Here is a 57,671-nt window from a genome sequence, read left to right on the forward strand (position 1 = left end):
CCATTTTAGCCCAAATTTACATTTTTCAAGAAACACTCTGTAAATCTACTAGTATAATAAAAGAAAGAGGTCGTCTTTTCAGACAACCTCTTTTTTTATATCCTTAAGGAATATTTAAATATTTATGAGTCTGAAGCGAAACTCTCCACTTTGGATTACTCATTACATAATCTACAATCAGGGGCGTCATCTCCTCTTTTTTGCTCCATTCTGGCTGAAGAAACAAAATCGCATTGCCATTTACCAACTCTGCCTGCTCTTCTGCAAAAATAAAATCATGCTTATTATAAATAATCACTTTTAACTCATGCGCATTATCATACACCGTTTGTGTTGGTAATTTATTCTTTTTCGGAGAAAGACAAATCCAGTCCCACGTACCTGTTAATGGATATGCTCCGGAAGTTTCTATATGAACTTTTAAATTTCTGTTTTTTAATTCCTGAGTCAACAAGCTCATATCCCATGTCAAAGGCTCACCTCCTGTTATCACGACAGTATCTGCTGAACTTGCGGCATTATTCACAATTAAATCTACACTTGTTGGCGGATGTAATTCTGCATTCCAACTTTCCTTCACATCACACCAGTGACACCCTACATCGCAACCACCAATTCGGATAAAGTAAGCAGCAGTTCCTGTATGAAATCCTTCTCCCTGAATAGTGTAAAATTCTTCCATCAAAGGCAACATCGCTCCTTTATTTACTTCTAATTGTATTTCTTTTGATAACATTATTATATTTTAAAGTGCAAAGATAGTCAATTAAATACGGAACAAAAAAAACCGATAGCCCTAAAAGAACTATCGGTTTTCTATTTAATAAGAGATCTTATATTATTTTAAAGCTTTCACAGATTGTGCAGCATAAGCATTTGCAGGATCTAAAACTAAAGTTTTGTTGAAATACTCAACGGCTTTAGCTTTATCTGTATTAGCATAACTAGCACCAATACTATTGTAAGCCTCAACTAATTTCTTAACTGTAGCAGGTTTTGCCAATTCTTCAGCTCCCTTAGCAGTAGTTCTTGTTACGTACTCTTCGTAGTTTTTGATAATCAAATCATCTTTCTCTAACAAATTGTTGATTCTACCTTTGTATAAGTAAGCCTCATCATAAGTTGGAGAAGCTTCTAAAACTCTGTCAAAAGCAGTTTCAGCTTTAGCTAAAGCAGCAGCATCAGCAGCACCATTGGTTTTATTTACATTCGCATAATAAAGTGAAATACCATAATAAACATTATCATCTAAATAATTTTTAGATTCTTTATTATTAGCCCCAAGTTCAAAAACAGTAGCCGCGTTTGCATATTGTTTTTTACCAAACAAAGCTTTTCCTAAATCAGCAAGTTCTTCAACAACTAAAGGCTCTAACTCAATTGCTTTTTTAACATCAGCAATACCACTATCAAAAGCAGCCTGATCTACTACACCTTCTGCATTAGTTCCTTTTTTTATTTTTGATAAACCTAAATATAAATAATCTCTACCAATTACTTTATTTGAAGGTACTTTCATAAAATCCTCAATAGATTTAATCGCTACATCAACATTTCCATTTTCATAAGCAGCGTATCCTAAATATCTGTAAATTCTAGGGTTAACTTTATCTTCAGCAATCATTTTATTTGCTACAGTCTCTAGAGTCTTATAATCTTTCACCAGGATTAAGAAATCTGCGTGACGCATTTTAGAATCTAATGAGTAATCTGTAAGACTTAAATACTTCTCATAGTTAGTAATTGCGTTTTGCAAATTAACTTTAGCAGTAGAAGACTTATTTCTTCCCCATTTGTAATATGTTTCAGCCAATTCTCTGTAAACCGGGCCATAATTAGGATTTATTGCAATAACTTCATTAAAAGCTTTAATTGCTTCTTCGTAAGACTTAGCTCCTTTTAACAAAACACCTAATTGCATTTTTGCTCTCAAAAGTGTTGGATCAGCAGTAAATGCATCACGGTATGCTTTATAGGCATCATTTTGATTATTTGAACCATAATAAGCATCACCAATTGTTAAAAGAGCAGTTGCATTTTGAGGATCTAATGCCAAAGCACGTTTTAAAACAGCAATTGCAGCAGGATAATCAGGATTAGTTGAGTTGATATAAGCTCTACCAATGTAAATAAACTCATCTACATCTTTACGCTTCATATCTTTTGTAGCCAAACCAAAATTGGCCTGAGCCGCAGCAGCATTTTTATTGTCAAGATCTATCTGACCTAACCCAATATAATTTAGATTTTTCTTATCAGACGCCTGCAATCCATTTGCGTAATAAATTTTAGCAGAATCAACAATAGATTGATTTAAATATACATTACCTAAAACAAAATTAGCTTCTCCATCTGAAGGTTTTGCTTTGATGATTGATTTAAGCAAAGACTTTGCTTTTTGAAATTGTTCAGCATCGATAGCTTTTTTAGCTTCTTTGATATCTTGCGCTTTTACTACAGAAACTGAAGCAACTAAGGCAAGACTAAAAATTTTAAATTTATTCATCTTTAATTGTAATTAATTTATTCTTTATCGTTAATAATTTGATTTCTAATTTTAAGATTCCTTCCCGGAGTCCTTATTGGCAATAATCCTGATTTCAAAATTATACGCTGTCCAATATCCCCAGATATAAATGACGCGAACCCCATTCCTAAACCAGTATAACCCTGACAATTTATAATAAACAAATCACGTGCCAAAGGATATTTCATCTCAGCCAGATCATTTTGGGTCGGGCTGTAATATTTATCATCATTAAGGCCTTTTACAGACAAAACATTGATTTTTTTAATAACATCAGCCATCTTTGGCGAAGGCTGCGAAAGCCAATTAACCCCAACTACTCCGATCATCCCATCATTTTCAGATACGAATTTAATAACTTCATCGTTAGTTTTAAAAGAAAAAACACCCTTGGCAGGAATATCTTTTACTTTTGCCAATTCCTTCATATAACGAACCGTACTTGAATTTGGATTATCAAATACAAGTCCTTGAAATCGAGAATTCGTTTTCCCCTGCATAAAATCAATTACCGTTTTCAACGCAATTAATGTATCATTATTGCCTTTGTTCGAAATAAAAGCAATCGCATCTGTTGCAAAGGGCGTAACTCTTGGATTAATTTTACTTTTTTTGAACCTTGCCAATTCCTCTTCTGTAAGATTTCGGGCAGTAACAGCCACTTTTGCTCTCTGATTTAATAAATCATTTATTAATTCAGATTCCGATTTGGGTGTAACAGTAATTTTTGAACCATAATATGTTCCTTCAAAAACAGCGACCTGATCATCAACGATAGGTTTAATTGTTTCATCGACAGTAATATCCATTGATCCTTTTAAAATTGTTTCTTTATCAGATTCATTTTTGCTTTTTTGGTTGCACATGGCAAACAAAAAAACAAAAACAACCAAACCAACAACCTTACTATATTTTAACATCATTATTCTGCGTTTGAATTAATTAATCTCAAAAAGCGAATTGCCGAATACACTATCAATAATCCACCAAAAGCATACCTGTATTTCGGTTCCATATCTAAAGGAAGCTTCTTCCAAAACATAATCATTAAACCGAGTACAAGATATATTAAAAAAAACAGTATTCCTAAAACAAGAAGAAATCGCTCTTTGAGCGATTTCTTCTGAATATTATTAAGCATATCTTTTAACATTATTCTGCAGATTGAATAGTAATAGGAAGAGAATAAAGTACCCTAACTTTTTTACCATTTTGCTCGCCGGGAGTCCATTTTGGACATTTTTTAAGAACACGAATTGCTTCTGCCCCTGTACCGTAACCGATATCCCTTAAAACTTTAATGTCGGTCAATGAACCGTCTTTTTCAACTACAAAAGTAACGTAAACTTTACCTTTTAAACCTTCCTCTTCAGGAGTCTTATAATTGTTTCCTACGAATTTGTAGAATTTTTCAATACCACCCGGGAAATCTGGTTTTACCTCGATACCAGCAGTATTATAAACATTATTATCTTCCTGAATAATTTCAGTAACTGGTCCTTTACCAACTGGCTCATCTACAGTTAAAACTGCATCCGGATCTCCTTTGATAGTTTCGTTACCTACTTTTTTATCTTTAAGATCCACAATTTTTGGTGGGTCTTCAGTAATTTCATTTGCTTTGGCAACCACTGGCTTCACAAACTTCACCTGATCCACTTTTGGTGGTGGTGGTGGTGGTGGTGGTTGATTTGGCTTAATTTCCTCCTTTTTAGGAGCAATTTTTACTGTCGCAATTTTAATATCATTATTCACTACCTCTTCTTCAGAATCCGGTAACAAACTTGCAATAAGAGGGGCAGCAACAGCAAGACTAAAAATAACTGAACCAATGATAAGTGCCTTTACGGTCGTACTACGGTTCGCTTTTCTTAACTCATATGCACCATATATCTTATTACGCCCTTCGAATACGATATCAAGCCACTGATTTTTAATTATATCTAATTTCATTTTTCTTGATTATTAAGGATTAAAACAAGATTGCTCTTATTTTTTATCTATCAATTTCGTCTCTTCCGGAGTAAACTCAGGAACAATAGCATAAGTCTCTACTCCTGAAATCGCCATCTCATCCAAAATATCAACCAAATTACGGTAATTTGATTTTTTAGTTGGCTTGATAATAACTATAATCCCATTTTTAGGTTTCCCTAAAGATGCAGAATAAGCTAAAACTGCTTTTTTCTGAGTTAATAATTCTCTACGAATTCCGTCTTTACCATAGGCGATCTCTTTTGGTCCAACTTTTGGAGTTGCAAGCAATCCCATATAATAAACCATTTTATTGTCCTCGCCAAGCATTACTGTCATTGTACGATTCTCATCTACTTTTGTATCCTTATTATCTTTCTCATTAGGATCTTTATCAGGCAGAGACAAATCCATCGATTGAGGTTTTGACAACGATGTGGTTAACATAAAGAATGTGATCAATAAGAATGCTAAATCCACCATTGCCGTCAAATCGACTTTAGAATTCTGCTTTTTACTTCTTACTTTACCACCTTTTCCGCCTCCACCGTCGCCGGTATTTAATTCAGCCATTTTAGTGTATATTTTTTAAATTAAAAGTCTTTTCCTCTCATACCTGTAACTAAGTTAAAGGAATTGATTTTTTGATCTTGCAAAATATCCATGATCTTTTTGATTTGTGGATACTCTTCTTTAGCATCACCTTTTATTGCAATTTTCAATTCTTTATCATCAATATCAATCGCAGCTCTTCTTGAGATCAAAAGCCAGTCTTTTAATTGATTGTCTAATGAATCTATTGGCACTCCAGGTTGGTTTGCTTTTGTTCTATCAGCCGCTTTCATGTCGATGATTTGTTTCAAATTTGCCAATGGAACACCGAAGTCATCCATTAATGCAAATTTAGTTTTATCATCTTCTGAAAAAGTAACACCGTATTTTGCTCCCATTCCTTCAAGAGTTCTTTTACGAATCTCTCTTCCTTTAATGTCGAAAAACACTTTGCTTTTCCCATCTGCACCTTTTCCTATTGTAATGATTGCTAAATCCGTATCAGGTAATTTAGTCTGAGCAACAGAAGAAGGCATATCTACAGGAAGTGCTTCTGGCACTTTAGCAGTAGCGGTCAAAATAAAGAACGTAAGCAAAAGGAACGCAACATCGCACATGGCAGTCATATCTGTCGATGTTGACTTTTTTTTCATTTTTATTTTAGCCATTATCTTTTATTTTATTTTGATATAATTAATTATAATTAATACTAATCAAAAATTAATTATTGTTTCAAACTTCCTCTGAATCTTCTGTAAGTGTTTACGATAGTAACACCAGCCTCATCGATAGAGTAAGTTAAATCATCAATTTTAGCTGTAAAGAAGTTATAAGAAACGATCGCTAAGATTGAAGTAGAGATACCTGTTGCAGTGTTGATAAGTGCCTCAGAAATACCTGTTGCAAGTGCAGCCTGGTCTGGAGTTCCAGCAGAAGCTAATGCACCAAACGCTTTAATCATACCTGATACAGTTCCTAATAATCCACCTAAAGTTCCTAATGATACTAAAGAAGAGATAATAGTCATGTTTTTTTCTAACATTGGCATTTCTAATGAAGTTGCCTCTTCGATTTCTTTGTGGATTACTTCTGCAGCTTCTTCACTGTTGAAACCTTCTTTTTTAACATCTTGGTATTTTACCAAAGCAGATTTAATTGCATTTGCAACTGAACCTTGTTGTTTGTCACATGCAGCAATTGCAGCTTCAATGTTTCCTTCTTTAATACTTCCTTGTACACTTTTCATAAATGCATCTAAGTTAGCTTTACCAGCAGCTTTACCAATAACGATAAATCTTTCAATAGAAAAAACAACAACCATTAAAAACATACCTAATAATACCGGTACAATAAAACCTCCTTTATATACTTGACCTAATGTATTGATCGGGTGACCTGTTTCTGGATTACCTCCTTCGAAGTTAGAAGCATCTCCCATAATTACTTTCCAAATAAACACCCCAACTAAAATACATGCAACAATAATGATTCCAGTAATCATTCCTCCTCCATTTGAAGTGCTTTCTTTTTTAACTTTAACGTTTGCCATTTTTTTTAATTTTAATAGTTTTAAATAATTTTTATTTTTTAGTTATATTTAACTTGTAGAGGAGCAAATTTATACGTTTAGTTTAAATAAAAAAACTTTTTTTAATTTAATTGAAGCAAATTTAACGTCAATTTAAAAAATATCTCATTAAATTGCTAGCATCATTTTTTAGATAAAACAAAAAATAGGGCGATTAATGGGAAAATTACAACGTTTTAGTAAATATTCAAACATTCCTTTGATATCTTCTTAAAAAGTTGCGAAATTATTTTTTATATAATTTTCAATCAAAAATAGCTTTTTCTTACTAAAAATAACGAACTCAAAATGTTAAAAAACCAAGCAATACTCTTATAATCATCTAAATTACAAATAAAACATGAATAAAAAGGATAATTTCATTCAGGATATGAACAATGGCTACCTATCTAAAGGTGATAATATAATTCTGGGAGGAGCCATTCTTGATGGAGAACCAATCGCAGAAGTCCATGTCAAAATCCCATTAAAAACGTTAAATCGGCACGGACTTATAGCCGGAGCAACCGGAACTGGAAAAACAAAAACGATTCAGGTTTTTTCTGAACAACTATCGAATGCAGGAATCCCTGTTTTGATGATGGACATAAAAGGGGATTTTAGCGGAATTGCCAAAGAAGGAAAACACGAAGCGTTTATTACGGAGCGACAGGCTAAAATAAATATCCCTTATAATGTTGCCTCTTTTCCTGTTGAACTAATGTCTCTTTCTAAACAAAATGGCGTTCGATTAAGGGCGACAGTTTCTGAATTTGGTCCTGTTTTATTTTCCAGAATTTTAGATTTAAACGACACTCAGGCCGGTGTTGTTTCTGTTATTTTTAAATATTGCGATGATAACCAAATGCCTTTATTAGATTTAAAAGACATTAAGAAGGTTATCAATTATATTACTGAAGAAGGTAAAGAAGAAATCTCTGCCAGTTATGGTAAAATTTCGACTGCGACAACGGGTACTATTTTGAGAAAAATAATAGAATTGGAACAGCAGGGCGGTGATATATTTTTTGGGGAATTATCTTTTGAAATTGATGATTTAATGCGAATCGATGAAAACGGAAAAGGATATGTAAATATCATTCGATTAACGGATATTCAGGATAAGCCTAAATTATTCTCTACTTTTATGTTGAGTTTATTAGCTGAAATCTATCAGAAAATGCCCGAAAAAGGAGACGTTTCACAACCTGAATTGGTTATATTTATTGATGAGGCCCACTTAATTTTCAACGAAGCGAGCAAAGCTCTTTTAGATCAGATTGAAACTATTATAAAATTGATACGTTCTAAGGGCGTTGGTATTTATTTTGTAACTCAAAATCCTATGGATGTGCCGAGCGGCGTTCTGGCTCAATTGGGATTAAAAATCCAGCACGCCTTAAGGGCTTTTACTGCAAATGACCGTCAGGCGATTAAGAAAACAGCTGATAATTATCCTACTTCACAGTATTATAAAACTGATGAATTATTGACAAATTTAGGAATTGGCGAAGCGCTGGTAACGGCATTAAACGAAAAGGGAATCCCTACACCGCTTGTCGCAACGATGATGCGTGCACCAATGAGCCGAATGGATGTTCTGACTTCTGATGAAATCGAAGCCATAAACAGCAAATCGAAACTCGTAAAAAAATATATTGAGGAGGTAGACCGGGAGAGTGCTTATGAAATCCTGAATAAAAAAATAGCTGATGCTGCGCAAGCCAGCGAAGAAAAAGAACAACAAGCACCAACGAGATCATCAAAATCTGAACCAAGCACAACAAGTGTTGTAACAAAATCAGTTTTGAAAGTAGTTACAAGTGCCACTTTTATAAGAGGGGTGTTTGGCGTTTTATCTAAAATATTTAAGAAGTAAATTTTCCACCATATAAATTATATAAGTTCATAAAATCTTCGTGTTTGGATTAAATGAACTTATATAACTTATGTGGTTTATATATTATACGTTTTGCAATAACTCCAGGATTTTATTTTCAATTTCTGGAGAGTTCCAGATATTTTCAATATCATCAGTTCTTAAAACCTCTTCCATAATTCCGTTTTGAAAATCACCAATAGCCAGCGCTTCGGCATAAGGGCGATCACTGAAAGTAACACGACTATAAAGCGGAATCCATTTATCAGGATGTTTATCAGAGAATGCTTTTTCGATTTTCTTTTGCAGCAAGAATTTCTCGTCGGCCGTTTTTGTACTCATTTCCATGAAATTTCGGTATGAAAGTTCTGCAATAGCATCCGCATTTGGCTTACGAGAGATTTCATATTCAGAGAAAATTTTCTTCCAGTCGTCTCCATATTTTTCGATCATTTCGTTCAGGACCGTAATATCTTCAAAACCGGCATTCATTCCTTGTCCGTAAAACGGGACAATAGCATGACAGGCATCTCCAATTAAAGCGATTTTATCTTCGTATGTCCACGGAAAACACTTCATGGTAACCAAAGTACTTGTTGGATTTTTAAAGAAATCCTCTGCGAGTTTTGGAATCACTTCGATCGAATCGGGGAAATTTTTCTCAAAGAAATCTTCTACCATTTTACGATCTGTTAATGATTCGAACGAATTCTCTCCTTCAAAAGGCATAAACAAAGTACACGTAAAACTACCATCTAAATTAGGCAATGCAATTAACATGTATTTACCACGTGGCCAAATGTGAAATGAATTTTTATCCAGTTTATGAGTTGCATCAGCATTTGCAGGAATATTCAATTCCTTATAGCCCATATTCAAAAATTCCTGCGAATAATTAAACATACTCTGACGTTGCATTCTGTGTCTGATTCTAGAGAAAGCGCCATCGGCACCAAAAACCATATCATACTTTTTCTCTTCCCACTCTCCTCTTTCGGTTTCACCAATATGCAAAGTTGCATCGCTTAGTGTAACATCCCAGATTTTTTGGTCGAAATAAAATTCAGTTCCGGCTTGTTCGGCTAGATCAATCATTTTTCGGTTTAGTGTTCCTCTTGAAATCGAATAAATCGACTCACCTTCTTGTCCGTAATTCTGAAAATTCAGTTTATCGACTAAATGAATGGCGCGTTTGTCCATTGGGATTGCGATTTCACGAACAGATTCGCCAACACCAACGCCATCAAGAGCTTTCCAACCTCGATTAGACATGGCCAAATTTATAGAACGACCCGAAAAATTAATTTTGCGAATATCAGGGCTTCGATCATAAACATGAACGACATGACCTGCTTTTTTGAGATAAATTGCCAATAGTGATCCTACTAATCCAGAACCGACAATTGCAATTTTTAGTGGAGTTTGCATCAAGAAAAATCTAAATATAAGATCGTAAAAATAAGTAATAATTATACAAGAGCTTAAAAATAAAGTAAATATTTATGATTTATATGGGCATGACCCGCCGAAAAAAGCGGGTCGGGCTATCCACTATATTCCCGATTTAGAAAAACTACGGCTAAAAAGCCTTGTTTTTCTAAATCGGGAGATACCGTTCCTATCCCTCATGCAAACCTTTTTCATAACAAAATTCCAGTTTTAATGATTTATTAGAAATTCAAAATGAATTACTTTCGCTAAAAGAAATAATCTCACAAAGACGCAAAAGCACAAAGTTTTACACAAAGCCACAGAACATTAAGATTAAAAAAAATCTGCAAAATCTGCGTAAAAAACTTTGCGCCTTTGTGGCTAACTCATAGAACAAAAATGAAAAGCGAACTATTACAATCTGATATCATTTTAGAAAACGAAAAAGTACTATTACTTCCATTCGAAAATGAAAGAAACATCGAGCTCAAAGAAATTATTTTTGATGATGAGATCTGGAAATACATGGGAATGTATGTAAGAAATGATTCTGATTTCGAAAATTATATTCAAAATACCTTGAAACAAAAAGCAGACGGAATCTGTTATCCGTTTTTAATAATAGACAAAGCAACAGACAAAGTTGCCGGAAGTACACGTTACGGATACCTGAATCACGCAAGTCAAAAATGCGAAATTGGCTGGACCTGGTACGGAAAAGATTTTCAGGGAACAGGTTTAAACAAAGCCTGCAAATATGAATTACTGAATTTTGGTTTCGAAAATATTCAGTTTAAAAGAATACAATTTAGCGCTGATCTTGAGAATAAAAAATCTCAAAGAGCTATTGAAAAACTAGGTGCTATAAAAGAAGGCATTTTTAGGAATAATTATGTTGATGCCACAGGAAAAAGCAAAGATGATGTTTATTATAGTGTCATTTTAGAGGAATGGAAAAATACTAAAGAGAAATATTTTTCTGATTTTATTTAAAAACTCAGAAAAACTTTTTCATAGAAAAAAGTGGTATTTTAGCTTATTCTAAAAAACTATTATATCAATGATGGAATTACAAGCTATTTACCAAAAAACTATAAAATTTGCTGCTAAAAAACATGCAGATCAAAATCAAGTAATTCCCGGAACTAATTTGCCATATGTTGTTCATTTGAGTAATGTAACAATGGAAATTATATTTGCTTCGCAAGAAACAAAGGGGTTTAACAAAGCCTTTGCAATTCAGGTTGCCTTGCTTCATGATATTATTGAAGATACAAAAACTACATTTGAAGAACTCACCGAAGAATTTGATGAAGAAATTGCTCAAGCAGTTTTAGCCTTAACAAAAAACGCTACAATACCCAAGGAAGAAAGAATGGCTGATAGTTTGACCCGAATTAAAAAATTATCAAAAGAAGTTTGGTCTGTAAAATTAGCTGATAGGATAACTAATTTGCAGGTTCCGCCTGAACATTGGAACTTGGAAAAAATAAAAGCATATCAAAAAGAAGCTTTACAAATATTAGAGACATTAAAAGGTGCGAATGAATATTTAGAAAAACGACTTTCAGAAAGAATTCAAAATTATTCAAAATACTGCGACACGACGGCATAATTTCAAAAACAAACCAATACAATACCACAAAATGAACCTATACTCAGAACATTATGTAAGTAAAAATTGCGAGCGGTTTGTCAATAAAATTTGGTGTCTCGATAACAGCATTGGCGAGAGCCTGATCGAAAATAAACTTGTTTTACCAAACGGTTGTTTTAATCTGGCGATTGTAAGCGGAAACGCTATTGAGGTTCACACCAGTAAAAGCAAATATGAAATGAACGAAGGGTTTTACTTTTGTTCGCAAATGACCAATAAAGTTTTGGTCAATATTCAGCCAAAAACTAAAGTTACAATCATACAATTGCACGCGTGGACACTTTCGATGTTTCCTCGTTATGATTTGAGCGGTTTTACAGATTCTATTGTCAAAATTGATGTTGCCGAATTACCTTTTCAAACTAAAATCGAAACTGGTTTAAGTAGTGATATTTCAATATTATTAAATACAACTAATTCCTATTTTGAAGAATTAAGTGCTGCAAATCTCAACAAAAATGCAGTTGAAAAAATCTGTGAAATCATAAAATTTCAAAATGAAGAAATTACGGTTTCAGAAATAGGAAAAAATCTAAATGCTTCGCAAAGATCGCTTCAAATTAAATTCAAAACTGCGACCGGACTTACGATTAAAAATTACATTCAAATCCTGAAATTCAGAAAGGCGGTTGATCAAATGGTAAATTCTGATTTAGAAAAATTAAAACTGACTGATGTTGCACTTTATAATAAGTATTTTGATCAATCGCATTTCATCAAAAAGTTCAAAGATGTAACCAAAACAACTCCCAAAATGTTCAATTCTGATTCTTATTTTCTTTCTAAAAAAAGATAACATTTCGCATTTGTACAATTTTATTACATTTGATTGCATTAATATTGCAAAATCATCAATCAATCAAATCAATCAAAATGAAAATCAACAAATCATTTTTTCAGCTAAAAACAATTTTAGTTGGAATACTGCTCTTCCAATTCCATATTGGATTTTCTCAGGAAGAAAAAAACTCGAAGCTTTACAAAACAATCATGTCAAGAGACAGTCTTCTTTTTAAAGTTGGCTTTAATACTTGCGACGTCTCACAATTCGAAAACTTACTTAGCAACAATTTTGAATTCTATCATGACAAAGACAGCATTCAGGACAAAGCTTTATTTCTAAAAAATATTAGAAAAGGTTTATGCAGTTCGACCAAAACGTATCAAGCCAGAAGAGATTTAGTTGAAGGCAGTACAGAAATTTATCCGTTAGCCAAAAATGGCGTTCTGTATGGCGCATTGCAAATAGGAATTCATCAGTTTTTTGAACCTTCACCTGGTCAAAAAGACAAATTTGGAAGTACCGCAAGATTCACTCACCTCTGGATACTGGAAAATGGAGTTTGGAAATTAAGAAGATCCTTAAGTTACGATCACCAGGATGTCAATACTGTGGGAACTAAATCAAGTATCTTTGATAATGATCCTGAAATTGAAAAATGGTTAAAGCAAAATAATGTTCCCACTCTGGGAATTGGTATAATCAATAATGGAAAACTTCAGCAAATAAAAGTATTTGGCGAACTCAAAAAAGGCTTTACAGCACCATATAACACAATATGGAATGTGGCTTCATTGACAAAACCTGTAACGGCAATGGTTGCTTTGAAACTGGCAAGTTTAGGAAAGTGGGATTTAGACGAACCACTTTATAAATACTGGACAGATCCGGATATTGCAAATGATCCTAATACAAAGCTATTAACAACGAGAATTATTTTAAGCCATCAAACAGGTTTCCCAAATTGGCGCTACATGAACGAATCGGGTAAATTGGACTTTAAATTTAAACCGGGAACAAAATATCAATATTCAGGTGAAGGATTCGAATATTTGAGAAAAGCGCTGGAAAAAAAATTCCATAAAAAACTAGATCAGTTAGCAGATGAATTGATTTTGAAACCTTTAAAAATGTCTGATACTAAGTTTATATGGAATGACATAACTGATGTTTCAAGATATGCTACTAATTATGACAATAAAGGCATTGCATACGAACCAACCAGGAATAAAACAGCAAATGCTGCTGACGATTTATTAACTACAATTGGAGATTATGGCACTTTTTTATGCAGCGTCATGAATAGCGACGGATTAAGCAAGAAAGTTTTTGATGATATGACATCGCATCAGGTAGAAACCAAAAAGAATAAATATTTTGGATTGGGTTTCGAGATCTATGATTTAGGAAACAACGATTACGCTTTATCACATGGCGGAGCAGACAAAGGTGTTCAGACTATCGTTTTATTGCTGCCAAAAACAAAACAAGGTCTGATTATTTTTACCAATGTTGACGATGGTTATAAAGTGTATGAAAAAATAGTAAATCACTATTTGGGAGAAAATGGAAAAAAAATAATTGAAATTGAAACGAAATAGACATGAATACTAACAAGAATACTATGCCACCCATGATCAATATAATAGTTCTATTTATGCTGTTTTTAAGCAGACAGGTAGCAGCACAAAGTAATAATGAAGTTTTAAAAATGGATCTTTTAAAAACTGAAATCATCAAAATGGACAGTTTACTTTTTGATGTTGCTTTTAATCAATGTGATGTTTCGCTCTTTAAGAAAATAATAGCCGATGATGTCGAATTTTACGACGACCGTTCTGGATTAAGCACTTCTAAACCAAATGAAATAAAATCTCTTCTTGCAAAATGTGACAGACCAGAAAAATTAACCCGAAAATTAACGTCTTGCACGATTGATAAACTAGGAGATTTTGGTGCTGTACAAATAGGAGAACATACTTTTTATATTAACGGAAAACCGGAAGGAACAGGCAGATTTATTCATATCTGGGAACGAAAAGATAATGATTGGAAATTGAAACGAATTGTGAGTTACGAGCATAGACCTATCAAAAAATAGCGAATATGCTTTTATCCTAAAATACCTTTTTTATAGTAAAATGAAAAAAAATTGCCTGATATTGAAACTTAATTGAAGTTTAGTCGTCTATTAAAATAGGACACGATAAAATAGAAAGTTAAATCTCTAGTTCCTTAGAGATTTAACTTTCATGCATTTAAAGAGTTTCAATCATCAAATCAAAAATCAATTCATTAACTATAATCAATTATCATCGATCATTATGAAAAAACCAATCAAACTACTTGCAATATGCCTTTTGGCAATATTGTTCAGCTTTACTCTGTTTGCACAGGACAAAACCAAGCAAATTGAAGACCTTTTAAACAAATACAATCAATACGGTCAATTTAATGGATCTGCATTGGTTGCCGAAAACGGAAAAGTGATTCTAAAAAAGGGTTTCGGTTCTGCCAATATGGAGTGGAATGTCCCAAATCAATCTGATACTAAATTTAGATTAGGATCCATCAGTAAACAATTTACTGCTTTCCTGATTGTAAAATTAGCCGAAGAGGGAAAAATAAAATTAGACGTTCCTATTACCACTTATTTACCGGATTATCCAAAAGCGACTGGTGACAAAATAACCATTCATCATTTACTTACACATACCTCTGGAATTCCAAATTATACTTCGCTTCCTAATTTCTTTAAAGACAAAAGCCGAAACCCTTATACTCCCGAAGAATTTGTAAAAACATTCTCAAGTTTACCTCTGGAATTTACGCCTGGCGAGAAATTTAATTACAGCAATTCAGGATATTTTTTATTGGGATATATTATCGAGAAAATTTCCGGAAAATCATACGAGCAATATTTACAGGAAACAATTCTTACTCCGTTAAAAATGGTTAATTCCGGTTATGATCACAGTGATGTAATATTAAAAAACAGAGCTTCAGGTTATGAGAAAAGAGGTAAAAAAATCATCAATTCCCCTTATCTCGACATGAGTATTCCGTATGCTGCGGGTTCTCTATATTCAACCGTAGAAGATTTATATTTATGGGATCAGGCGCTTTATACTAATAAATTGCTTTCGTCAAAATCAATGGAATCTTTATTTAATTCTTATATCAAAGCCGGAAAAAGTTCTTATGGTTATGGATGGTTTATTGAAGAAGCGGACAACGGTTCTGCAGGCAAAGTAAAAGTTACACAACACGGTGGTGGAATTAATGGTTTTAATACTATTATTTATCGTATTCCTGCTGATAAAAATTTAATTGTTTTATTGAATAATACCGGAGGAACTGTTTTAAATGAAATAACGGAATCTATTCGTGCTATTTTGTACAATCAGCCTTTTACAGCGCCAAAAATATCTTTGGCACTCGAATTACTTGATGCGTTTTCAGAGCAAGGAATTACAAGCGGTTTAAATACTTATAACAAACTAAAAAATGATCCTATATATGTTATTAAAGAAAATGACATGAATCAGGCGGGTTATCAGTTACTACAAACCGGAAAAACAAAAGAAGCTATTGAAGTCTTCAAAATAAATGCAGCAACATATCCTAAATCAGGAAATGCTTATGATAGCTTAGGCGAAGCTTATTTGACTGATGGAAATAAAAAATTAGCCATTGCCAATTATAAAAAATCAATAGAACTTGATCCTAAAAATGATGCCGGCAAAAAAGCATTAGAGGAACTTTTAAAAAAATAACAGCTAAAAAAGCAAGCTATTCAATAGCGGTAATCTTTATCTTACCAACTCTGATCGTTCTGGTTTAAAACCAAAATGATCAGAGTTTTTTATTTGAAAAATGTTTTTTCCAATTTCATATTTAGTATAAAAAAACTATTTTAGCCCTGCCCAAAATAAGAATATTAAAATCCCAAATCAACCTGATTTACAACCTTTCAGGCTGTAAACATTATTTATTTAACCTATGAAAAATTTAAAGAAGCAAACTCTTTTAGCGTTACTACTATGTCTGTTTATACCGGGCTTTTGTATTTCTCAAACAGCAACTCAAACAGTTCCAATGCCTACTCAACAAAACAAAATTATAATTGACAAAATTGTTGAAGCAGCACATTACAAAAATTACGTTATTGATTTTTGCTTAGAAACAATAAACGAAGCCGCCCTTAAAGAAAAATGGAACGACCAAAAAACTGTGGAAATATCTGAAAGCATTAATTATAAAAATTTCAGAGATGCCGTTTATAATATGTTTGCATTTTATAATGAAATAGAACTAGAAACGTTACTTAAAACATACAAACAAGATACTGCTTATAGAGCTGCAAATGTTATGATTACTAATGATGCTCTGGGTTATAATCTGGAAATATTTGCCAATGATGTTGTTCGGGGAAAATATAAATAAAAGGTTCTGAGGTTCTGAGCTGCTAAGTTTTTTTTAAGGCGCAAAGAGGCAAAGGTTTCTTTAATGCCGAAATCTTTGTCAAAGTTTAAGACCAAGGGTGTAAGGAACTTTGTCGAAAGCAAAAACGCAAAGTTGACATACGCCTTTTTTGTCATTTCGACCTAAGGGAGAAATCACATAAAGTGGCTCGGCAACAATGCGTTCTCCCCGCGTGTGATTTCTCCCTTAGCTCGAAATGACAATTATTATGGTTATTTTGTGTGAAATGTTTTTGTGATTATTTGCTATACCTTTAAAATTAAAGTTCCTTACAGTCTTAGTTTAAAAACTTTGACAAAGATCAACACAAGTGAAACTCTTTTGATTTTTGCGGTAAACCAAACCTGAAACTTTAAACCTTAAACAAAAAGAAACTATTCCTTCTTCGGTTTCAAAACTAGTTTCGTTGATGTTTTTATAATCTCTTCTTTATTCAATTTCATTTTTCTGAATTTACCTGCATTGTACATTTCCGCCTGATCGTCGTAATGTTTACTGAAAGGGTTTCCGGATTGTCCGGTTGGCAAAATACTCCAGCTGTTTTCGATATCAGAGAAATCTACAATTCGTCTGGTTGACGGTCCGCCTTTTACATAATACTTGCCTTCTTTTGTAAGTCCGAAGAATTGATTGTTTATCACTTCATTTGATCCCGGCGCTGCGAATGGGCCAACATCAAAAAGTTTGCGCAATGCAGCAATTTTCCCTAACGGATGTTCATGTTCTACTGTATGAACTTTTCCCCAGTTCCAATCAGCAACTTTTTCGCCTAATTGTTCCTGAAGCGCTTTTACGGATTCGTGAAATGATTTTGAAACAATTTCGCTTCTGGTTTCTTTTACATTTTTGGTTTTAATATTATCCCACCAAACCGAATTTTCATTTTCAATTTGTCTGGCAATAATTTGTTTTCCTAAAGATAATCCCAGAAATAAATTAAAATTATCCTCACCCATTTCATCTTCAAAAGTGTTTTTGAGATATAAATAAACCCATTTATTATAAATCGTAGGCGCAACATCTTCGAGATTATTAGTTCCTTTCCAGGATTTCAAAACCGTAATTACTTCTTTTTCTTTTGCTGAAAGCGAAGCAGTATTTACATTCGAAATTAAACTCTGAACCACGCCCGGAGCAATTGGCGATGTATTATCAAAAATCATTTTGCTGATTGCTTCTTTGTCCCAATCAGATTTTGCATCCATTAAACCTGAAATTCTTTTGGCGCGATCTTCCGGCAAATAATATCCCGGATACAAATAACCGTCAATCGCTTCCGGCTGATTATTGGCTGAATATACATAACCCCATTTTGGGTTTTCGGCTGATGGGTTTTTAGAAAAATCCAGATATTCTTTAATATCATCTTTTCCACTGGCACCATCCAGAATAAAAAATGAATTCACGTCTTTATCATGTTTATAAAGCGTTCCTGTCGCCCACCAAGCCACATTGCCTTTTGCATCGCCATACATTACATTCAATCCCGGCGCAGCAACCAATTGAACTGCTTTCCTAAAATCGTCTTTGCTTTTTGCATGCGAAAGTCCGTAAACCGCATCTAAAATCTGAATGGGTTGTTGCGTATAAATCCACGACATTGCAATTGGATTTTTTCGATCTAAACGATCCAATAAATCATTCATAATTGGTCCGTGTCGGCTTGATTTAATCGTCAGAACCACATCCGAAGTATCTTTTACCTTTATTGTTTTCTTTCTGGTTTCATAAGTAGCAAAACCTGTTGGCGTTTGATATTGGCTTGCATCTCCAACTTTATTTTTTTCCTGATAAAAATCGATATCATCATTTTCGAACATCGTTAATCCATAAGCATAATCACGATTGTGCGCCAATAACGGATACGGAGTTCCTGCCAGATAACAGCCATATAATTCAAAATCAGGGGTAATTAAATGTGCTTCGTACCAAGTCGCAGGTTGCGAAAAACCAATATGCGGATCATTGGCAAAAATCACTTTTCCGTTTTTGGTTTTCTTGGGTCCGGCAACCCAACTATTACTTCCCACAAAAGGCGGAATTGGTGAATTATCCAACAAAGCAGCTACAGATTTTGCAATCGTAGTATATTCTTCAATATTCTCTTTTGAACTTTTAATTTGTGTGGTATTAAATTCGCCTTCAATTCCTAAATCTTTCAAATATTCCGCGCCATATCTATTGCGGATATCGGTTAATAAAGGATCTGTTTTTTGAGCCATCGCGAAACTAAAAGACATATATCCAAAAATATTATAAACGTCTTTTATGGTAAATTTTTCTTTCTTAACTCCAACAAGCGTAAACTCAATTGGCGTAGTTCCTTCTTCCAGATATTGATTAATTCCGTCTAAATACGCCATTGTCATTTTATAACTCTGACTATTTTTGTCTAATTTGGCAATGGCTTTCGCCGAAGCTTCTTCAATACCAATTCCGGAGAAAAATTTATCATTTTTAAGCGCAACAGAACCAAAGATTTCCGATAATCTTCCCGGAGCAATTCTGCGAAGCAATTCCATTTGCCATAATCTTTCCTGCGCATGCACATAACCCAAGGCTGTCATTGCATCTTTTTCAGAATTGGCGTAGATATGAGGAACTCCAAAATCATCAAAATAAACTGTAGTTTCCTTTTCAAGATTTTTCAATTGCACTTCTCCTTCATATTTGGGTTTCAAATGAAAAATATAAGCGCACAAACCAATTCCAAGAACAACAATCAAGACTAATAAAACCAGCAGAATTTTTTTAATTTTTCTCATATTCAAAAAAGTATAATGATAAATGATTGGGTAATGATGTAACTTAAAGATATAATCGTGTAAAGAATATCGTTTTTAAAAATCTAAATTTATGTATTTAAAACCAATATGATAAATGTCAATCTATAAAAAAATAGCAATCGGTGTAATTTCAGTCTTTCTTTTTGTGATTTTAGTCAATATTGGCCTCAATTATTGGATAAAAAAACAATTACCCATTATTATAAACGAGAAGAACAACACGGCTTATAACATTCATTACGAAAAAATCGAAGTTTCGCTTCTATCACGAAATATAAATGCGACAACATTATTAGTAAGTCCTAAAAACGAGCCTAAAGACAGTAAAAACGGGTTGTTTTCTAAAATTGAATCCATCACAATAAAACATTTTAATATTTGGGATTTGGCTTTTCACGATCTTATTCAGGCCGAAAGTATTATTATCAATAAACCTCGTGTGATTTTATATAAAAAAGGTGAAAAGCTTTTGAATAACAGCAAAAGCATAAAAAACGAAATCATTGAACCATTCCGAAAAATTGTTGCCGTCTCCAATATTTATTTGAATGACGGAACAGTCGATGTGGTTTCTCTAGATAATAACAAACCTATTCTTAGTGTAAAAAAAATTATTCTGAAACTGGAAGGCATTTTACTTACGGATGCTACTCTGAAAGAAAAAATCCCGATGCGTTTCGAAAAATATGTTTTGGTATGTGATAGTTTATACTACAAACCAAGCGCATTTTATCATATGAATATTGGACAAATAAGTACGGAGAACAATTTTCTGAAGGTTAAGAATTTCTCCTATTTACCTGAATTCAGCCGTAAAGAATTTGTGAAGCGATTAGATAAAGAAAAAGACATTTATACTATTAAATTAGATTCAGCCCACATCGAAAAAATGGATTGGGGTTTTAAAGATGATCGCTTTTTCTTTAAAGCAAATTCACTTATTGTGAATCACGCTGATGCGAACATTTACCGCAACAAAATGCCGAAAGATGATTTAAGCAAAAAATATTTGTACAATCATTTACTAAGAAAAATTAAATTTCCGCTTGAAATAGATACGATACAAATCCTAAAATCAAAACTGGTTTATGAAGAAGAAATTGATTTCTCGAAAGGTCCGGGTGTTTTAAATTTTGATCGTTTTAATATGCATATCACCAACATAAAAAGTGGTTTTGGCTTAAAAAAAATGGCTGATGTAAAAATAAAAGTGAATTGCCTTTTCATGAAAACATCTCCTCTTGATGTTGATTGGAGTTTTAATGTTCTGGATCTAAAAGATAGTTTTCATATTCAGGGAACCATTGCTAATTTTAATGTGGCTGCAATGGAACGTTTTACGAAACCGTATATCAATACTACGTTTACAGGAAAATTCAATAAATATCATTTTAATTTTTATGGAAATGATAATACCGCAAAAGGAAATGCTACTTTGGATTATGAAGATCTAAAAGTAAAATTATACAAAAAGAAACATCCTGAAAAAGAAGCAAAATTAAAATCTGCCGTGGTTAATTTATTGCTAAAAAATGATTCTGATGATAAAACCAAAAAGGCCGATGTTGAATTGGAACGAATTCAGGAAAAATCATTCTACAACTTTTTATGGAGAAGTATAGCGGAGTCTTTCAAGAAGATTTTGATTTAGTCTTTTTGGTTTCGATTTTTTTTAGCCACAAATTTCACGAATTAGCACAAATTATTTTTTACTCAATCCGAATAAAATTCGTGTAGATTCGTGAAATTCGTGGTAACCCTTTTTCCTTTCATATCATTTTTAACTATTTTAAAACCTGACAATTATCATCTTTTTTGAGGATATTTTTCCCAACATTTGCTTTTATTTTAATTTAAAAACAAATGACAAAGCCACCTTTACATACTTTCCATATTCCTGTAATGGGTCTCGCGTATACGATCGACAGCCCAATTCGAGTAGCGCAATATGGAATCTCATCTGTCGTTTCTATAGCCGATGATGATTTGATTGAAAAAATGCGTAATTTTTATAGCACTAAATTCAATCTTCCTTACGAAGAAATAAGTCAGAAATTTCACGATTACAGAGCACAAAGAATTACATCTTATCTTAACTTGGTCGATAAAATTGTAAAAGAAAAATTCGACAGTTTTAAAGCTGAATTAATAGAAAGCAAAACTGCCGTTGAAAATTATATTGCGATGTTACCAAATACTTCGGATATTAAAAAAGGATTTCAGAGTTTATTAGACGATGGAATTTCTTTTAAAGAAAACATTCAAAATTACATCGAATCACATCTTTCTCCTGGTTTAATTGATGTAAATATCATGACAAAACTGGACAAAGACAATTTCGAAAAAAACGAACAACTACCAATTGAATTCAATGATGCTCATGCTGCCTTAAGAGGTTTTGCAAATAGTAATCTTGAATCATCTGTTGTACTTTCTGCAGGAATGAATCCAAGATTATTCAGTTATTTCGAGAATTTTTCGGATTTTTTTCCAAATCTAAACAATGAGCTTAAAAAGAAAATTATTCTAAAAGTTAGTGACTTTAGATCAGCCATGATTCAGGGAAATTTTTTAGCTAAAAAAGGATTATGGGTTTCTGAATATCGTATTGAATCGGGATTAAATTGCGGCGGACACGCTTTTGCTACGGATGGTCTTTTATTAGGACCTATTCTGGAAGAATTTAAACAAAAAAAGGATCAGCTTATTCAATCTGCACATGAGCTGATGACAAAAGTATTACAGCAAAAACAAATCTACGCACCAGAAAATCCTTTACCTCTAAAAATTACAGTTCAGGGCGGCGTAGGAACTGCTGAAGAACATGAATTTTTATTAGACGAGTACAAAGTTGATTCTGTAGGTTGGGGCTCTCCATTTTTACTGGTTCCGGAAGCGACTTCTGTAGATAAAGCCACCCGTGAATTATTAATGGATGCCAAAGAAGAAGATTTGTATTTAAGTCATATTTCGCCATTAGGAGTTCCGTTTAATACTTTGAGGGGAACTACAAATGAAATTTTAAGACAAAAACGCATAGATCAAAATAAAGCAGGAAGTTCCTGCCCAAAGAAATTTTTAGCTCTTAGTAAGGAATACGATCCACACGGAATTTGTACTGCTTCGAAAAAATTCCAGGATCATAAACTCGAAGAATTAGAAAATATAAAGGAAACGATGTCGTCTAAGGCTTTCGAAAAAGCAAAATTCTCTATTACCGAGAAATCTTGTTTATGTGTTGGTCTTGCCAATGCATCATATTTAGAGAATGATATTAAAATAAAAGGCCAGGCACAAGGCGTAATAATCTGTCCTGGGCCAAATATGGCTTATTTTGACCAAGAAGTTTCGTTGTCTGACATGGTGAGTCATATTTACGGAAATAAGTCCGTAATAAGAACTAATGACAGACCTAATTTATTTGTAAAAGAATTAAAGATGTATGTCGATTATTTCAGGAATGAAATCGAAAATATTTCAGGAGAAATTACTAATTCCCAACTTAAAAAATGGAACACTTTTAAAGCCAATATTCTTGAAGGAATTGAATATTATCAAAACTTATTATCTCCCGCTTTATATTTTAAAAATGATTTAAATAAGATTAAAAACGATTTTGATTTTTATAGATTGGAATTATCAAAAATTAAAATTCCAACTCTTGAATTAGCTTAAAACACAAAACCCCGATTTAAATTAAATCGGGGTTTTTATTTATATAAGAAATTGATCTATTCTTTTTTCTTTTTGCCATCAATAACAGCACCCGTTCCAGTTCCTAAAGCAGCCCCTGCCAAACCACCAATAATAGCTCCTTCTCCTTTTTTCTTACTTATAATTGCTCCGGTTGCAGCACCAACTCCAGCACCAATTACGGCACCTTTGGCAGTAGCACTCCATCCTTTCTTTTTAGTAGTAGTTGTAGTTGTAGTTCCTGTCGCGGCCGCTTGTTGATGCACAACAACAACTTTTTGAGACTCAACTCTTTTTTCTTCCTGAATCTTAGCCATTTCTGTCTTCATTGAATCAATAACTTTTTGTCTATTAATTTCAACTTTCATCGAATCAATGCTAGCTTGTTTTGCTTTATTAATATCCTCTTTTCCTTGATTTTGACAAGAAATGACAGATAAAGCAACTAATAAAATACATAAGCTTTTCATGATTGTAGTTTTAAAAATTTATACTCTACAAATTAAAGAAGATATATATTGATGCCGTTACATGATTTAGACTAATGGTTACAGAATTTGAAGATTCTTTCTAAAATTAGACGCGGATGAAACGGATTGCTAAAGCAAGACGCGGATTTAAAACGGATTTCTTTTTATTACCTGAACATTTGTTTCACGCAGATTATTTACAGATTTAAGCAGATAATTTTTAAGGCTGTTATCTAAAAAATAATCTCGCAAAAATGCTTTTTTTTTCTCATTTAGTGTCATTTCGACGAAGGAGAAATCACACTCGCTGATCGACAAAGATTGACGATTCTAGATACGGAGTTTCGTGTGTGATTTCTCGTTCCTCGAAATGACAAACAGAACCTACTGTCTTTAATTAGAAACCTGGCTACTTCCCATCTTTGCGAGATTAATTAACTCTTACTTTCCTAAAATTCCTTTTTTCAGTATTTGTCCAAAGTCGTACATGTCTTCATAAGAACAATATAACGGAACTGGCGCCAGACGAATAACATTGGGTTCACGCCAATCTGTAATTACTCCGTTTTTCATTAAATAATCAAATAAACTTCTTCCTTCTCCGTGTAAAAAGACAGATAATTGAGACGCTCTTTCTGTTGGATTTGAAGGTGTGATGATTTCGAAATTTCCTTTTACTTCTTTATCAATTTCATGTAAAATGAATTCAAGATAAGATGTAATGTGATCTCTTTTTTTGATTAAAGCATCCATTCCAACCTCAGCAAACATTTCTACAGATGCCAGATAAGGCGCTAAAGAAAGCACCGGCAAATTACTAATCTGCCAGCCATCAGCTCCATGAACCGGATCAAAATTTGGTTCCATCTTAAAACGGCGTTCTTTATTATGTCCCCACCAACCTGCAAATCTTGGTAAATCAGGATTATTGTGATGTTTTTCGTGTACGAAACAACCGGAAGCATTCCCTGGCCCTGAATTCATGTATTTATAACTACACCAAGCGGCGAAATCTACATTCCAGTTATGAAGCTCCAATTTGATGTTTCCGGCGGCGTGTGCCAAATCCCATCCTACTTTTGCTCCGGCTTTTTGTCCGGCTTCTGTAATGGTTTTAATATCGAAAACTTGTCCGGTATAATAATTAACTCCGCCAATCAATACTAAAGCCAGTTCATCGCCAACTTCTTCAATTTTTGCCAGAACATCTTCCAGACGAATATTGTGTTCGCCCTCGCGACGTTTAATTTCTACAATTGCATCTTCTGTTTTGTATCCATGAAAATGTACCTGACTCTGAAACATATATTGATCTGAAGGAAATGCTTTTTCCTCGCAAATAATTTTATAACGTTTGCCTTTTGGCTGATAAAAAGAAACCATCAATAAATGAAGATTCACGGTCAAAGTATTCATAACCGTAACTTCTGATGGTAAAGCGCCCACAATTTTACTTAAAGGTTCTGCAAATCTTTCCTGATAGTCCCACCAGGGTTTTTGAGCATAAAAATGTCCTTCAACAGCAAGATCTGCCCAATCGTTCATAACCTCATCAATATAAGCTTTGGTACGTTTGGGCTGTAATCCTAAAGAGTTTCCTGTAAAATAAATTACGCGTTTGTCATTTACTTTAGGAAATATAAATTGATCCTGATACTGATTTAATGTGTCTTGCGAATCAAGCTCTCGTGCGAATTCGCGTGTATTTTGAAAAGTCATTTTTTTTGTTTTGAATCGTAAAAATAGGAAATGTTTCTTTTGTTTCAAGTCTCAGGTTTCAAGTTTAACGTTCAAGATAACTTGAAACATGAAACCTGAAACATTTTAAAAACAAAAAACCTGTCATCACTGACAGGTTTTCTTATTTTATTTCGCTTAACGAATTAGATGATTAACATCGCATCTCCGTAAGAATAGAATTTATATTCTTCTTTGATTGCTTCTTCGTATGCTCTTTTCATTAAATCATGTCCACAGAATGCAGAAATCATCATTAATAATGTTGATTTTGGTGTGTGGAAATTTGTAATCATACAGTTTGCAATACTAAAATCGTGAGGAGGGAAAATAAATTTATTTGTCCATCCTTCAAAAGGATTTAAAGTATTTTGAGATGAAACTGAACTTTCAATAGCACGCATCGAAGTTGTTCCAACAGCACAGATACGTTTTTTAGCAATTTTAGCTGCATTTACAATATCACAAGCTTCTTGTTTGATGATCAATTCCTCAGAATCCATTTTGTGTTTAGACAAATCTTCAACCTCAACCGGGTTAAAAGTTCCCAAACCAACGTGAAGTGTTACTTCAGCAAAATTGATTCCTTTGATTTCTAATTTTTTCAAAAGGTGTTTTGAGAAGTGTAAACCTGCAGTTGGTGCAGCTACAGCTCCTTCTTCTTTTGCATAAATAGTTTGGTATCTTTCAGCATCTTCAGCCGTTACTTCTCTACTGATGTATTTAGGAATTGGAGTTTCTCCAAGTTCTGTTAATTTGTTTCTGAATTCTTCATAAGAACCGTCATATAAAAAACGTAAAGTTCTACCACGAGAAGTCGTGTTGTCGATTACCTCAGCAACTAATGAATCGTCATCACCAAAATAAAGTTTGTTTCCGATACGGATTTTACGAGCCGGATCAACTAAGACGTCCCAAAGACGTTGCTCTGAATTTAATTCTCTTAATAAGAAAACTTCAATTCTTGCTCCTGTTTTTTCTTTGTTTCCGTACAAACGTGCAGGAAAAACTTTAGTATTGTTAAGAATCAAAACGTCTCCGTCATCAAAATAATTGATAACATCTTTAAACATTTTGTGCTCTATAGTTTGTTTTTGACGATCGATTACCATTAAACGAGATTCGTCTCTGTTTTCTGCTGGGAATTCCGCTAAAAGTTCTTTCGGTAAATTAAATTGAAAATGTGATAATTTCATTTGAGAAAGTTATGAGTTATAGATTTAGATCAGGATTATTTGGATACCTGATTTTTAATCGTCTGCAAATATACGACTGTGAGATAGGCGTTGTCAAGTGTTTTGATGTTTATTTTCAAAAGTCGTTGATTTAGTGGTGTTTCGACAACATAAAAAAATGGTTTTTCACCATATAAGTGATATAAGTTCATTTAATTTGAATTCTGCCAAAAATTGTAAATGTTTTTATTTGGCTAAAGCCGAAAATCAAAACGTAAAAAAGCCCCTGGTTAAAACTAGGGGCTATGTGTTTTTCCGCCACGAATTCACGAATTAATTAAAAAATAATTCGTGAATTCGTGGCGATTATTTTTATTTACAATTCTGAAATTTGAAAATCTAAAGCTTTCAGATCATTCCAGAAATCGGGATATGATTTTGAAACTACTTCAGCATTTTCGATAATGATTGGCACTTTTAATGCTAAAGGTGCAAATGCCATTGCCATACGGTGATCGTTGTAAGTAGCAATTTTTACATTATGATTGATATTGTCTGAAGCTGTCAAAGTCAAACTGTCATTTGTAACCGAGATATTAGCTCCAAGTTTAGTTAATTCAATTCTAAGCGCTTCAAGTCTGTCCGTTTCTTTAATTTTTAAAGTATGAAGACCTGTTAAATGACAACCAATTCCTAAACCTAAACAAGTTACTACAATTGTTTGTGCAATGTCCGGCGTATTATTTAGTTCAAAATTTATTGGTTCAAATTTAAAATTCTCTTGTTTTACCAACGTCATTTTATTATCCTGAAAAGTAGTCTGAACTCCTAATTTTTCATAAAGCGATACCAATTCTGAATCTCCTTGTAAACTATTTTCTTTGTAACTGCTCAATGTTATTGAAGCTGTATCGGCCAAAGCTACCAAACTAAAAAAGTATGATGCTGAACTCCAGTCAGATTCTACTACCATTTCTTTTGATACCACTTCAGCTTTTGGATATACTTTGATTACATTTCCATCAAAACTAGTCTGAATATCTAAATCTTTTAGCAAGGCCAATGTCATTTTGATATACGGAATCGAAGTAATTTCTCCTTCTAAAGTAAGCTCTAAACCATTTTCTAATTTTGAAGCTACAAGTAAAAGTGCCGAAATATACTGGCTGCTTACATTTGCTGCCAAAGTAACTTTTGAAGACGTTACTTTTTTTCCTTTAATTCTGATTGGCGGATAACCTTCTTCTTTTTCATAAGAGATTTCAACTCCCAATTGTCCCAAAGCTTCCACTAAAATTTTAATCGGACGTTCCTGCATTCTGCTTGAACCTGTCATAACTACTTCACGACCTTCATTTACAGCAAAATAAGCAGTTAAAAAACGCATTGCTGTTCCTGCATGATGAATATCGACAATTTCGTCATTACCAATCAGGGCTTTTTGCATTACTTCGCTGTCATCAGAGTTTGAAGTATTAGAAAGTGTAATATTTGGAAACAATGCTTTTAGCAACAATAAACGATTTGTTTCGCTTTTTGATCCTGTTACTGCAATCTGGCCTTGTAAATTATGTTGAGTTGTTTGAAGTAGTAAATTCATTTTTTAAATTATAAATTGTAAATTATGAATTATGAATGATTAGAAACGTAATTCGCCACGCAATTTACCACTCCCCACTCATAATTCAAAATTCAAAACTCATAATTCAAAACTTATGAGTGATATTTCACAATTATTTTAATTTATCGTTGTTTTTATGACGGTCCTTATCTCTAATTGATTTCAAATCCATTTTTTTATCAAAGGCGGCTTGTAAATCAATTCCGGTTTGGTTGGCAAGACATAAAACTACAAAAACTACATCAGCCAGTTCCTCGCCTAAATCTTTGTTCTTATCACTTTCTTTTTCTGACTGTTCGCCATATCTGCGAGCAATAATTCTGGCAACCTCACCTACTTCTTCTGTAAGTTGTGCCATATTAGTAAGCTCATTAAAATAGCGAACCCCGTGTTCTTTTATCCAGGTATCTACATCAAGTTGTGCATTTTTCAAGTCCATAGTTATATTTTTTTTACAAAATTAGCCCTAATCTTTAATACTGCTATATTCTTTTTAAAACAATTTTTTCAGTTTCTTTTGCAATCATTCCTTTATAATACTCTTTAAGCATTTCGTATTGTTCTGTAGATACAATAGCTTCATTAATTTGATGTTGGATATTAATCTGCAACATGTTTTCGGTTGCGGCAATAATAAACTTAAAACTTCCTAAATTATCCTCCATATTAATAATTGATGGAGCAGGCAATACCTCAGCAGTAAAACCCTCAGGAATTTGAAGTGTTATACTATATTTATCCATAAAAGGAAATCCAAAATCAACTGGATATTCTCTGACATCCTGCTTGAAAGGATTTTGTTCATTTGTAAAAAATAACATAGGACTTACATATATTTTCCCTCCTATTACTTCGCATAAATTATTTCCGGTAAATGAATATGTTTCCATAGTAGGCAACAATAATTCTTTTTCGTTTGTTCTTGAATATTCGCTTATTTCGATTTTGTTATTTCTATTCTCCAGCTTTTCTAAATATTCTTCTTCTTTAAGCCCATTAATATTCTCTCTTGTAATCATGGCATTATAATCTGTACATTGCCTTCTGGTTTTTCCTGTCACCTTACCTTCTGCATCAATACTATAACTCATGAAAACAATATCATTTGAAGTTTTTTGAGGCATCAAATCTACTTCTTCAGAACTTCCGTCTTTTCTAATCAATCGACCAGACCAATTTAAAGTTCTCAAAGGCAAAACATTTGGAGTCGAAAATTTATCAGATGCATCTAACAAAATCTTACCATTTGGAGTTTCAACTGCAGCAATAACATAATTAAAAGCAGTTCTATTTGGAAAAATTGAAATTCCGTTGGCACGGGTACTTACCAAAACCGGATTTGCAGTTAAACCTGCATAACGCAGCATAGCAGTTAACATCAAATTGATATCCGCAATATTTCCTGTCTTCTCTTTGTATGCTTTTTTAACACCATTATCACAGTTGTATCCAAAATAATCATTCCACTTTACATTCGTTTTTACATGATCCAGTACGACCAGTATTTTTTCATCAATTGTATTTTTTCCTTCTAATTTCTTTCTTAAATCCTCTTCAAAATATCCGGACTTGTTCAATTCAGGACCAAAATCCTGGTATTCGTAAATTGTTTTCACAACTGCATTCCAATCAACCGAATACATTTTCATCTCTGCCTGCGGGAATTTCGTCATCGACAATTCATGTTGAATACTTGAAGAATAATTATCAATATTATTAACATAGGCTTCGTCTTTCATTGCCGGAAAATCTACAGCTACATACGTTGTCTGTGTTTCGGTATAATTTAATTTATCCGAAGTAAATGATGTTAGGGGATTATTTATCCCACCTCGTTCTTTACTTGTAAAAACTATTGTTCTGGTATTTTTTACCCTGGTGATCTTAGGGAAAACATATCCTTTCTGCCTCGCATTAAAGACATAATATTCCGGTATATAAGTCACAAACTCTGAGTAATTTACCGGAATACTGGTCTGAAAACCCCACTCTTTTATTACTCGGGCACTTGGACTTCTTATTATATAACTAAATTCAATAACAGAGCCTTCTTTGACATTAGGCATTGTGATCTTTTTTTGCCCTCTGAACTTATCGACTGCCTCATCAAAAACTCCATCGCTTTTTAACTTTATCTTCTCAATCTTACCATCTACTAAATTATAAGTAACCGCATCACTAAAAGCTACTTTTTCTTTAAAATCAGACTCATTATGATACCAAACACTTTGGTTCGCCCATTTATAACCTTCTTTTTTATAGATCTTAATCCTTGTCTCTACTTCTGTAACACTTACAAAGCCAGAATTCACATCAAATTCTATTCTGGTTTTTCCTTTTTTATACAAAATGGCGGCAGCTGCCGATGAATCTTTAGGATGCTTTTTCTGCTCTAATTCAGCAATTGAGACTTTTCCCAGTTTAAATTCCTGTCCTATTACTTTTGGAGTAAATAGTAACACAATTAACAGACTAAAAAATTTAATAATTTTCATTTTGGTTAGTTCTTGGTTAGTATAATTTTGGCGTTATCGTTTTTTGATACTTGCTCCATAAAAAGACGATATTCATCAAATTCTTTATTTGAATAATTGCCTTTATTTATAAATATAGAGCGTTTATAAGTCAGTTTATTATTTTCTTTTTTGATTATTTCAGTTTTGTATTCACCAAATTTTCCTTTCAATTCGAAGTTTGAAGGAAGAAATTCGATTGCAAAACTTGTTGGTAAATTAATCTCGATTTCATCTGTATCTAAATAGCCACGCTGAATCTGGAATGGATTTTTTCTATTTCTAATTCTTTTAACATTCCCCGAACTTTGATTAAAAGCATCAACAGTAAAAATTATTTTATTTCCTGTGAGTTTTCCATAATCAATAGCGCTTATTTGTACATCTTCAGTAAATTGAATATTTTCTTTGTTATTGGTAAAAGTAATTTTACCGAGTTTCAAATTATTGATATTATTCCAGTACTCTTTATAATGCGATTCTTTTTCTGTTGGCTGTAATTTCTGCACACGCTCTCTTGTACCATACTGAGAACCTTCAGACATAATATTTACCTGACCAGAAAAATGTCCTTTATCATCTATTATATAACTTCCTTTACTTGATTGCGAATTTTCTAATGGATTATAGATTTTTGTTCTTATAATTTCTCCTCCATCAGGCTTAATAACAATAACTTTTCTGTTATCCGTGAAGTTTGCCTGATATCCAAAAGGATCATCCTGGCTTGTACATTCTAAAAAAACATATTTATCTTTATCCGGCACACATAAGATAGCGTGATTTCCTTGTATGGAAAAGAAATCTTCATCGATATCCATCAAATTCGAATCACCGTATAATTCAGTATAATAAGACGGAACTCCTACTGCATCTAATAATGCTCTTGTATAATTAGACAATGCTTTGCAATCGCCATAACCTAATCTGTCTACATCGCTTGCCAACATTGGTTTCCAACCTCCAATTCCTACCTTAATGCTTACATATCTGGATTTTTCCTGTACAAATTGATAAACAATTTTTGCTTTTTTCACAGGATCTGTTTCGTTGCCTACCAAAGCTTTTATCTTTGTTTTTGTTTCTTCTGGTAAATTTGTCGTCCCTGTTAAAATTTTATCCGAAAACCACTTGCCATATTCTTTCCAATCTTTTGCATTACCATCAATACCTTCTAAATTAAAATATTCTAAGCTCATGGCAACTTTTGGATATAAATCTTTAAAAACAGGACTATAATCTTCCGGTTTTTGAGCTAAAATATTAGTTGCGAGATAAGAAAGCTTAGTATCTGTATCTGAAGCTTTCTTTATTTTAAAATCAGAAAACTGAGATTCTTTTTTCTTAAAACCAAGTGCATTATGATATGTGACATTCAAGACACTTTTTTCAACACTTAAAAAATAACCGGACAACGGATACCAAACGGGAATAAAGGCTGTAGTTGAAGTTTGAATTTCGCAGTTAAAAATTACTGTAAATGGATATGAAATTGGTGTATAATTTAAATACAAATAGCGATTATCCGAAAAAAGTGTACTACCGCCGGCAGAACTTTGATCTGTAAAATCTTTTCGCCTAATTTTCTTAATCTCCTTACCTGAAGAATCATAAACTGTTGCTTCAATGTTTTTAATAGTGGTTCTTTTGTCATAGTGCTGATATGCATCGATCTCAGCTAAACCTTTTTCATTTAAGACAGTTATTACTCGCTGAGTCTTGATATTCATATCTCTCTGCGAAACAATATTAATATCTAATTGGTTCAGACGAACCACTGCATTGGCATTTTCTTTAAGACTATCAGAAACTGGTGTAAAAACAAAATCTGTCTTTTGGGCAGAACAAAGATTAACAAGTAAGAAAAAGAATAACCCGGAAAAAGTTAATTTCATTAGTAAGTAATTTCGCCAAATATATATTATTTTTAGAAACCTTTAACACTTCTCTAATAATATATTAATCTCTGTTTTTACTGTCTATTAAAATCGTTACAGGACCGTCATTGAGCAGATTAACTTTCATATCTGCACCAAAAATCCCTGTTTGGATTTTCTTTTTGAATTCTTTTTCTAAAGCCTTTACGAAATTCTCATACATTGGTATAGCAAACTCTGGTTTTGAAGCTTTTATGTACGAAGGACGATTTCCTTTTTTTGTAGAAGCATGAAGTGTAAACTGACTTACTACAATGATATCACCATCGATATCCTGAACCGAGCAATTCATGACGTCATTTTCGTCACCAAAAATTCTCATTTTTATGATTTTGCCAACCAGCCATTCGATATCTTCCTGAGTATCCAGATCTTCAATTCCAACTAAGACCAACAAACCTTTTTGAATATCAGCTACTTTTTGATCATCTACAGTTACAGATGCCTGGGAAACTCTTTGAAGAACTACTCTCATATTAATGGTGAATTATAAATTGTGAATTTATTTAGCCACAGATTACACGAATTAAACAGATTTTTGAAATTATGATACAAAAAGATGCACTGCTGTGCATCTCTACAATTGACATCTTATTCTTTTCTAATTGGAATTTAAAAAATTGGAATTTATTTTTTTATTTTCTCATCTCATCACTGGCTTTACGATCTTCATCATAAGAATCTGTACGATAATTTTCATCGTCGCCTTCCAGTATTTTTAAGTAACTATTGTAACGTGACCAAGCGATCTCGTCTCTTTCTAGTGCGGCTTTAATAGCACAATGCGGTTCTTCTTTATGCAGACAATTGTTGAACTTGCATTGATCTTTCAGTTTAAAAAATTCAGGAAAATATCCACTGATTTCTTCTTTTTCCATATCAACAATCCCAAAACCTTTGATCCCTGGTGTATCGATGATTTTTGCATCAAAAGACAAATCATACATTTCGGCAAATGTAGTAGTATGCTGACCTTGTTTGCTCGCTTCAGAAATAGTTTTGGTTTTAAGATGCAAAGATGGTTCCATGGCATTTACCAAGGTAGATTTCCCTACACCTGAATGTCCTGAAAACATGCTTACTTTACCAATCATCATTTCTTTTAACTCTTCAATTCCTTTCATTTCTGTAGAAGAAACACGAAGACATTTGTAACCAATTTGCTGATAGACATATTGCATGTACAATTGATCATCAAGAGTGGCTTCATCAAAAGTATCTATTTTATTAAAAACTAAAATCGTTTCGATATTATAGGCTTCGGCAGTTACCAAAAAACGGTCAATAAAATTGAAGGTTGTGGGTGGATTATTAATCGTGATCAATAAAAATACGCGATCGATATTCGACGCAATAATATGCATTTGATGCGATAAATTAACCGATTTACGAACGATGTAATTCTTTCTTTCGTGAATATTAAAAATCGTTCCCGTTACAGTATCAGAGGTTTCTTCGAGTTCATAATCGACAATATCACCTACAGCAATAGGATTGGTACTTTTGATACCTTTCATCCTAAACTTCCCTTTCATACGGCATTCTATAAAATCGCCTTTTTCAGATTTTACAGTGTACCAACTTCCTGTAGATTTATATACGAGTCCTGTCATTCAAATTTTAGATTGTTTATTTTAGATTTTCAATTATGTTGAAAATCTAAAATATATTAAAAGGCAAAATTACGTTTTTAGAATTGAACAACGCAACTTCGCCTTTTAAAATTAAGAACAGACATTAAAAAATAACCTGTTTACCAAACTATTTCGGCTAATATTTCATTTTCCTTGATTTTACCTAACTGAATTGTTTTTAAAGTTTTGGTTGTTTTTCCTGCTCTTGTCGTATAAATTTCTACCATGACTGTTGCCGGACCGTTTTCTGTTAATTCGCTTTCACCAAAATAATTGGTTTTAATTTGATATTTTCCTTTCACGGCATTTCTAATTAAGTATTGTTCCGGACCATAACCTTGTGTAAAATCTTTTGAGAATCTGGCTCCGGCTTTTGTGTCTTTATGCCCGTAATAACATTCTTCTCCGTTTGGTTCAATAATATGCAAATCAAGATCGACATCCATCAAGTTCCAGTTCATTATAATTCGAATATCAACCGGCATTTTTGCTAAATACTTTTTGTCAAGTTTTCCTGTTTTTAAATTTTTATGCTCGATCATTAAACGGTTAATATCCATCAAAATAATATCTTCTACACCTTCATATTGTCCGCTCATTTCTCCGTAATAATTTACTTCTAAAGCTTTGATCAATTCATCAAAAGCTTCCTGATATTTTCCTGAATCTTCCAGAGCCAATGCGTAATCTCTTAGGCTTTGTGGTTCGTGTGCTCTCCAATTTGCAACTTGTTTTGCAGTAAATAATGCATCATCAAACTCTTTCCATTGACGCAACGTATAGGTTAACGTTTTATAAAGCTGATGATTCTCTAAACCTAAATCAGCAATATTACTAATGATTTGCAATGCTTTTTTAACATCGCCATGATTGTAGAAAAAGTGCGCTACATCAAAATAAAAACTTGGATTTCTTTCTTGTCCGTTTCTTAATTCAAAATACAATTCATATTGTCTTTCTTTTGGTGCAGCTGCTAAAGCTTTAAGATATAATCTATCGGGATTCCAGGTTTTAGGTTCGTTTTTAATTACATCTGAATCTTCATATTCCACATTTTCAGTATCTGAATTTTCTTTTTCATCTTTAAGCGTTTCATTTCCCTGAACAAGTGACGTATTATTCTGTGGTGTTGATTGTACCTGAACTCCTGCTACTTTACCGGCAAGCGCTTGCGATATATCAGCATTTTTAGAAACCGCTTCAGCTGATATTGATTGTACCGCATATGAAACATCTTTTTTTCTAACAGGAGCAGCATATGAAGTCACAACCACTTCTTGTAAACGTGCTGAAGATTCTCGTAATCTAACTGTAAATTGATTATTTGCACCCACATTTACCTGATAACGCTCAAAACCAAGATAACTAAAGTGAAGTGTACTATTCTCGGCAGCTCTTATTACAAACTTACCATCAAAATCAGTATAAACTCCTTGTCTTTCTCCTTGTACAGTTATGGTCACTCCCGGCAAGGCTATTCCTTCCTCATCTAAAACCGTTCCCGAAACCTGACCAGCCGCAACATTTGCCCTTCTGCTTGAAATAGCACTTGCATTTCTTCCTGAACTTCTGTTTATGGTATTATTAACTGATCTTCGGGAATTTTTAACTTTGGGTTCTGGCAAAGGTTTTGGAGCAGCATATTTCAAATCCTTTTTCCACCATGAATTTAATCCTTCAAAATAACTCTCGATGCTCTCCCAATTATTCTTTTGCTGTGCCAAACGACTATCATTTTCCTGCTTTTTAATTCTGTCAAATTCTTCACGTAATTCTGCTGGAGGAACAATATCATAAGCAACATAATCGCGAATATCTTCCAGAACAATCAGAGAAGTATTCTTAGTTATGATCCCATATTTTTTTCCCAGAAGTTCAATCTCATCAGCATTTTTGGCATATTCAAAATCAAGATTTGCAATTTTTTTCTGCGCCCAAAGCTTTTCAACATTTACATCATTTGTATTTTGAAGACTTGCATCTAAAGTAATTTTTCGCTCTAAAACAGCTTCATTATTATAACCAAATAATAAGGTAACTTCATTTTTTGGATTCAAAGAAATTCCCGAAAAACTAAAACTTCCTGAAGCCGAAGTTCCCGGTATTGAAAACAAATCTGTTACTGTATAATTTTCTTTAATACCTAAAAACTTCAGATTCGTATTCACCAATTTATCCAGAGCATTTTCTTGATTTAACTGATTTAAATTAATAGCATTACCACCAGTTTGCATTGCCGAGTAATTCAAAAAGGCAAAATCAGCAGAAACTGATGACGTGATCGCATAGAGTGGCTTTTTTGTTTTTGGTAAAACGTTATCACTCAAAGAAGATAATCCGTCAGAAAAAAATAAATATTCGTCATTGTTTATGAAATTTATTTGCGAAAAGCGAGTTCCTCCATCGTATTTTGTATGTTCCAAAACAGCTTTTAGTTCAGACCAATTTCCATTAGAGATGGTGTATTCTTTTTGTTTTTCGAAAGTATAATTCAAAAAGTACAAAGTCACTTTCGTGTTTTTTATTTTCTGAAAGTAAGCATCCAGCAAAGCCAGTTCTTTTTTGAGATCTCTTGTTTTAGAGCTCAAGGAATTATCCCAGATCAAACCAATAGAAACTGGTGTTTTCTTAGCGATCTTATTTCCTTCGATAAAAGTATTGCCATAAAAATAATGCTGTCCACCCACATTCTGCATCACAACACTTGGAGCATTTTCCTGAATCGGAATCTTAAAAAGTAACTTTTCAGAAGGCTGATAATTTTCTTTTTTTATAGAAGCCTGAAAAGATTGATTCCATTTTGAAAAAACAATTGCATCACCGGAGTTTTCAGCGACAGTTGGCGAAGTTGAAGTTCCTAAAACCGAAATATTCATTTCGAAATTATCGAGTTTTTTAGGATAACGGCTCACCAACTGATAAGACAAATTATCTCTATCAAATGCCGAAAGTTCTTCTTGGTAACCAATAATTACAGTACGTTCTCCATTTGGCATTATAGGATAGATTCTGGTTCTAAAATTATTTCCATCGACTTTCTCTAACAATCCCGGATCAACGCGACGATGTTCTATGGCCTCAAAAACCTGTTTCCCTTTATTTTTATTTACCGGAACTGCCTCACGCATTTTTCCATTTATATCAATGGTATACCTTGAAACCGAAACATTTTCAGGTAACGGAAAAATAAGATCCCCTTCCATCTGGCGGGTTCCCGAATTAAAAAAATGCATTTCGGCAGTAGTGTAAGCGATATTTCCTACCACTTTTACATTGACGATTAGTTTATTCATTCTCACTTTTTCCGCACCCTCACCTTTTACAGTAAGTTCAGGGCTTTGTGCGAAAGTTTTTGTTCCAAAGAACACTAAGAAAAATAGTAATATTCTCAAGTTTACCTGAAAAAAATCTGGCTTGGATAAACGTCTTTTTGATTTCATAACGCGGTAGTTAAGTTTGTATATAACTATAGAGCATATAAAATCTAAAAAGGTTGGAATGGATTTAAAAAAAATATTAAACCATATAAGTTATATAAAAAAATATTAGCCTATTGAGATTAAAAGCTGTGAAAAATATAGCCCAAGGTTTCAACCTTGGGGACGCAATCAAGGGTCGCGATATTTGGGGGTCGCAATGCATATTCACAATCTTTGTCCCCAAGGTTGAAACCTTGGGCTATGTTTGTATAGAAAATCATATTTAACCTTTTATTTTTTTGTGTTAAACCAAAAAAAAATCTCCAACACTTCTTTTACAAAGTGCCGGAGATTCTTAAAAAAAACAATCTATTTTTAAATAATGCTATAAGAGAACTTTAAAATAGTTTCAAAATTAACTTACATCACTTATATGGTTTAAAAAGAAATTAAGCGTTGATTACTTTTTCCTGGTGACCAATACTTTCCTGGTGAATTGCTTTGAACATTTTCAAAACAAACTCTTCAGTAAGACCTTTTTTCTCCCCTTCAAGAATCATTTTTCCTAGGATTTCATTCCAACGGTTGTTTTGAAGAATCGCTACGTTTGCATCTTTTTTCACCTGACCAATTTCGTCAGCTACTTTCATACGTTTTCCTAACAATTCTAATAAGTTAGCATCAAGAACGTCGATGTTAGCTCTTAGTTTTGTCATTTTTTGAGTGTACTGATCCGTAGTATCATCCGTTTTTCTGATCGTCAAATCTTTAATGATTTGTTTCAAAGCGTCTGGAGTAACTTGTTGAGCAGCATCAGACCAAGCATTGTCCGGATCGTAATGAGTTTCGATGATCATACCATCGTAGTTCAAATCTAAAGCCTCTTGCGTTACTTCAAAAATCATTTTACGATCTCCTGTAATGTGAGACGGATCGATGATTAATGGTAAATCAGGGAATTTATTTTGCAATTCTATAGCAATTTGCCATTCCGGGATATTTCTGTATTTTGTTTTTTCGTAAGTAGAAAAACCTCTGTGGATAACTCCTAATTTCTCGATTCCAGCCATGTGTAAACGCTCAACACCACCTAACCATAAAGCTAAATCCGGGTTTACAGGGTTTTTAACCAAAACGATTTTATCAGTTCCTTTTAAGGTATCAGCAATTTCCTGAACTGCGAATGGGTTTGCAGTTGTACGGGCACCAACCCATAAAACGTCTATATCATGTTCTAAAGCTAGTTTACAGTGTGCTGCAGTCGCAACCTCAGTTCCCATTAACAAACCAGTTTCAGCTTTTGCTTTTTGCAACCATTTTAAACCAATTTCTCCAACACCTTCAAATCCTCCCGGACGCGTTCTTGGTTTCCAGATTCCAGCTCTGAATACACTAACTTTTGAATCTTTTAATTCATGCGCAATCTTCAATACTTGATCTTCCGTTTCTGCACTACATGGTCCAGCTATCACAAGTGGGTGATTTAAATTGAAATCATCTAACCACTTTCTCATTTCTTTCTTATTTTCCATCTTAATTCTATTTTTACTTTTTAATTGTTAATCCGTTTAATATTTCTTTGATTTTATTCGTGCTTTCCATTTCTTCAAAAATGGCATTGTAATTATCTTCTTTTAACAAATCCCTAAACCGACTCAGATTTGAAATGTATTCTTCTAATGTTTCAATAACGTGTTCCTTGTTTTGCTTGAAAATCGGTGTCCACATTGCGGGAGAACTTTTTGCCAGACGTACCGTGCTTTCAAATCCACTTCCCGCCATATCAAAAATATCCTGTTCGTCCTTTTCTTTGTTCATTACTGTTTTTCCCAACATAAATGAACTAATGTGCGACAAATGCGAAACGTAAGCAATGTGTTTGTCGTGCGAAGTTGGATCCATATATCGAATCCTCATTCCTATTTCGCTAAAAAGTTTCAATGCTTTTTCCTGCAATTTAAAAGTGGTTTTTTCCACCTCACAAATGATATTCGTTTTCCCCTGAAACAAACCTTTTATCGCTGCCGAAGGTCCTGAGAACTCCGTCCCCGCTATAGGATGCGTTGCGATAAAATTTCTTCTTTTTGGGTGACTGGCAACAGCTTCACAAATTGGCTTTTTAGTCGATCCTACTTCAAAAACAATTGTTTTATCTCCAACTGCATCCAAAACTTTAGGCAGAACCACCAAAGCCACATCTACGGGAACCGAAACAATTACAAAATCAGCATCTGCCAATTCCTCAAAGCTTCCCGCCTTGTCGATAACACCTAAATCAATTGCTTCCTGCAAGTGTTTTTCGTTATTATCTATTCCAAAAATAGTAGCATCGGGGTGTTTTTCTTTGATGTCAAGCACCATCGAACCGCCTATTAGCCCTATTCCTATTACGTATACTTTCATAATTCTTTTTATTAGAAGCTATTTCCTGCTATCCGCTGTATCTTTTATGATGAACCCAACCATTAAAGGATGCCGCTTCTATCAGGGCTAGGGCTTCTCGTTTTTTCAAGACCTTTATTTTTTTCTGTCACCCTGAGCGAAGTCGAAGGGGGCTCCAATTGGAATGTGGACTTCGACTTCGTTCAGCCTGATAAACTATGTCAAAATCCGGATTCTTTATTCTTTATTCTAAAATCTTAATACTTAAAACCTATCTATCGCTTCTTGTACTTTTTCTTCTTTTACACACAACGAGAATCTTATATATCCTTCACCATTACTTCCGAAGATTGTTCCCGGGGTGATAAAAATATGTTTCTCGTATAATATCTCGTCTATGAACTTTTCTGATGATTCGATTCCTTCCGGAAGTTTCGCCCAGACAAAAAGCCCAACTCCTTCTTTGTAAACTTCGCAGCCTAATTTTTCTGCTAATTTTTCTGTCAATTCTCTTCGGCGTCTGTAAATTTTGTTTTGATCTTCGAACCATGATTTATCACAATTCAAAGCTGCAACTGCCCCTTTCTGAATTCCATAGAACATTCCGCTGTCCATATTGCTTTTTACTTTTAGGACCGCATCGATAATTTCAGGATTTCCTAAAACCATCCCAACTCTCCAGCCTGCCATATTGAATGTTTTACTTAAAGAGTTTAGTTCTAAAGCCACTTCTTTGGCACCTTCAACCTGCAATAAACTCATTGGGTTATCATTCAAAACAAAACTATACGGATTATCGTTGACCAATAATATGTTGTGTTTTTTAGCAAAAGCAACCAATTTTTCAAATAATGCTAAACTTCCTCTTGCTCCTGTTGGCATGTGCGGATAACCCAGCCACATAATTTTTACTTTCTTCAGGTCTAATTTTTCCAGAGCTTCAAAATCCGGTTCCCATGCATTTGCTTCTTTCAGATCATAATAAATTGGAACTGCTCCAACCAGATTGGTTACCGAAGTATAGGTTGGATAACCCGGATTCGGAATCAAAACGTGATCGCCTTCATTTAAAAATGCTAACGAAATGTGCATAATCCCTTCTTTTGAACCCATCAAAGGCAAAATCTCATTATTAGGGTTCAATTCAACACCAAACTGATTCTGATAAAAATCTGCCATCCCTTTTCTCAATTCCGGTAATCCCTGATAGCTCTGATAACCATGCCCGTTTTCATCCAGAATTGCTGCAGCAACTGCTTCAATTACTGCTTTCGACGGACTCAAATCAGGGCTTCCAATTCCCATATTGATGATAGATTTTCCTTCAGATTGCAATTGACGAACTTCTCTCAGTTTTGATGAGAAGTAGTATTCTTCAACTGTATCTAATCTTTTTGCTGTTGTAATCATTTTTATTTTTTATTAAAAAATGCTTTAGGCTTTATGCCGTAAGCTGTATGCTTTTTTGACTTTAAGACTTTCGACTTTCCAACTTTAAGACTGACTTAAAGGTTTCGTGTTTTTATATTCTCCCAATACCTTTAAATATTCTGCCATTATATTTAATAGCGATTTGGCTTTTGCAAAATCTTCGTATTTCTCAAATGTTACATCTACGAAAAATGAATATTTCCAGGGTGTTTCTATTTTTGGAAGCGACTGAATCTTAGTTAAATTCAATTTGCAATCGCTCATTACATTTAAAACCGCCGCCAAACTTCCTCTTTTGTGATCTAATTCAAATTTGATTGACGCTCTGTTGATTTCGTTTTCAGGCAAAAATGAATTTTGCTTTTTGATGATTACAAAACGTGTCATGTTGTTTTTGATCGTCTGAATTTCCGGCGCAATAATTTCCAGATCATACATTTCCGAAGCTACCTTACTTCCTATTGCTGCAATTCCGGTTAATTGTTTTTCCTGAATTCTTCTGGCAGTTTCAGCTGTATCTTTATCTTCAACCAATTTGATGTTTGGATATTGTTTTAAGAAATCCATACATTGCAGAATGGCCATTGGGTGCGAATGAACTTCTTTTATATCCTCGATTTTCTGACCTTTCAAAACCATTAAATTTTGGTGAATACTCAAATAATGCTCTCCAATAATGTGCAAATTATTCTTGTCAATCAAGGCATAATTCGGGATAATTGGTCCTGCAATCGAATTTTCTATCGCCATAACTGCCTGATCAGATTTTCCCGAAAGAAGACTGTCAACCAATTCTTCAAAAGACAAACACTCATCAATATCCACATTTTCAGAGAAATACTCTTTCACAACCTGATGATGAAAAGAACCTTTTATACCTTGTATTGCAATTTTAGTTGTCATATATTCAAAAAAAAATCCTGATTTTCATCAGGATTGTATATTAGTTTTATTTGTCTTTTTTAATTTTCTCAAATAACCATAGCACAATCCTCACTTCTACTAAAGAAGAAATAAAAAGAGTTGCTAAAATAAAAACGGTTACTTGCCATTTTGTTTGTGTTTTTCAATAAATTCTCTGCGAATGTATAAATTATTTTCACTGCACCAAAAAAAATATTGCATTTTATGAAACAAAAAAGGATTTCTTAACAAATTTATGATGTTTTGTATGATAATATAAAAATATCGACTTAATATGAGATATTTACAATTGGTTTTTCTAAGATTCTAAGGTTTTGAGTCGCTAAAATTCTAAGTTTTATTCTTAATATTGTCATTTAAACGAAGGAGCAATCTTCATAAGTAGCTCGACAACTAACTAATTATAGGAATTAGAATTATCTAAGAGATCTTAAATGAGCCTTAACCTCATCCCAAGTATACAATTCAGTTTTTCCATTTTCTAAATTTTGGATACGAATATCTAATTCTCTCTTAACATCACCAGATACACTATTCCATAGTTGTTTAGCCAAAACCTTTTTTTCAGTGTCTCTATCTTTAGATAATTTTATGATTTCCATATTTCATCAAGTTTTTCTGCCACGAATTTCACAAATTTACACAAATTAATTGCCGATTAAAATTCAATTTCACTAATTCAGTTTCAAAAAAAATACTAATTACAACAAATAAAAATTTGCGGGAATTCGTGAAATTTGTGGCTATAAAATTTTAAAACAATCCCGAAACCGGTTTATTCCTAATCCCAATTTTTGCATAATCGAAATTCATTTTCTGCTGTAACAGTGAAGCATACACACTTCTAAAATCAATTTCATATTTTAAATCGCCATTATCCAAGTTTGCCAGATCTGGATTATTTCCTAAAATTGTTCCTTTGTTATTTCCTCCAATAATAAACATTGGCGCTGCAGTTCCGTGATCTGTTCCGTTTCCGTTGTCTTTTACTCGTCGTCCAAATTCCGAAAAAACTACCACTGTAACATTCTGAAGCAATTGCGCTTGTTTTAAATCCTGATAAAAACTGTATATCGCATCATTTAAATCGGCTAATTTTTTCTCGTGAATCGCAAGCTGATTATCATGCGTATCAAATCCGCCAAGAGAAGTATAATATACTTTCGAATTTAGATTCCCTTTTATCAATCGGCCAATCCATTCTAAGTTTTTAGATAAATCGGTTTTAGGATAAGTGATTTCTGATTTTGATTTCGCTAATGCTTTCTGGATTTCATCAGATCCTTCGGTAACTGAATTGGCTATTTTTCGAACAAAATCTAATTGTGGATTATCCGATAAGGTTATATCTTCTTCTTTATTTCCTTTTATCTTAAATCGGTTTGGATCTTTTACGGTTATCGAATTGGGTTCCATTCCTTTTAATGCCAGATTATCGATAGAATCCAGATTTATTCCTGCCGTTGCCTGATGTCCGTTACATTGTAAATCTAAATACCTTCCTAACCAGCCTTCATTAATATATTTATTCGAATCTGTTGCGGTCTGCCAAATTTCCTGACTTCGAAAATGAGAACGAATTGGCTCCGGATATCCCACATTCTGAATTACAGTTAAATCTCCGTTTTGCTGCATTTGAGCAAAATCTTTTAACGAAGGATGAAATGCCATTCCTTTATTTTTTCCGACAACGACATCCTTATTCAAAGCAATTTTTGTTCTTAAATCATAATACAACGGATTATCGTACGGAATAAAAGTATTCAATCCGTCGTTTCCTCCATTCAATTGAACAAATACAACACACTGTTCGCCGATTACTAAATTATTTTGCGAACCAAAAGCGTGTAAAAAATCAGGAAGCACAAGCATTCCGCCTGTAAGAGTTCCTGTAAGCGTTAGAAAATTCCTTCTGTTCATGGCTGTAGCTTTCTAAATTAATTGATATTCGGGTAGTTTTGTGATATAATTAAAGAGCCTTATTACGGCAAAACTGGCATGTTCTTCTTTTGGGTCAAAATCATATTTCAGCAAATTCTCCATGTCTTTTTGCATCGAATCATTGACTTTAAATAATAATCTGTTCGATAACTCGGTGATAATGGTTTTGTTATTTCCATTGGAATCAAAATCGATTTTCACGTCAATTTTCTCCAATTCTGATTTTGGTTTTTCAGTTTCAGAAGCCATTGTATTCAATACTTTTCTGGTAACACTTCTTCCGCTGCAAAGCAAATCTGATGTATTATTCCGCTGCAAATAGACCTGCGAAGTCAGCCAGGAATTTCCACCGTCCCAACCTTTTACATTAACCTGATTGTATAGATCCATTCCTTGTTGTTTCAAAAAATACAAAACTATCGTATCATCAAGATCGTCAATATGCAATTCGTCTAAAAGCTGCAGAATATAAACAAAGGGATCTTTTATTTTAGTGCCTGAAATATCTTTTTTATATTCTTCGGTAAATATTTTAGTGAGTAATGGTTCAATTTCAAACTTTACTTTTCTTAAATAATCGCCATAATAAGTTACCAATTCATCTGATGGATTATCATAAATAAACCATTTCAGAATTTTTCGGGTAATTAAATATGGTATCTCCTTTTGCTCAAAAATAATATCGACGAGATCATCTGCTTTCCAATTTCCGGTTTTACCGAAATATGTTTTATCAGAATCGTCTTCAGCAAAACGCCTGTAAACTGCTCCGTCATCGCCATAATTTAATCCCGCCAAAGCTCTTGCTCCGTTTTTGATATCACTTTCAGAATAATTCCCAATCCCGATGGTGAATAATTCGAGTAATTCACGGCTTAGATTCTCATTGTATTTGCCTTTTTTATTATCGACATTGTCTAAGTATTTCACCATAGCATTCGATTTTACGATTTGCTTCGTGAGTTCCTTGAAGTTCCCAAAGGCATTTTCGCGTAAAATCATATTATGCTGATACATCCAGTAGGTAACTTTTACTTTTTGAGAAGTGGAAACAAAATGATTGTGCCAAAAACAAACCATGTTTTCACGTAACGGAAATTCGTCGTTTCGCATTTTGGCAATCCACCATTTTTTTAATTCAATAGTCGAGTAGATTTCTTTTTTGAGGATCTTCTTTTTTTCTTCTGAATCGGCGGCTTTTATAGATTCGCGTAATTCCTTAAGTTCGATAAGTGTCTTGGGGTCGTCGTCTAAAAAAGCAGGAAGTTGTTTGTCAAACTTTGAATCATAGGAATGCTTTAGAAATTTTTCTAATCCTAGTTCCTCAATTTTATAGGATTCTTTTCCGGAAAATCCCAACCGTAACGACCAAAGATTGCTTTTTTTCATAACACAGGAATTTGTTTAGCAATAAGACTTTAGTTTTCTTTAAAGGTTTAATTTAAGGAAGGTGCTAAGGAGCTAAGTTACTTAGATGCTAAGGTGCTGATTTTTAAAAATCTTTGGTATTAATTTAAACGTAGATTTTTGAGGGATATTGTTTAATTCGAATTGATATGAAATGGACGAAATTAATTAAATCACGAAACTACAATCTATTTGTATGAAATATTTTTTATTCAAACAGCTATACAACATAGCCCGAGATTTCAATCTTAGGACACATATAGAATCGGACAATATAATAACATAGCCCGAGGTTTCAACCTTGGGACGCATATTGAATCGGATAATACAATACATAGCCCGAGATTTCAACCTTAGGATACATATAGAATCAGACAATATAATAACATAGCCCGAGGTTTTAAACCTTGGGACGCATATTGAATCGGATAATGTATTGTGTCTCCAAGCTTGAAACCTCTGGCTATGTTATAAAAAATTAAAATTTCCTTTTTTCTCGGAATTGATAAAAAAAAAGCAGCTATCATTACGACAACTGCTTTCTATAAATTAAGAATAAAATCTTTCCTCTTTATTCTATTCTCTTTCTTCTAATCAAGAATTAAGATCCACACATTTCACAATCTTCAGGATCTCCTGCTTGTGCTTTTAGCAACATCGCTTTGTAATCCTCAACGCTGATTGCTTCAGTTTCAGGAACTAAAACTGCTTCTGGCGCATCTTCTTCTTTTTTATCGTTGTTTAGGGTGAATTTAATCGCATCAACCGCAGATTTTGTTCTCAGGTAATACATTCCTGTTTTTAAACCAGATTGCCAAGCATAGAAGTGCATTGACGTCAGTTTAGAATAGTTTGCATCCTGCATGAACAAGTTCAATGATTGTGATTGATCAATAAAATAACCTCTCTGACGTGACATATCGATAATGTCTTTCATCGACATTTCCCAAACTGTTTTGTATAATTCTTTCAGGTCTTGTGGAATCACATCAATATTTTGAACAGATCCGTTGTGACGCATGATTTCTTGTTTCAATGTTTCGTTCCACAAACCTCTGTCTACTAAATCATGAAGTAAATGTTTGTTTACAACAATGAATTCTCCAGACAATACACGACGTGTGTAAATGTTTGATGTATAGGGTTCGAAAGCTTCGTTGTTTCCAAGAATTTGTGAAGTCGAAGCTGTTGGCATTGGCGCAACTAATAATGAGTTACGAACTCCATGCTCCATTACTTCTTTTCTTAATGAAGCCCAGTCCCAACGGCCTGATAATTCTTCATCTTTCATTCCCCACATATTGTATTGGAATTCTCCTTGTGACATTGGAGAACCTGCAAATGTAGAATATGGCCCTTCCTCTTTTGCCATTTCCATAGAAGCGGTTACAGCTGCGAAGTATAATGTTTCGAAAATTTCCTGATTCAATACTTTTGCTTCATCACTTGTAAACGGCATACGCAACATAATAAAAGCATCTGCTAAACCTTGAACTCCCAATCCTACCGGACGGTGACGCAAGTTAGAGTTTTCAGCTTCTTTTACCGGATAGTAATTTCTGTCGATTACTTTGTTCAGGTTACGGGTTACACGTTTTGTAACATTGTAAAGTGCTTCGTGATCGAATTTTCCGTTATCAATAAACATTGGTAATGAAATTGAAGCTAAGTTACAAACTGCGATTTCATCTTTAGAAGTGTACTCCATAATCTCTGTACACAAGTTTGATGAACGAATTGTTCCTAAATTCTTGTGATTCGATTTACGGTTTGCTGCATCTTTGTACAACATATATGGAGTTCCTGTTTCGATTTGCGATTCAAGGATTTTCTCCCATAATTCACGTGCACGAATAGTTTTTCTTCCTTTATTTCTAAATTCATAATCAAGATACATTGTCTCGAATTCTTCTCCGTAAACATCGTATAATCCAGGACATTCGTTAGGACACATTAAAGTCCATGATGCATCTTCCTGAACACGTCTCATGAATAAATCAGATGTCCACATAGCAAAGAATAAATCTCTTGCACGCATTTCTTCTTTTCCCGTATTTTTCTTTAAATCCAAAAATTCGAAGATATCAGCATGCCATGTTTCGATATAAATCGCAAAACTTCCTTTACGTTTTCCACCACCCTGATCTACGTAACGCGCCGTATCGTTGAACACTCTCAACATTGGCACGATTCCGTTTGAAGTTCCGTTTGTACCGCGAATATAAGATCCTGTTGCACGAACGTTATGAATAGAAAGACCAATTCCTCCCGCTGATTGCGAGATCTTAGCCGTTTGTTTTAATGTATCATAAATACCATCAATACTATCATCCTGCATTGCCAAAAGGAAACAAGAAGACATTTGTGGTTTTGGAGTTCCTGCATTAAACAACGTTGGTGTTGCGTGCGTGAAGAACTTTTTAGACATTAAGTCGTAAGTCTCGATAACTGATTTTAAATCGTCAAGGTGAATACCAACTGAAACACGCATCAACATATGTTGTGGTCTTTCGACAATTTTACCATTTATTTTTAGCAAATACGAACGCTCTAAGGTTTTGAAACCAAAGTAATCGTAATTAAAATCTCTTGTATATATGATATGTGAATCTAAGAACTCTGAGTTTTCCTGAATTACTTTGAATACTTCATCCGAAAGTAATGGCGATTCTTGTCCATTTCTTGGATTTACGTATAAGTACATATCTTTCATCGTTTCTGAGAACGATTTTTTTGTATTTGAATGTAGGTTCGAAATTGCCACACGCGCCGCTAATTGTGCATAATCAGGATGCGCAATTGTCATAGAAGCTGCTGTTTCTGCCGCAAGATTATCAAGTTCAGAAGTTGAAACCCCATCATACAATCCCTCAATAACACGCATAGCTACCTTAACAGGATCTACAAGTTCATTTAAACCGTAACACAATTTTTTGATTCTTTCTGTAATCTTATCAAACATTACCGGCTCTCTGTGACCATCTCTTTTTACTACATACATAAGCTTACTATTTTAGTTATTGAAAAAATGAAAGACACTGGAATAACGAATTCCAGGACTTAAACATTGCGTGTTTTTAAATTATTTTTTTGAGAATTGTAGGATTCTCAATAGTTACCTGTTCCAGTCTGGAAAACAGATTGAAAAAGCATTAAAAATTGTCATTGAATCTGCGATTTGGGAAAGAGATTCAAGCGAAAATATTTATTATAAAAATTTTATTCTTTCCAGCGTTTCGAGGTAACGCTAAACTATTCTTGTTGTCTAAAAATCTGCATCAAATGAAATTTTCTGAGCATCGCTATCTGTGTTCATCACACCCGATTTTTGATACTCGGCAACACGTTTTTCAAAGAAATTGGTTTTTCCCTGAAGTGAGATCATATCCATGAAGTCAAACGGATTCGCTGATCCATATACACGCTCGCAACCTAATTCTACTAATAATCTGTCAGCAACAAATTCCAGGTATTGCGTCATTAAAACGGCATTCATACCTATTAAACTTACCGGAAGTGATTCTGTAACAAATTCTCTTTCGATGTCTAAAGCATCAACGATGATTTCTTTGATTCTTTCTTTTGGCACTTTATTGATCAGGTGATGATTGTGTAAGTGTACTGCAAAGTCACAGTGTACACCTTCGTCACGGGAAATCAATTCGTTAGAAAAAGTTAAACCTGGCATTAAACCACGTTTTTTCAACCAATAAATAGAACAGAAAGCACCTGAAAAGAAAATTCCTTCAACAGCAGCAAAAGCAATTAGTCTTTCAGCAAACGAATCTGAGTCGATCCATTTTAAAGCCCAGTCTGCTTTTTTCTTAATTGCAGGAAAAACTTCTAAAGCGTTAAACAATTCAGCTTTCTCTGCTTCATCTTTCACGTAAGTGTCAATTAATAGAGAATACGTTTCGCTGTGAATGTTTTCCATCATGATCTGGAAACCATAGAAAAATTTCGCCTCGGCATATTGCACTTCGTTTACAAAGTTCTCAGCAAGGTTTTCATTTACAATTCCATCAGAAGCAGCAAAGAACGCCAGGATATGTTTAATGAAATATCTTTCGTCTTCACTCAATTTATTATTCCAGTCAGTCAAGTCCTGGTGCAAATCGATTTCTTCGGCAGTCCAGAAACTAGCCTCCATTTTCTTGTACCATTCCCAAATATCATGGTGTTTGATAGGAAAAATAACGAAACGATTTTTATTTTCTTGTAATATTGGCTCGACTTGTGACATGGTAATTTTTGTTTAATTTTTGTATTGAATTTTTACTATTTCAATAGACTACAAAGATTGTCATTTATCGCTAAAAATGAAAGCCAAACTTATTCACAATTCGACGTAGTTTTTAACAACGCATGAAAAATGAGATATTTTTCAGACAATAATTAAATATTTGTAAATGAGGTATTTAATACCACCTTTTAAACCTAAAGCCCCTGTAAAATATAGACTTTTTGTTATAAAAAGCAAGAAATATGCAATTGTTTTTAAAAGTTTTTTTTTGAGTTAAAACTTTATTTTTTGGGTTAAAAAACAAGCTTATAAAGCAGTAACTAAAGCGTGAAGATTTTTAAGACTTTTTGAGCTCTTCGGCTACTTTTTCAAGCTCTAAATACCAGTCTTGCCCAAAGCGGCGAATCAATGCTTCTTTGACAAATTTATAGACCGGAACTTCTAATTCTTTTCCTAAAGAACAGGCATCGTCACAGATATCCCACTTGTCGTAATTAACCGCAGCAAACTCCGTAAAGTCTTTTACACGAATTGGATATAAATGACAGGAAACTGGTTTTTTCCAATCGATGATTCCCTGATTGTAAGCTTGCTCGATTCCGCAAAGAGCGGTTTTACCGTCAAAAATAACGTAGGCACAATCTTTCTCGTCGATTAACGGCGTTTCAAGATCCCCATCAGTTCCTTTTACCCAGGTTCCCTGCGCTTCGATTGCAGCAATTCCTTCTTTACGTAAAAAAGGTTTTACTTTAGGGTAAATTTCTTCCATGATTTTAGTTTCCGCTTCGCTTAAAGGCGCACCTGCATCTCCATCAACACAGCAAGCTCCTTTACAAGCTGACAAGTTGCACACAAATTCTTTTTCAAGAATATCTTCTGAAATAATGGTTTTCCCTAATTGAAACATGATAATAAAGTACTGAAATTTATAAAGTGCAAAGATAGACAAAGAAAACGGATAAAAAATCTACCACAAAGATTCACAGAGTTTTTCACAAAGATTAACAAAGAATCATTCTGTTTTTAATCTTTTTACAATTCAAGCTTTGTGAATCTTTGCGAGAATACTTTGCGAAACTCTGTGCAACAAACAATAATTGTTACATATATCACTTTTTCAACACATGTAACGTGTTTTTATAACAAAAATACATCGTGTCAAAAAAACACCTACCTTTATTATCTACCTTTGCAAAAATTTTAAACCCTTAAAATCAAAGTGATATGCTAGAAATCGACTTTAAAGAAATAATTACTGTTGGAATGGTACTTTTTGCCGTAATTGATATTGTAGGGTCGATTCCGATTATTGTGAATTTAAGAGCAAAAGTGGGACATATCGAATCTGAGAAGGCTTCGATAGTTGCAGGACTTATTATGATTGTTTTTCTTTTTGTGGGCGAAGGCTTCTTAAGCCTTATAGGCATTGATGTTCACTCATTTGCCGTAGCGGGTTCGTTTGTATTATTCTTCCTTGCTCTTGAAATGATTTTAGGAATCAGAATCTATCGCGACGAAGAGCCGGGATCAGCTTCTATTGTTCCTTTAGCATTTCCGTTAATTGCCGGAGCAGGAACTATGACTACTTTACTTTCGTTGCGTTCTCAATTTCACACCATTAATATCATAATTGCCATTATATTAAATATCATATTGGTTTATATTGTTTTAAAATCTTCTAAAAAAATCGAAACTTTATTAGGAGAAAACGGACTTGGCGTTGTTCGTAAGACATTTGGAGTGATACTTTTAGCGATTGCTGTTAAATTATTTGCTGCTAATGTTAAAGGTTTGTTTGTCTAACATTTATTTTTATAAATTTACCCCATAAAATTTCTAAAATACAACTTGAGGATATTTTTTAACATCTAAAGGTTTTACTTTATTATTTTAGGCAAATAAACAACCATTATGAAAATCTTTACTTCCATCTTAGTGCTTTTAGCATTAGCTTTAATTGTTTTTAATATTACGTTGCTAGACTTCAAAAATCCTTTTCAGGGAGATAGTGTAGTTGCTTTTATTGGAATTGCAGCTTCATTTTGTGCCGTATTGATTCTTTTGATTTTTAGAATTTCTAAAAGAATTGAAGAGAAAACAAACGGACGATAATATGTTTGAAGTTTTAATTATTGGCGGAGGTGTATCAGGCATTTCTTGTGCACTCGTTTTAGGATCTGCCAAAAACAAAGCTTTTGCAACCGATAAGAAAATCGGAATTTTTACCCACCAAAAAAGCTCTTCTTTACAAGAAGCGATCTTCTATAACGCTTATGGCATAAGACCCGGCAAATTGGGTTCGGAATTATTATTCGAAAGCACACAGCATTTAGCAATGACTTACCCTCATATTACTCAAATACAGAATGAGAAGGTAATTAAACTTGAAGGTACTTATCCTGAATTTACTGTTACTACAAATAAAGACTCATATAAAACAAAAAATATCGTTGTAGGAATTGGTTCTGCCAATACTTTTGACATTGAAGGTTTAACTCAATATATTGAACCTCATAAAAAAGCACTTCCTGAAAAACAACGTATTCAGCTTAAAAACAACGATCATAAAGTAGCCGATGGCATTTATGTTATAGGGACTTTAGCAGGCTGGAGAAGCCAACTGGCAATTGCTGCCGGAAGTGGCGCCGCTGTTGCCACAGATATTCTTACTTTATGGAATAACGGCGTACAGACCCACGCTCATGATAGTATTCGATAGAATTTAAAACATTAGTTTTTTTCATCTACCATTAAGAGATTAAGTTTATCAAGCTTGCTACATATAATACTACAAATACTTAAATATCTTATAAAATAAAACCATTAAGAGATTACGAAAATCTAGCCGTAAAGCTTAATTTTTCTTAATCTCTTAATGGTAAAATAACTGTTAAGCTAATCTCTTAATGTTAAAAAAACAAGCCTTATTTTACTGAAACAATTTCTTTTACTTTAATATGTTTCTCTGTATCGGTTTTCCAGATTTCTCCTTTTAACGAAACCTCATCACCTACTTTTAATTTCTTGTAGTTTTGTGGGCCACCAACATTTACAATGCTGATTACAGCATAATAAACCTCATTTTTAGTTGTATTGATTTTAGCCGTATAACCGTCTTTTCCAAATTCAATGGATTCAACTTTTCCTGAAATCGTATTTTTATCTTTCATACCAGCACAAGAAATCACAAATGCCATTAGTACTGCCAGAAAACTTATTCTTTTTAGATTTTTCATATTTTCTATTTGAGTTGTAAAGCTCGCTCATTTCCTAAAATGATCTGTTATATTATTTAAAATTATTGTTTTATTTTAAGACAGCACAACTTCCCGCTATTACTTTTATATTTTCTTCAAACTGTTTCCAGACTCTGATGTATCTAAAGGCTCCATTTAAAAGATTACCATCATACGTTCCTTTCAACATAACAGTTACTGTAACTACAGCCAGATCATCTATTATATTAATAATTTGATCTGACGCTTCTATTACTTCAATTTTCATTTTGCCTGAACGATATGAATTCAGATCGAATTCTTTCGTAATCGTTTGTCCGTCGGGTAAATTAAAAAGCAAATCATCGTGCAGCATTTTATCCAAAGTAGGAACATCTGCATTTTTAATGGCTGTCAGAAGCTCAATTTCAGCATTTACAATAGTTTCTATTTTCATCTGATCAAAAATTAAGGATTACTTTTTTGGATTCAAAACTGCTTTAATCATCGCATCTTCTTTCAGGATAACATCATAGTAATATAATTCTCCATAAAGCTGTCTCGCAAATTCTGCTGTAATGTAACGATTTACCAAAGCTTTGGTTTTATCTAATTTCAGATCTAAACCCGTCATTAAAATATAGGTTCTAAACTTTTTAAAATTGACGTCTGAACTTTTCATCTTAGCCAAAAACTCATTAAAATTAAGTCCTGAAAAAGCGTTTCTGTTTTTATCTAATTCTTCAAAAACAAAATGACCAACAATTCCGGTTTGCATCAAATAAGCGACGTTCTCGTTTCCGTGTTCTGCTTCTATTGGTACAAAAATGTCCGGAACAATTCCGCCACCACCGTAAACGATCTTCCCTTTTGGAGTTTTAAATTTTAAGGAATCAGCCACTTTTATACTGTCTTTTGCATAAAGTTCTCCTGATTTTATACGAGATTCTGATTCTTTAAAATATTCTTCATTTCCTTTTTTATAAGGTTTCTGGATCGATCTTCCGGTTGGCGTATAATATCTCGCCACGGTCAATCGCACCGCAGATCCGTCATTAAAATCCATTTCGCGCTGTACCAATCCTTTACCAAAAGAACGACGGCCCACAATAGTCCCGCGATCACTATCCTGAATTGCTCCAGCCAAAATTTCGCTTGCTGAGGCACTATTTTCATTGATTAAAACATAGACTTTTCCGGTTTCGAAACTTCCTGCTTTTGTGGCATATGTTTTTTCGGTAGTTCCGTTTTTATTTTTAGTAAAAACGATCAATTGTTTGTCTTTCAAAAACTCATCAGCAATTGCAATGGCTTCTTCCATATAGCCGCCGCCATTATCACGAAGATCAATAACCAAAGACTCAATTCCGCTTTGTTTCAGTCTGGTTAAACCGGTTTTGAACTCATTAAAAGTCGTTTCGGCAAAACGGTTAATTTTCATGTAACCTGTTTTATTATCGAGCAATAAAGAAGCATCCACACTTTTTATTGGGATAATATCTCGTTTTACTTTAAACTTTAGTTTCTTTTGTTCTGATTTTCTAAAAACGGTCAATTCAATTTCAGAACCTTTTATTCCTTTTAGCTTAGAGAATAAACTGTCTGAAGGCAATTTTCGCCCAAATAATTTCGTTTTTCCTGCAAATAAAATTCGGTCACCTGATTTTATTCCCGCTTTCGCCGAAGGTCCGTTTTCAATTGGTTTTATAATCGCAACAGAATCTTTATACATATAAAAATTAATTCCGATTCCAACGAAATCTCCTTTCATACTTTCAGCAACCTCAGCTTGTTCTGTTGGCGGAATATAAACAGAATGCGGATCTAGTTTTGAGAGAATATTATCTACCGTAAGATTTACAATAGAATCTGTATTGATGCTGTCAACATATTCGTTATTGATAAAATCAATCAGTTTGTTCAGCTTGGTTTTCGAGTAATTTTTAGCCAAAAGCTGATCATCAACGGGAGCGTTCATTAGGCTTCCGCTGACTATTCCCAGAGCAAAGGTAGCTCCGATAATGATTGGCAAATATTTTGAGTTTAATTTCATTACTCTTCTAAAACAGGAATATGTTCGACTTCGACACCTGCTTTTATTAAAAACTGAATTCCGGAATCATCGCGATATCCGTTTTGATACACCACTCTTTTTATTCCGGACTGGTGAATTAATTTGCTGCATTCTTTGCAAGGCGAAAGTGTAATATACAAAGTTGCTCCCTCACACGATTGTGTTGATCTGGCAACTTTCAGGATCGCATTTGCTTCGGCATGCAAAACATCCCAACGGGTTAATCCGTCTTCGTCTTCACAGCAATTCTCAAAACCGGACGGTGTCCCGTTATATCCATCAGATATAATCATTCGGTCTTTTACGATAATAGCGCCTACTTGTTTTCGCTTACAATACGAAAGTGAACCCCATTCCCTGGCAATTCTCAAATAAGCTTTATCGTATTTATTCAATTTTTTATCTTCCATTTATTTTATCTGTTCCAAATTGGGCTTTCGATAATCATAGGAATAACAACTCCTATAATAAAACCTGACATTACAAGCGCCCAATCACGTTTTGAAAAACGAAATACGGTTTGTACAATATATGATATTATCAAAACTACAAAGACCACAACTAACTGAGCTGCTTCGATTCCCAAAGCAAATTCGCCTAAAGGTAGTAATTTTGAACTAGGTGATCCTCCTAAAATAGTTTTGAAATAATTTGAGAATCCAAGTCCGTGTATAATTCCAAAAAATAAGGTTACAAAAAATACTAAATTCAATCCATCGTTTTTTGATGCTTTCCCGGCTGTAAAGAGATTAAAAATAGCCGTTATTAAAATCGTTATCGGAATTAAAAATTCAACCGTATTCACTTTTATTGCTATAATTCCAAAGACCGAAAGTAATAAAGCTAAAGTGTGGCCAATTGTAAAAACGGTAACTAAAAGCAAAATACGTTTCCAGTCTTTAAACAAATAAGGCGTTGTTAATGCAATTAAAAAAAGAACATGATCATAAGCATGAATATCTAAAACGTGCTTTAATCCTATTTGAAAATAAATCCAAAATTCTGACATACGGGTACTACTATTAATGATTAGGGGTTGTAAACTTACGATTTATTTTGAAAAATTAAAGGTGACGCAGATTAAATCAAGGAATAAAAATAAGTTAAATTTTATGAGAAAATTAAAATTAATAATTTAAAATAAAAATTATCTTTGCGATATAAAAATCAACAAATTATGCCATTTTCAGAATTATTTGATAACGAATTCAAAGAAAGAAACAGAGGTCATTTCTCTGCAATTGTTCGTGTAGCTTTTGCTGACGGCAAAGTAAGTTTAGAAGAAAAAGACTTCTTAAATAAATTAGCTTCAAGATTAGAAATTTCAGAAGACGAATATAATGAAATCCTTACGGATCCTTGGAAACATGCAATAAATCCTCCTTATTTATACACACAACGTTTAGAGCGTTTGTTTGATTTAGCGAGAATGGTGCACGTTGACCATCATTTAGGAGACCAACAAGAAGTGATGTTAACCCGTATGGGATTAGCGTTAGGTTTTACTCCAGGAAACGTAAATTATATTGTTTCGAAAGCATTGTCTTTAGTAGATAAAAAAGTAGACTTGGATACTTTTCTTTTCGAAATGGAAAATATGAACAAGTAAAAAGTTTTTCAGTTTACAGTCTCAGTCACAGTCACAGTAAACAGTTTGCTACCTTAAATAAAGAAACCCGACAGATTTTTGAAATTTGTCGGGTTTTCTGTTAGAATCCTGAACAACTTAAGACTTGAACAAAAAAACCTAACAGGTTTTAAAAACCTGTTAAGTTGTCTGAGACTAAAAACTGAGACTTATTCAGCTGCCATAAACTGTTCTGCTTTTTCGACCATATTATAGCTTCCGCAGAAAAAAGGAACTCTTTCATGCAATTCAGTTGGCTGGATTTCCATAATTCTTCCAAAACCGTCTGTTGCTTTTCCTCCAGCTTGTTCTGCAATAAATGCCATTGGGTTACATTCATATAATAAACGTAATTTCCCTTTTGGTGCTTTTGAACTTGTTGGGTATAAATAAATTCCGCCTTTGATCATATTCCTATGAAAATCTGACACCAGACTTCCAATATACCTGGAAGTATATGGTCTGTCTTCTTCTTCTCTCTGGCAATATTTAATGTAGTTTTTTACGCCTTGCGGAAAATGAACATAATTTCCTTCGTTTACAGAATATATATTTCCATTTTGAGGAAATTTCATATTCGGATGTGACA

At 33.5% G+C, this 57,671-nt stretch carries 50 protein-coding genes (1 of these 50 running past the window's edge); 14 read left to right on the plus strand and 36 right to left on the minus strand.

Going from position 1 to position 57,671, the window contains the following annotated elements; translation table 11 throughout:
* Positions 1-103: 103 nt before the first annotated feature.
* The 8 genes from ACQKCJ_RS18250 to ACQKCJ_RS18285 form a co-directional block, all read right to left on the minus strand.
* Positions 104-736 (minus strand): 7-carboxy-7-deazaguanine synthase QueE, encoded by a 633-nt coding sequence (locus ACQKCJ_RS18250; protein WP_271338250.1) that lies wholly within the window; start codon positions 734-736, stop codon positions 104-106.
* Positions 737-838: 102 nt separating this feature from the next.
* Complete coding sequence (locus ACQKCJ_RS18255; RefSeq protein ID WP_427402614.1) at positions 839-2,506, minus strand: tetratricopeptide repeat protein; 1,668 nt, start codon at positions 2,504-2,506, stop codon at positions 839-841.
* Positions 2,507-2,523: 17 nt separating this feature from the next.
* Positions 2,524-3,447, minus strand: coding sequence for a PstS family phosphate ABC transporter substrate-binding protein (locus ACQKCJ_RS18260; protein WP_271338269.1), 924 nt, complete (start codon positions 3,445-3,447; stop codon positions 2,524-2,526).
* Positions 3,448-3,449: 2 nt separating this feature from the next.
* On the minus strand, positions 3,450-3,680 hold the full coding sequence (locus ACQKCJ_RS18265) for a hypothetical protein (protein WP_026983456.1): 231 nt from the start codon (positions 3,678-3,680) through the stop codon (positions 3,450-3,452).
* On the minus strand, positions 3,680-4,480 hold the full coding sequence (locus ACQKCJ_RS18270) for an energy transducer TonB (RefSeq protein ID WP_271338252.1): 801 nt from the start codon (positions 4,478-4,480) through the stop codon (positions 3,680-3,682). Before ACQKCJ_RS18270 ends, ACQKCJ_RS18265 begins: the two co-directional genes overlap by 1 nt.
* Before the next feature lie 36 nt (positions 4,481-4,516).
* Positions 4,517-5,074 (minus strand): ExbD/TolR family protein, encoded by a 558-nt coding sequence (locus tag ACQKCJ_RS18275; protein WP_271338253.1) that lies wholly within the window; start codon positions 5,072-5,074, stop codon positions 4,517-4,519.
* A gap of 20 nt (positions 5,075-5,094) precedes the next feature.
* Positions 5,095-5,721, minus strand: a complete 627-nt coding sequence (locus ACQKCJ_RS18280) for an ExbD/TolR family protein (protein ID WP_271338254.1) — start codon at positions 5,719-5,721, stop codon at positions 5,095-5,097.
* Between the two features lie 56 nt (positions 5,722-5,777).
* On the minus strand, positions 5,778-6,602 hold the full coding sequence (locus ACQKCJ_RS18285; RefSeq protein ID WP_072964391.1) for a MotA/TolQ/ExbB proton channel family protein: 825 nt from the start codon (positions 6,600-6,602) through the stop codon (positions 5,778-5,780).
* A 379-nt stretch (positions 6,603-6,981) separates the two neighbouring features.
* Between ACQKCJ_RS18285 and ACQKCJ_RS18290 the strand changes: the two genes are divergently transcribed.
* Entirely contained in the window at positions 6,982-8,499 is a 1,518-nt protein-coding gene (locus tag ACQKCJ_RS18290) for a helicase HerA-like domain-containing protein (RefSeq protein ID WP_427402615.1), read from the plus strand.
* Between the two features lie 84 nt (positions 8,500-8,583).
* Here the strand turns inward: ACQKCJ_RS18290 and ACQKCJ_RS18295 are convergent, their stop codons facing one another.
* Positions 8,584-9,927, minus strand: coding sequence for an FAD-dependent oxidoreductase (locus tag ACQKCJ_RS18295; RefSeq protein WP_427402616.1), 1,344 nt, complete (start codon positions 9,925-9,927; stop codon positions 8,584-8,586).
* A 402-nt stretch (positions 9,928-10,329) separates the two neighbouring features.
* On the opposite strand from ACQKCJ_RS18295, the gene ACQKCJ_RS18300 reads away from it, so the two are divergent.
* The 7 genes from ACQKCJ_RS18300 to ACQKCJ_RS18330 all read left to right on the plus strand — a co-directional run bounded on the left by ACQKCJ_RS18300 (position 10,330) and on the right by ACQKCJ_RS18330 (position 16,814).
* Positions 10,330-10,923, plus strand: coding sequence for a GNAT family N-acetyltransferase (locus ACQKCJ_RS18300; RefSeq protein WP_427402617.1), 594 nt, complete (start codon positions 10,330-10,332; stop codon positions 10,921-10,923).
* Positions 10,924-10,990: 67 nt separating this feature from the next.
* The gene (locus ACQKCJ_RS18305) at positions 10,991-11,545 is read left to right on the plus strand and encodes an HD domain-containing protein (RefSeq protein ID WP_427402618.1); all 555 of its coding nucleotides are present in this window, start codon (positions 10,991-10,993) and stop codon (positions 11,543-11,545) included.
* Positions 11,546-11,576: 31 nt separating this feature from the next.
* Positions 11,577-12,383 (plus strand): helix-turn-helix domain-containing protein, encoded by an 807-nt coding sequence (locus tag ACQKCJ_RS18310; protein WP_427402619.1) that lies wholly within the window; start codon positions 11,577-11,579, stop codon positions 12,381-12,383.
* Positions 12,384-12,460: 77 nt separating this feature from the next.
* Positions 12,461-13,969: a serine hydrolase gene (locus ACQKCJ_RS18315; protein ID WP_427402620.1), complete on the plus strand. Its 1,509-nt coding sequence runs from the start codon at positions 12,461-12,463 to the stop codon at positions 13,967-13,969.
* A 2-nt stretch (positions 13,970-13,971) separates the two neighbouring features.
* Positions 13,972-14,469, plus strand: coding sequence for a nuclear transport factor 2 family protein (locus tag ACQKCJ_RS18320; protein ID WP_427402621.1), 498 nt, complete (start codon positions 13,972-13,974; stop codon positions 14,467-14,469).
* Between the two features lie 223 nt (positions 14,470-14,692).
* Entirely contained in the window at positions 14,693-16,144 is a 1,452-nt protein-coding gene (locus ACQKCJ_RS18325; protein WP_427402622.1) for a serine hydrolase, read from the plus strand.
* Positions 16,145-16,370: 226 nt separating this feature from the next.
* Positions 16,371-16,814: a hypothetical protein gene (locus ACQKCJ_RS18330; protein ID WP_427402623.1), complete on the plus strand. Its 444-nt coding sequence runs from the start codon at positions 16,371-16,373 to the stop codon at positions 16,812-16,814.
* A 413-nt stretch (positions 16,815-17,227) separates the two neighbouring features.
* Here the strand turns inward: ACQKCJ_RS18330 and ACQKCJ_RS18335 are convergent, their stop codons facing one another.
* Positions 17,228-19,618 carry a penicillin acylase family protein gene (locus tag ACQKCJ_RS18335; RefSeq protein ID WP_427402624.1) on the minus strand — a complete coding sequence of 797 codons (2,391 nt, stop codon included), beginning with the start codon at positions 19,616-19,618 and terminating at the stop codon, positions 17,228-17,230.
* Between the two features lie 115 nt (positions 19,619-19,733).
* Between ACQKCJ_RS18335 and ACQKCJ_RS18340 the strand changes: the two genes are divergently transcribed.
* Together ACQKCJ_RS18340 and ACQKCJ_RS18345 are read left to right on the plus strand one after the other, a co-directional pair.
* A complete protein-coding gene (locus tag ACQKCJ_RS18340) occupies positions 19,734-21,290 on the plus strand; it encodes a hypothetical protein (RefSeq protein WP_427402625.1) in 1,557 nt (518 codons plus the stop codon).
* Positions 21,291-21,502: 212 nt separating this feature from the next.
* Complete coding sequence (locus tag ACQKCJ_RS18345; RefSeq protein ID WP_427402626.1) at positions 21,503-23,314, plus strand: hypothetical protein; 1,812 nt, start codon at positions 21,503-21,505, stop codon at positions 23,312-23,314.
* A gap of 56 nt (positions 23,315-23,370) precedes the next feature.
* Here the strand turns inward: ACQKCJ_RS18345 and ACQKCJ_RS18350 are convergent, their stop codons facing one another.
* The 20 genes from ACQKCJ_RS18350 to ACQKCJ_RS18445 all read right to left on the minus strand — a co-directional run bounded on the left by ACQKCJ_RS18350 (position 23,371) and on the right by ACQKCJ_RS18445 (position 51,073).
* Complete coding sequence (locus ACQKCJ_RS18350; protein WP_427402627.1) at positions 23,371-23,802, minus strand: YMGG-like glycine zipper-containing protein; 432 nt, start codon at positions 23,800-23,802, stop codon at positions 23,371-23,373.
* A 441-nt stretch (positions 23,803-24,243) separates the two neighbouring features.
* Entirely contained in the window at positions 24,244-25,521 is a 1,278-nt protein-coding gene (kynU, locus tag ACQKCJ_RS18355; RefSeq protein WP_427402628.1) for a kynureninase, read from the minus strand.
* Positions 25,522-25,685: 164 nt separating this feature from the next.
* On the minus strand, positions 25,686-26,735 hold the full coding sequence (queA, locus tag ACQKCJ_RS18360; RefSeq protein ID WP_213300092.1) for a tRNA preQ1(34) S-adenosylmethionine ribosyltransferase-isomerase QueA: 1,050 nt from the start codon (positions 26,733-26,735) through the stop codon (positions 25,686-25,688).
* Positions 26,736-27,090: 355 nt separating this feature from the next.
* Positions 27,091-28,314 carry a 3-phosphoshikimate 1-carboxyvinyltransferase gene (locus ACQKCJ_RS18365; protein ID WP_427402629.1) on the minus strand — a complete coding sequence of 408 codons (1,224 nt, stop codon included), beginning with the start codon at positions 28,312-28,314 and terminating at the stop codon, positions 27,091-27,093.
* A gap of 133 nt (positions 28,315-28,447) precedes the next feature.
* Positions 28,448-28,774: a nucleotide pyrophosphohydrolase gene (locus tag ACQKCJ_RS18370; protein WP_041518431.1), complete on the minus strand. Its 327-nt coding sequence runs from the start codon at positions 28,772-28,774 to the stop codon at positions 28,448-28,450.
* A 43-nt stretch (positions 28,775-28,817) separates the two neighbouring features.
* Complete coding sequence (locus ACQKCJ_RS18375) at positions 28,818-30,830, minus strand: DUF3857 domain-containing protein (RefSeq protein WP_271337290.1); 2,013 nt, start codon at positions 30,828-30,830, stop codon at positions 28,818-28,820.
* Between the two features lie 5 nt (positions 30,831-30,835).
* Entirely contained in the window at positions 30,836-32,743 is a 1,908-nt protein-coding gene (locus ACQKCJ_RS18380) for a DUF3857 domain-containing protein (protein WP_427402630.1), read from the minus strand.
* 64 nt (positions 32,744-32,807) lie between these two features.
* A complete protein-coding gene (gene dtd / locus ACQKCJ_RS18385) occupies positions 32,808-33,260 on the minus strand; it encodes a D-aminoacyl-tRNA deacylase (RefSeq protein WP_271337288.1) in 453 nt (150 codons plus the stop codon).
* Positions 33,261-33,420: 160 nt separating this feature from the next.
* The gene (gene rsgA, locus ACQKCJ_RS18390; RefSeq protein WP_271337287.1) at positions 33,421-34,398 is read right to left on the minus strand and encodes a ribosome small subunit-dependent GTPase A; all 978 of its coding nucleotides are present in this window, start codon (positions 34,396-34,398) and stop codon (positions 33,421-33,423) included.
* Positions 34,399-34,538: 140 nt separating this feature from the next.
* Positions 34,539-37,859 carry a VIT domain-containing protein gene (locus ACQKCJ_RS18395; protein ID WP_427402631.1) on the minus strand — a complete coding sequence of 1,107 codons (3,321 nt, stop codon included), beginning with the start codon at positions 37,857-37,859 and terminating at the stop codon, positions 34,539-34,541.
* A 428-nt stretch (positions 37,860-38,287) separates the two neighbouring features.
* Entirely contained in the window at positions 38,288-39,370 is a 1,083-nt protein-coding gene (locus ACQKCJ_RS18400) for a bifunctional 3-deoxy-7-phosphoheptulonate synthase/chorismate mutase type II (RefSeq protein WP_271337285.1), read from the minus strand.
* A 13-nt stretch (positions 39,371-39,383) separates the two neighbouring features.
* Entirely contained in the window at positions 39,384-40,241 is an 858-nt protein-coding gene (locus ACQKCJ_RS18405) for a prephenate dehydrogenase (RefSeq protein WP_271337284.1), read from the minus strand.
* Positions 40,242-40,484: 243 nt separating this feature from the next.
* Entirely contained in the window at positions 40,485-41,630 is a 1,146-nt protein-coding gene (locus tag ACQKCJ_RS18410) for a pyridoxal phosphate-dependent aminotransferase (RefSeq protein ID WP_271337283.1), read from the minus strand.
* An 84-nt stretch (positions 41,631-41,714) separates the two neighbouring features.
* Complete coding sequence (locus ACQKCJ_RS18415; RefSeq protein ID WP_271337282.1) at positions 41,715-42,554, minus strand: prephenate dehydratase; 840 nt, start codon at positions 42,552-42,554, stop codon at positions 41,715-41,717.
* A 437-nt stretch (positions 42,555-42,991) separates the two neighbouring features.
* On the minus strand, positions 42,992-43,177 hold the full coding sequence (locus ACQKCJ_RS18420) for an addiction module protein (RefSeq protein WP_427402632.1): 186 nt from the start codon (positions 43,175-43,177) through the stop codon (positions 42,992-42,994).
* A 151-nt stretch (positions 43,178-43,328) separates the two neighbouring features.
* Positions 43,329-44,495: a DUF1501 domain-containing protein gene (locus ACQKCJ_RS18425; RefSeq protein WP_271337280.1), complete on the minus strand. Its 1,167-nt coding sequence runs from the start codon at positions 44,493-44,495 to the stop codon at positions 43,329-43,331.
* Between the two features lie 12 nt (positions 44,496-44,507).
* Positions 44,508-45,905: a DUF1800 domain-containing protein gene (locus ACQKCJ_RS18430; RefSeq protein WP_427402633.1), complete on the minus strand. Its 1,398-nt coding sequence runs from the start codon at positions 45,903-45,905 to the stop codon at positions 44,508-44,510.
* A 619-nt stretch (positions 45,906-46,524) separates the two neighbouring features.
* Entirely contained in the window at positions 46,525-48,924 is a 2,400-nt protein-coding gene (locus tag ACQKCJ_RS18435; RefSeq protein WP_427402634.1) for a ribonucleoside-diphosphate reductase subunit alpha, read from the minus strand.
* 264 nt (positions 48,925-49,188) lie between these two features.
* On the minus strand, positions 49,189-50,166 hold the full coding sequence (locus ACQKCJ_RS18440) for a ribonucleotide-diphosphate reductase subunit beta (protein WP_271337277.1): 978 nt from the start codon (positions 50,164-50,166) through the stop codon (positions 49,189-49,191).
* A gap of 337 nt (positions 50,167-50,503) precedes the next feature.
* Positions 50,504-51,073 (minus strand): DUF3109 family protein, encoded by a 570-nt coding sequence (locus tag ACQKCJ_RS18445; RefSeq protein ID WP_072964361.1) that lies wholly within the window; start codon positions 51,071-51,073, stop codon positions 50,504-50,506.
* 317 nt (positions 51,074-51,390) lie between these two features.
* Between ACQKCJ_RS18445 and ACQKCJ_RS18450 the strand changes: the two genes are divergently transcribed.
* The 3 genes from ACQKCJ_RS18450 (at position 51,391) to ACQKCJ_RS18460 (ending at position 52,885) form a co-directional block, all read left to right on the plus strand.
* On the plus strand, positions 51,391-51,969 hold the full coding sequence (locus ACQKCJ_RS18450; protein WP_072964360.1) for a MarC family protein: 579 nt from the start codon (positions 51,391-51,393) through the stop codon (positions 51,967-51,969).
* 108 nt (positions 51,970-52,077) lie between these two features.
* Complete coding sequence (locus ACQKCJ_RS18455; RefSeq protein ID WP_017496183.1) at positions 52,078-52,278, plus strand: hypothetical protein; 201 nt, start codon at positions 52,078-52,080, stop codon at positions 52,276-52,278.
* Position 52,279: 1 nt separating this feature from the next.
* Positions 52,280-52,885 (plus strand): FAD-dependent oxidoreductase, encoded by a 606-nt coding sequence (locus ACQKCJ_RS18460; RefSeq protein WP_271337276.1) that lies wholly within the window; start codon positions 52,280-52,282, stop codon positions 52,883-52,885.
* Positions 52,886-53,090: 205 nt separating this feature from the next.
* Here ACQKCJ_RS18460 and ACQKCJ_RS18465 read toward each other — a convergent pair whose 3' ends face one another.
* The 5 genes from ACQKCJ_RS18465 to ACQKCJ_RS18485 form a co-directional block, all read right to left on the minus strand.
* Positions 53,091-53,402, minus strand: a complete 312-nt coding sequence (locus ACQKCJ_RS18465; protein WP_271337275.1) for a hypothetical protein — start codon at positions 53,400-53,402, stop codon at positions 53,091-53,093.
* Between the two features lie 70 nt (positions 53,403-53,472).
* Positions 53,473-53,838 (minus strand): nuclear transport factor 2 family protein, encoded by a 366-nt coding sequence (locus ACQKCJ_RS18470; protein ID WP_271337274.1) that lies wholly within the window; start codon positions 53,836-53,838, stop codon positions 53,473-53,475.
* Between the two features lie 18 nt (positions 53,839-53,856).
* Positions 53,857-55,434 carry a S41 family peptidase gene (locus tag ACQKCJ_RS18475; protein WP_271337273.1) on the minus strand — a complete coding sequence of 526 codons (1,578 nt, stop codon included), beginning with the start codon at positions 55,432-55,434 and terminating at the stop codon, positions 53,857-53,859.
* Complete coding sequence (locus ACQKCJ_RS18480; RefSeq protein WP_271337272.1) at positions 55,434-55,865, minus strand: deoxycytidylate deaminase; 432 nt, start codon at positions 55,863-55,865, stop codon at positions 55,434-55,436. The genes ACQKCJ_RS18475 and ACQKCJ_RS18480 overlap by 1 nt, the downstream gene beginning before the upstream one ends.
* Positions 55,866-55,870: 5 nt before the next feature.
* The gene (locus tag ACQKCJ_RS18485; RefSeq protein ID WP_271337271.1) at positions 55,871-56,464 is read right to left on the minus strand and encodes a HupE/UreJ family protein; all 594 of its coding nucleotides are present in this window, start codon (positions 56,462-56,464) and stop codon (positions 55,871-55,873) included.
* Between the two features lie 168 nt (positions 56,465-56,632).
* On the opposite strand from ACQKCJ_RS18485, the gene ACQKCJ_RS18490 reads away from it, so the two are divergent.
* Positions 56,633-57,064 carry a TerB family tellurite resistance protein gene (locus tag ACQKCJ_RS18490; protein ID WP_072964353.1) on the plus strand — a complete coding sequence of 144 codons (432 nt, stop codon included), beginning with the start codon at positions 56,633-56,635 and terminating at the stop codon, positions 57,062-57,064.
* Positions 57,065-57,252: 188 nt separating this feature from the next.
* Here ACQKCJ_RS18490 and fbp read toward each other — a convergent pair whose 3' ends face one another.
* Positions 57,253-57,671 carry the final stretch of a class 1 fructose-bisphosphatase gene (fbp, locus tag ACQKCJ_RS18495; RefSeq protein ID WP_271337270.1) on the minus strand. 586 nt of this gene lie beyond the right edge of the window, so only the last 419 of its 1,005 coding nucleotides appear in the window; the start codon falls outside the window, past its right edge — the gene reads right to left on this strand; it ends in the stop codon at positions 57,253-57,255.

Source organism: Flavobacterium sp. NPDC079362, from assembly GCF_050267765.1.
Lineage (GTDB): Bacteria > Bacteroidota > Bacteroidia > Flavobacteriales > Flavobacteriaceae > Flavobacterium > Flavobacterium azizsancarii.

Bases quoted from the DNA above. Each gene is read 5' to 3' on its own strand.
- ACQKCJ_RS18325 (WP_427402622.1), top strand. From the start codon at position 14,693: ATGAAAAAACCAATCAAACTACTTGCAATATGCCTTTTGGCAATATTG.
- ACQKCJ_RS18365 (WP_427402629.1), bottom strand. From the start codon at position 28,314: ATGAATTTACTACTTCAAACAACTCAACATAATTTACAAGGCCAGATT.
- ACQKCJ_RS18370 (WP_041518431.1), bottom strand. From the start codon at position 28,774: ATGGACTTGAAAAATGCACAACTTGATGTAGATACCTGGATAAAAGAA.
- ACQKCJ_RS18475 (WP_271337273.1), bottom strand. From the start codon at position 55,434: ATGAAATTAAACTCAAAATATTTGCCAATCATTATCGGAGCTACCTTT.
- ACQKCJ_RS18430 (WP_427402633.1), bottom strand. From the start codon at position 45,905: ATGAAAAAAAGCAATCTTTGGTCGTTACGGTTGGGATTTTCCGGAAAA.
- ACQKCJ_RS18485 (WP_271337271.1), bottom strand. From the start codon at position 56,464: ATGTCAGAATTTTGGATTTATTTTCAAATAGGATTAAAGCACGTTTTA.
- ACQKCJ_RS18380 (WP_427402630.1), bottom strand. From the start codon at position 32,743: ATGAAATTAACTTTTTCCGGGTTATTCTTTTTCTTACTTGTTAATCTT.
- ACQKCJ_RS18415 (WP_271337282.1), bottom strand. From the start codon at position 42,554: ATGACAACTAAAATTGCAATACAAGGTATAAAAGGTTCTTTTCATCAT.
- ACQKCJ_RS18425 (WP_271337280.1), bottom strand. From the start codon at position 44,495: ATGAACAGAAGGAATTTTCTAACGCTTACAGGAACTCTTACAGGCGGA.
- ACQKCJ_RS18460 (WP_271337276.1), top strand. From the start codon at position 52,280: ATGTTTGAAGTTTTAATTATTGGCGGAGGTGTATCAGGCATTTCTTGT.
- ACQKCJ_RS18450 (WP_072964360.1), top strand. From the start codon at position 51,391: ATGCTAGAAATCGACTTTAAAGAAATAATTACTGTTGGAATGGTACTT.
- ACQKCJ_RS18420 (WP_427402632.1), bottom strand. From the start codon at position 43,177: ATGGAAATCATAAAATTATCTAAAGATAGAGACACTGAAAAAAAGGTT.
- ACQKCJ_RS18320 (WP_427402621.1), top strand. From the start codon at position 13,972: ATGAATACTAACAAGAATACTATGCCACCCATGATCAATATAATAGTT.
- ACQKCJ_RS18255 (WP_427402614.1), bottom strand. From the start codon at position 2,506: ATGAATAAATTTAAAATTTTTAGTCTTGCCTTAGTTGCTTCAGTTTCT.
- ACQKCJ_RS18470 (WP_271337274.1), bottom strand. From the start codon at position 53,838: ATGAAAATAGAAACTATTGTAAATGCTGAAATTGAGCTTCTGACAGCC.
- ACQKCJ_RS18250 (WP_271338250.1), bottom strand. From the start codon at position 736: ATGTTATCAAAAGAAATACAATTAGAAGTAAATAAAGGAGCGATGTTG.
- ACQKCJ_RS18265 (WP_026983456.1), bottom strand. From the start codon at position 3,680: ATGTTAAAAGATATGCTTAATAATATTCAGAAGAAATCGCTCAAAGAG.
- ACQKCJ_RS18490 (WP_072964353.1), top strand. From the start codon at position 56,633: ATGCCATTTTCAGAATTATTTGATAACGAATTCAAAGAAAGAAACAGA.
- ACQKCJ_RS18465 (WP_271337275.1), bottom strand. From the start codon at position 53,402: ATGAAAAATCTAAAAAGAATAAGTTTTCTGGCAGTACTAATGGCATTT.
- ACQKCJ_RS18455 (WP_017496183.1), top strand. From the start codon at position 52,078: ATGAAAATCTTTACTTCCATCTTAGTGCTTTTAGCATTAGCTTTAATT.
- ACQKCJ_RS18480 (WP_271337272.1), bottom strand. From the start codon at position 55,865: ATGGAAGATAAAAAATTGAATAAATACGATAAAGCTTATTTGAGAATT.
- dtd (WP_271337288.1), bottom strand. From the start codon at position 33,260: ATGAGAGTAGTTCTTCAAAGAGTTTCCCAGGCATCTGTAACTGTAGAT.
- queA (WP_213300092.1), bottom strand. From the start codon at position 26,735: ATGAAATTATCACATTTTCAATTTAATTTACCGAAAGAACTTTTAGCG.
- ACQKCJ_RS18260 (WP_271338269.1), bottom strand. From the start codon at position 3,447: ATGTTAAAATATAGTAAGGTTGTTGGTTTGGTTGTTTTTGTTTTTTTG.
- ACQKCJ_RS18295 (WP_427402616.1), bottom strand. From the start codon at position 9,927: ATGCAAACTCCACTAAAAATTGCAATTGTCGGTTCTGGATTAGTAGGA.
- ACQKCJ_RS18345 (WP_427402626.1), top strand. From the start codon at position 21,503: ATGACAAAGCCACCTTTACATACTTTCCATATTCCTGTAATGGGTCTC.
- ACQKCJ_RS18330 (WP_427402623.1), top strand. From the start codon at position 16,371: ATGAAAAATTTAAAGAAGCAAACTCTTTTAGCGTTACTACTATGTCTG.
- ACQKCJ_RS18285 (WP_072964391.1), bottom strand. From the start codon at position 6,602: ATGGCAAACGTTAAAGTTAAAAAAGAAAGCACTTCAAATGGAGGAGGA.
- ACQKCJ_RS18350 (WP_427402627.1), bottom strand. From the start codon at position 23,802: ATGAAAAGCTTATGTATTTTATTAGTTGCTTTATCTGTCATTTCTTGT.
- ACQKCJ_RS18300 (WP_427402617.1), top strand. From the start codon at position 10,330: ATGAAAAGCGAACTATTACAATCTGATATCATTTTAGAAAACGAAAAA.
- ACQKCJ_RS18280 (WP_271338254.1), bottom strand. From the start codon at position 5,721: ATGGCTAAAATAAAAATGAAAAAAAAGTCAACATCGACAGATATGACT.
- ACQKCJ_RS18435 (WP_427402634.1), bottom strand. From the start codon at position 48,924: ATGTATGTAGTAAAAAGAGATGGTCACAGAGAGCCGGTAATGTTTGAT.
- ACQKCJ_RS18335 (WP_427402624.1), bottom strand. From the start codon at position 19,618: ATGAGAAAAATTAAAAAAATTCTGCTGGTTTTATTAGTCTTGATTGTT.
- ACQKCJ_RS18270 (WP_271338252.1), bottom strand. From the start codon at position 4,480: ATGAAATTAGATATAATTAAAAATCAGTGGCTTGATATCGTATTCGAA.
- rsgA (WP_271337287.1), bottom strand. From the start codon at position 34,398: ATGACAGGACTCGTATATAAATCTACAGGAAGTTGGTACACTGTAAAA.
- ACQKCJ_RS18400 (WP_271337285.1), bottom strand. From the start codon at position 39,370: ATGGAAAATAAGAAAGAAATGAGAAAGTGGTTAGATGATTTCAATTTA.
- ACQKCJ_RS18275 (WP_271338253.1), bottom strand. From the start codon at position 5,074: ATGGCTGAATTAAATACCGGCGACGGTGGAGGCGGAAAAGGTGGTAAA.
- ACQKCJ_RS18315 (WP_427402620.1), top strand. From the start codon at position 12,461: ATGAAAATCAACAAATCATTTTTTCAGCTAAAAACAATTTTAGTTGGA.
- ACQKCJ_RS18445 (WP_072964361.1), bottom strand. From the start codon at position 51,073: ATGTTTCAATTAGGGAAAACCATTATTTCAGAAGATATTCTTGAAAAA.
- kynU (WP_427402628.1), bottom strand. From the start codon at position 25,521: ATGACTTTTCAAAATACACGCGAATTCGCACGAGAGCTTGATTCGCAA.
- ACQKCJ_RS18340 (WP_427402625.1), top strand. From the start codon at position 19,734: ATGTCAATCTATAAAAAAATAGCAATCGGTGTAATTTCAGTCTTTCTT.
- ACQKCJ_RS18310 (WP_427402619.1), top strand. From the start codon at position 11,577: ATGAACCTATACTCAGAACATTATGTAAGTAAAAATTGCGAGCGGTTT.
- ACQKCJ_RS18395 (WP_427402631.1), bottom strand. From the start codon at position 37,859: ATGAAATCAAAAAGACGTTTATCCAAGCCAGATTTTTTTCAGGTAAAC.
- ACQKCJ_RS18290 (WP_427402615.1), top strand. From the start codon at position 6,982: ATGAATAAAAAGGATAATTTCATTCAGGATATGAACAATGGCTACCTA.
- ACQKCJ_RS18410 (WP_271337283.1), bottom strand. From the start codon at position 41,630: ATGATTACAACAGCAAAAAGATTAGATACAGTTGAAGAATACTACTTC.
- ACQKCJ_RS18305 (WP_427402618.1), top strand. From the start codon at position 10,991: ATGATGGAATTACAAGCTATTTACCAAAAAACTATAAAATTTGCTGCT.
- ACQKCJ_RS18405 (WP_271337284.1), bottom strand. From the start codon at position 40,241: ATGAAAGTATACGTAATAGGAATAGGGCTAATAGGCGGTTCGATGGTG.
- ACQKCJ_RS18375 (WP_271337290.1), bottom strand. From the start codon at position 30,830: ATGAAAATTATTAAATTTTTTAGTCTGTTAATTGTGTTACTATTTACT.
- ACQKCJ_RS18440 (WP_271337277.1), bottom strand. From the start codon at position 50,166: ATGTCACAAGTCGAGCCAATATTACAAGAAAATAAAAATCGTTTCGTT.